The 56298-nt window shown below is 73.2% G+C and carries 53 protein-coding genes, 1 pseudogene and 1 riboswitch (2 of these 55 cut by a window edge); of the genes and pseudogenes, 28 read left to right on the top strand and 26 right to left on the bottom strand.

Features of this window, described 5'->3' with window-relative positions:
* The 3 genes from MM438_RS05855 to MM438_RS05845 all read right to left on the bottom strand — a co-directional run.
* Positions 1–734, bottom strand: the 5' portion of a protein-coding gene (locus MM438_RS05855; RefSeq protein WP_241451581.1) for a COX15/CtaA family protein. 208 nt of this gene lie to the left of the window's left edge; 734 of the gene's 942 nt are visible here — the first part of the coding sequence; the start codon lies at positions 732–734; its stop codon lies beyond the left edge, outside the window.
* Positions 735–864: 130 nt separating this feature from the next.
* A complete protein-coding gene (locus MM438_RS05850) occupies positions 865–1611 on the bottom strand; it encodes an ABC transporter permease (RefSeq protein ID WP_241451580.1) in 747 nt (248 codons plus the stop codon).
* Positions 1608–2318, bottom strand: a complete 711-nt coding sequence (locus MM438_RS05845; RefSeq protein WP_241451579.1) for an ABC transporter ATP-binding protein — start codon at positions 2316–2318, stop codon at positions 1608–1610. Before MM438_RS05845 ends, MM438_RS05850 begins: the two co-directional genes overlap by 4 nt.
* A 168-nt stretch (positions 2319–2486) precedes the next feature.
* Between MM438_RS05845 and MM438_RS05840 the strand changes: the two genes are divergently transcribed.
* The 10 genes from MM438_RS05840 (at position 2487) to MM438_RS05795 (ending at position 11669) form a co-directional block, all read left to right on the top strand.
* Positions 2487–3296: a helix-turn-helix transcriptional regulator gene (locus MM438_RS05840; RefSeq protein ID WP_241451578.1), complete on the top strand. Its 810-nt coding sequence runs from the start codon at positions 2487–2489 to the stop codon at positions 3294–3296.
* On the top strand, positions 3293–4714 hold the full coding sequence (gene sufB / locus MM438_RS05835; RefSeq protein WP_241451577.1) for a Fe-S cluster assembly protein SufB: 1422 nt from the start codon (positions 3293–3295) through the stop codon (positions 4712–4714). The genes MM438_RS05840 and sufB overlap by 4 nt, the downstream gene beginning before the upstream one ends.
* Complete coding sequence (gene sufD / locus MM438_RS05830; RefSeq protein ID WP_241451576.1) at positions 4714–5943, top strand: Fe-S cluster assembly protein SufD; 1230 nt, start codon at positions 4714–4716, stop codon at positions 5941–5943. Before sufB ends, sufD begins: the two co-directional genes overlap by 1 nt.
* On the top strand, positions 5940–6272 hold the full coding sequence (locus MM438_RS05825; protein ID WP_241451575.1) for a Rieske (2Fe-2S) protein: 333 nt from the start codon (positions 5940–5942) through the stop codon (positions 6270–6272). The genes sufD and MM438_RS05825 overlap by 4 nt, the downstream gene beginning before the upstream one ends.
* 6 nt (positions 6273–6278) lie before the next feature.
* Positions 6279–7106 carry a Fe-S cluster assembly ATPase SufC gene (gene sufC / locus MM438_RS05820; RefSeq protein WP_241451574.1) on the top strand — a complete coding sequence of 276 codons (828 nt, stop codon included), beginning with the start codon at positions 6279–6281 and terminating at the stop codon, positions 7104–7106.
* A complete protein-coding gene (locus MM438_RS05815) occupies positions 7103–8428 on the top strand; it encodes a cysteine desulfurase (RefSeq protein WP_241453324.1) in 1326 nt (441 codons plus the stop codon). Before sufC ends, MM438_RS05815 begins: the two co-directional genes overlap by 4 nt.
* Positions 8428–8925 (top strand): Fe-S cluster assembly sulfur transfer protein SufU, encoded by a 498-nt coding sequence (sufU, locus tag MM438_RS05810; protein WP_241451573.1) that lies wholly within the window; start codon positions 8428–8430, stop codon positions 8923–8925. The genes MM438_RS05815 and sufU overlap by 1 nt, the downstream gene beginning before the upstream one ends.
* Positions 8925–9263, top strand: a complete 339-nt coding sequence (locus MM438_RS05805; protein WP_241451572.1) for a metal-sulfur cluster assembly factor — start codon at positions 8925–8927, stop codon at positions 9261–9263. The genes sufU and MM438_RS05805 overlap by 1 nt, the downstream gene beginning before the upstream one ends.
* Positions 9264–9603: 340 nt before the next feature.
* Positions 9604–10896 (top strand): acVLRF1 family peptidyl-tRNA hydrolase, encoded by a 1293-nt coding sequence (locus MM438_RS05800; protein ID WP_241451571.1) that lies wholly within the window; start codon positions 9604–9606, stop codon positions 10894–10896.
* On the top strand, positions 10893–11669 hold the full coding sequence (locus MM438_RS05795; protein WP_241451570.1) for a VOC family protein: 777 nt from the start codon (positions 10893–10895) through the stop codon (positions 11667–11669). The genes MM438_RS05800 and MM438_RS05795 overlap by 4 nt, the downstream gene beginning before the upstream one ends.
* Before the next feature lie 216 nt (positions 11670–11885).
* On the opposite strand, the gene ribH is transcribed toward MM438_RS05795, so the two are convergent.
* The 5 genes from ribH to ypfJ form a co-directional block, all read right to left on the bottom strand.
* Complete coding sequence (ribH, locus tag MM438_RS05790) at positions 11886–12362, bottom strand: 6,7-dimethyl-8-ribityllumazine synthase (RefSeq protein ID WP_241451569.1); 477 nt, start codon at positions 12360–12362, stop codon at positions 11886–11888.
* Between the two features lies 1 nt (position 12363).
* Positions 12364–13623 carry a 3,4-dihydroxy-2-butanone-4-phosphate synthase gene (gene ribB / locus MM438_RS05785; RefSeq protein WP_241451568.1) on the bottom strand — a complete coding sequence of 420 codons (1260 nt, stop codon included), beginning with the start codon at positions 13621–13623 and terminating at the stop codon, positions 12364–12366.
* Positions 13623–14675, bottom strand: coding sequence for a bifunctional diaminohydroxyphosphoribosylaminopyrimidine deaminase/5-amino-6-(5-phosphoribosylamino)uracil reductase RibD (ribD, locus tag MM438_RS05780; RefSeq protein ID WP_241451567.1), 1053 nt, complete (start codon positions 14673–14675; stop codon positions 13623–13625). Before ribD ends, ribB begins: the two co-directional genes overlap by 1 nt.
* Before the next feature lie 130 nt (positions 14676–14805).
* A riboswitch (FMN riboswitch) is annotated at positions 14806–14937 on the bottom strand.
* Positions 14938–15078: 141 nt separating this feature from the next.
* Positions 15079–15693 (bottom strand): HAD family hydrolase, encoded by a 615-nt coding sequence (locus MM438_RS05775; protein ID WP_241451566.1) that lies wholly within the window; start codon positions 15691–15693, stop codon positions 15079–15081.
* A 107-nt stretch (positions 15694–15800) separates the two neighbouring features.
* The gene (gene ypfJ / locus MM438_RS05770) at positions 15801–16721 is read right to left on the bottom strand and encodes a KPN_02809 family neutral zinc metallopeptidase (protein WP_241451565.1); all 921 of its coding nucleotides are present in this window, start codon (positions 16719–16721) and stop codon (positions 15801–15803) included.
* 160 nt (positions 16722–16881) lie between these two features.
* Here ypfJ and MM438_RS05765 point away from each other — a divergent pair, with 160 nt between their 5' ends.
* From MM438_RS05765 to MM438_RS05755, 3 genes are all read left to right on the top strand, one after another.
* Positions 16882–18480 carry an ABC-F family ATP-binding cassette domain-containing protein gene (locus MM438_RS05765; RefSeq protein WP_241451564.1) on the top strand — a complete coding sequence of 533 codons (1599 nt, stop codon included), beginning with the start codon at positions 16882–16884 and terminating at the stop codon, positions 18478–18480.
* A 79-nt stretch (positions 18481–18559) separates the two neighbouring features.
* On the top strand, positions 18560–19438 hold the full coding sequence (locus MM438_RS05760) for an enoyl-CoA hydratase/isomerase family protein (RefSeq protein ID WP_241451563.1): 879 nt from the start codon (positions 18560–18562) through the stop codon (positions 19436–19438).
* A gap of 52 nt (positions 19439–19490) precedes the next feature.
* On the top strand, positions 19491–21353 hold the full coding sequence (locus tag MM438_RS05755; RefSeq protein ID WP_241451562.1) for an ABC transporter ATP-binding protein: 1863 nt from the start codon (positions 19491–19493) through the stop codon (positions 21351–21353).
* A gap of 116 nt (positions 21354–21469) precedes the next feature.
* Here the strand turns inward: MM438_RS05755 and MM438_RS05750 are convergent, their stop codons facing one another.
* Positions 21470–23647 carry a SulP family inorganic anion transporter gene (locus MM438_RS05750; protein ID WP_241451561.1) on the bottom strand — a complete coding sequence of 726 codons (2178 nt, stop codon included), beginning with the start codon at positions 23645–23647 and terminating at the stop codon, positions 21470–21472.
* A 482-nt stretch (positions 23648–24129) separates the two neighbouring features.
* Here MM438_RS05750 and MM438_RS05745 point away from each other — a divergent pair, with 482 nt between their 5' ends.
* Both MM438_RS05745 and MM438_RS05740 read left to right on the top strand, forming a co-directional pair.
* Positions 24130–24804, top strand: a complete 675-nt coding sequence (locus MM438_RS05745; RefSeq protein WP_241451560.1) for a class I SAM-dependent methyltransferase — start codon at positions 24130–24132, stop codon at positions 24802–24804.
* Between the two features lie 128 nt (positions 24805–24932).
* Positions 24933–25124: a type II toxin-antitoxin system Phd/YefM family antitoxin gene (locus MM438_RS05740; RefSeq protein ID WP_241451559.1), complete on the top strand. Its 192-nt coding sequence runs from the start codon at positions 24933–24935 to the stop codon at positions 25122–25124.
* A 33-nt stretch (positions 25125–25157) separates the two neighbouring features.
* Here MM438_RS05740 and MM438_RS05735 read toward each other — a convergent pair whose 3' ends face one another.
* The gene (locus MM438_RS05735) at positions 25158–25661 is read right to left on the bottom strand and encodes a GNAT family N-acetyltransferase (RefSeq protein ID WP_241451558.1); all 504 of its coding nucleotides are present in this window, start codon (positions 25659–25661) and stop codon (positions 25158–25160) included.
* 127 nt (positions 25662–25788) lie between these two features.
* A complete protein-coding gene (locus tag MM438_RS05730; RefSeq protein ID WP_338155509.1) occupies positions 25789–26127 on the bottom strand; it encodes a CoA transferase in 339 nt (112 codons plus the stop codon).
* Between the two features lie 60 nt (positions 26128–26187).
* Between MM438_RS05730 and MM438_RS05725 the strand changes: the two genes are divergently transcribed.
* The gene (locus MM438_RS05725; RefSeq protein ID WP_338155508.1) at positions 26188–27165 is read left to right on the top strand and encodes an alpha/beta fold hydrolase; all 978 of its coding nucleotides are present in this window, start codon (positions 26188–26190) and stop codon (positions 27163–27165) included.
* Between the two features lie 4 nt (positions 27166–27169).
* On the opposite strand, the gene MM438_RS05720 is transcribed toward MM438_RS05725, so the two are convergent.
* The 3 genes from MM438_RS05720 to MM438_RS05710 are packed head-to-tail and all read right to left on the bottom strand — an operon-like array spanning position 27170 to position 29576.
* Positions 27170–27988, bottom strand: coding sequence for a hypothetical protein (locus MM438_RS05720; RefSeq protein WP_241451557.1), 819 nt, complete (start codon positions 27986–27988; stop codon positions 27170–27172).
* On the bottom strand, positions 27985–28767 hold the full coding sequence (locus MM438_RS05715; RefSeq protein WP_241451556.1) for a class I SAM-dependent methyltransferase: 783 nt from the start codon (positions 28765–28767) through the stop codon (positions 27985–27987). The genes MM438_RS05720 and MM438_RS05715 overlap by 4 nt, the downstream gene beginning before the upstream one ends.
* Entirely contained in the window at positions 28764–29576 is an 813-nt protein-coding gene (locus MM438_RS05710; protein WP_241451555.1) for an SURF1 family cytochrome oxidase biogenesis protein, read from the bottom strand. Before MM438_RS05710 ends, MM438_RS05715 begins: the two co-directional genes overlap by 4 nt.
* A 65-nt stretch (positions 29577–29641) precedes the next feature.
* Between MM438_RS05710 and moaA the strand changes: the two genes are divergently transcribed.
* Positions 29642–30679: a GTP 3',8-cyclase MoaA gene (gene moaA, locus MM438_RS05705; RefSeq protein WP_241451554.1), complete on the top strand. Its 1038-nt coding sequence runs from the start codon at positions 29642–29644 to the stop codon at positions 30677–30679.
* A 42-nt stretch (positions 30680–30721) separates the two neighbouring features.
* On the opposite strand, the gene MM438_RS05700 is transcribed toward moaA, so the two are convergent.
* Both MM438_RS05700 and MM438_RS05695 read right to left on the bottom strand, forming a co-directional pair.
* Positions 30722–30943, bottom strand: coding sequence for a hypothetical protein (locus MM438_RS05700; protein ID WP_241451553.1), 222 nt, complete (start codon positions 30941–30943; stop codon positions 30722–30724).
* Positions 30940–31305 carry a DUF3099 domain-containing protein gene (locus MM438_RS05695; protein ID WP_241451552.1) on the bottom strand — a complete coding sequence of 122 codons (366 nt, stop codon included), beginning with the start codon at positions 31303–31305 and terminating at the stop codon, positions 30940–30942. Before MM438_RS05695 ends, MM438_RS05700 begins: the two co-directional genes overlap by 4 nt.
* 91 nt (positions 31306–31396) lie before the next feature.
* Between MM438_RS05695 and fabG the strand changes: the two genes are divergently transcribed.
* Both fabG and fabI read left to right on the top strand, forming a co-directional pair.
* Entirely contained in the window at positions 31397–32122 is a 726-nt protein-coding gene (gene fabG, locus MM438_RS05690) for a 3-oxoacyl-ACP reductase FabG (RefSeq protein WP_241451551.1), read from the top strand.
* Positions 32123–32154: 32 nt separating this feature from the next.
* Positions 32155–32916: an enoyl-ACP reductase FabI gene (fabI, locus tag MM438_RS05685; RefSeq protein WP_241451550.1), complete on the top strand. Its 762-nt coding sequence runs from the start codon at positions 32155–32157 to the stop codon at positions 32914–32916.
* A 183-nt stretch (positions 32917–33099) separates the two neighbouring features.
* Here the strand turns inward: fabI and MM438_RS05680 are convergent, their stop codons facing one another.
* Positions 33100–34830 carry an ABC-F family ATP-binding cassette domain-containing protein gene (locus MM438_RS05680; protein ID WP_241451549.1) on the bottom strand — a complete coding sequence of 577 codons (1731 nt, stop codon included), beginning with the start codon at positions 34828–34830 and terminating at the stop codon, positions 33100–33102.
* Positions 34831–35034: 204 nt separating this feature from the next.
* Between MM438_RS05680 and MM438_RS05675 the strand changes: the two genes are divergently transcribed.
* Entirely contained in the window at positions 35035–37263 is a 2229-nt protein-coding gene (locus MM438_RS05675) for a tetratricopeptide repeat protein (RefSeq protein WP_241451548.1), read from the top strand.
* 154 nt (positions 37264–37417) lie between these two features.
* Here the strand turns inward: MM438_RS05675 and cphA are convergent, their stop codons facing one another.
* The 4 genes from cphA to glgC all read right to left on the bottom strand — a co-directional run bounded on the left by cphA (position 37418) and on the right by glgC (position 43531).
* The gene (gene cphA / locus MM438_RS05670; RefSeq protein WP_241451547.1) at positions 37418–40249 is read right to left on the bottom strand and encodes a cyanophycin synthetase; all 2832 of its coding nucleotides are present in this window, start codon (positions 40247–40249) and stop codon (positions 37418–37420) included.
* A 181-nt stretch (positions 40250–40430) separates the two neighbouring features.
* Positions 40431–41327 (bottom strand): cyanophycinase, encoded by an 897-nt coding sequence (locus tag MM438_RS05665; protein ID WP_241451546.1) that lies wholly within the window; start codon positions 41325–41327, stop codon positions 40431–40433.
* Between the two features lie 113 nt (positions 41328–41440).
* Positions 41441–42160, bottom strand: a complete 720-nt coding sequence (serB, locus tag MM438_RS05660; RefSeq protein ID WP_241451545.1) for a phosphoserine phosphatase SerB — start codon at positions 42158–42160, stop codon at positions 41441–41443.
* 117 nt (positions 42161–42277) lie between these two features.
* Positions 42278–43531, bottom strand: coding sequence for a glucose-1-phosphate adenylyltransferase (gene glgC, locus MM438_RS05655; RefSeq protein ID WP_241451544.1), 1254 nt, complete (start codon positions 43529–43531; stop codon positions 42278–42280).
* A gap of 87 nt (positions 43532–43618) precedes the next feature.
* Here glgC and glgA point away from each other — a divergent pair.
* A pseudogene (gene glgA / locus MM438_RS05650) lies at positions 43619–44814 on the top strand (glycogen synthase).
* A gap of 42 nt (positions 44815–44856) precedes the next feature.
* Here the strand turns inward: glgA and MM438_RS05645 are convergent.
* Positions 44857–45729, bottom strand: a complete 873-nt coding sequence (locus MM438_RS05645) for a hypothetical protein (RefSeq protein ID WP_241451543.1) — start codon at positions 45727–45729, stop codon at positions 44857–44859.
* Positions 45730–45843: 114 nt separating this feature from the next.
* Positions 45844–46605 (bottom strand): hypothetical protein, encoded by a 762-nt coding sequence (locus tag MM438_RS05640; protein ID WP_241451542.1) that lies wholly within the window; start codon positions 46603–46605, stop codon positions 45844–45846.
* Between the two features lie 42 nt (positions 46606–46647).
* Here MM438_RS05640 and MM438_RS05635 point away from each other — a divergent pair, with 42 nt between their 5' ends.
* The 6 genes from MM438_RS05635 (at position 46648) to MM438_RS05610 (ending at position 52973) form a co-directional block, all read left to right on the top strand.
* Positions 46648–47433 carry an ABC transporter ATP-binding protein gene (locus MM438_RS05635; RefSeq protein WP_241451541.1) on the top strand — a complete coding sequence of 262 codons (786 nt, stop codon included), beginning with the start codon at positions 46648–46650 and terminating at the stop codon, positions 47431–47433.
* An 81-nt stretch (positions 47434–47514) separates the two neighbouring features.
* Entirely contained in the window at positions 47515–47976 is a 462-nt protein-coding gene (locus tag MM438_RS05630; protein WP_241451540.1) for an NfeD family protein, read from the top strand.
* A gap of 3 nt (positions 47977–47979) precedes the next feature.
* Positions 47980–49188: an SPFH domain-containing protein gene (locus tag MM438_RS05625; protein ID WP_241451539.1), complete on the top strand. Its 1209-nt coding sequence runs from the start codon at positions 47980–47982 to the stop codon at positions 49186–49188.
* Between the two features lie 130 nt (positions 49189–49318).
* Complete coding sequence (locus MM438_RS05620; RefSeq protein ID WP_241451538.1) at positions 49319–50125, top strand: TrmH family RNA methyltransferase; 807 nt, start codon at positions 49319–49321, stop codon at positions 50123–50125.
* 85 nt (positions 50126–50210) lie between these two features.
* Positions 50211–51656: a sugar porter family MFS transporter gene (locus MM438_RS05615; RefSeq protein WP_338155507.1), complete on the top strand. Its 1446-nt coding sequence runs from the start codon at positions 50211–50213 to the stop codon at positions 51654–51656.
* Positions 51657–51950: 294 nt separating this feature from the next.
* The gene (locus MM438_RS05610) at positions 51951–52973 is read left to right on the top strand and encodes a PT domain-containing protein (RefSeq protein ID WP_241451536.1); all 1023 of its coding nucleotides are present in this window, start codon (positions 51951–51953) and stop codon (positions 52971–52973) included.
* A 134-nt stretch (positions 52974–53107) separates the two neighbouring features.
* Here the strand turns inward: MM438_RS05610 and MM438_RS05605 are convergent, their stop codons facing one another.
* From MM438_RS05605 to MM438_RS05595, 3 genes are all read right to left on the bottom strand, one after another.
* Positions 53108–53629 carry a P-loop NTPase family protein gene (locus MM438_RS05605; protein ID WP_241451535.1) on the bottom strand — a complete coding sequence of 174 codons (522 nt, stop codon included), beginning with the start codon at positions 53627–53629 and terminating at the stop codon, positions 53108–53110.
* A 47-nt stretch (positions 53630–53676) separates the two neighbouring features.
* On the bottom strand, positions 53677–55113 hold the full coding sequence (locus MM438_RS05600) for a GuaB1 family IMP dehydrogenase-related protein (protein WP_241451534.1): 1437 nt from the start codon (positions 55111–55113) through the stop codon (positions 53677–53679).
* A gap of 187 nt (positions 55114–55300) precedes the next feature.
* A complete protein-coding gene (locus MM438_RS05595; protein WP_241451533.1) occupies positions 55301–55864 on the bottom strand; it encodes a YbhB/YbcL family Raf kinase inhibitor-like protein in 564 nt (187 codons plus the stop codon).
* A gap of 97 nt (positions 55865–55961) precedes the next feature.
* On the opposite strand from MM438_RS05595, the gene MM438_RS05590 reads away from it, so the two are divergent.
* On the top strand, positions 55962–56298 hold the 5' portion of the coding sequence (locus MM438_RS05590; protein ID WP_241451532.1) for an ATP-binding cassette domain-containing protein. 3272 nt of this gene lie beyond the right edge of the window; the window shows 337 of its 3609 coding nt (coding positions 1–337); it begins with the start codon at positions 55962–55964; the stop codon falls past the right edge of the window.

Raw genomic sequence — 56298 nt, 5'->3', positions numbered from 1 at the left:
AGGGCGACCGCGAGCCCGAGGAAGAGCATCACCGAGTCGGCGTGCAGCCAGCTGGTGGCGTGGGGGTCGAAGCCGAAGCGCACGTTCTCCCGGCTGTCGCCCGAGTGCGGCCCGGAGCCCGTCACCGCGGTGCCGAGGACGCTCACGACCGCGCCGACCACGACCGCGGCCCAGGCCAGCCGATGCACCACGCGGGGCACGAGGGGCGCGGCGGGGGAGTCGCCCTCGCGGTAGCGGTAGAGCAGGTAGGTCGCGTTGGCGACCAGGAACAGCGAGATCAGGAAGTGGGGCGACACCGTCTTGGGGTCGAGCTTGGCGAGCACGATGATCCCGCCGACCACGGCCTGCACGAGCACGAAGACCAGCGGCACCAGGCAGTCCCAGACGAACCGCCGCCGGGTGCGCCAGCAGCGCAGGACCGCCAGCACGAAGACCGCCAGCGCCACGATCACCAGCACCGGGGTGAGCATCCGGTTGCCGAACTCGATGAACTTGTGGAAGCCCTCGGCCTGCTGACCGGTCGGCACGAGCGAGTCCGGGGTGCACCGGGGCCAGGTGGGGCAGCCGAGCCCGGACCCGGTGAGCCGCACGAGGCCGCCGGTGAGGATGATGAGCACGTTGCCGACCAGGTTGGCGATGAGCGCGATCCACAGCCAGTCGCGGGCCCCGCGCGGCGGGCGCACCACATCGGTCGGGGAGTCGGTCGGGCGGGCTGGGGGGGTCGGCGTGCTCACCGCCCCACCCTAGTCTTCGGCCCCCTGCCGGAGGCGGTCGCCCCACCACCCGATCGCCGTCGTGCAGGGCCGTCGTGCAGGCCCGTCACGGAGCCCGGACGTCGGGGTGGCCAGGGCCGGGACGGCGAGGTCAGTCGGACCAGCGGAAGAGTCGCGCCGCCATACCGCAGAAGACCGCGGCCCAGACCAGCAGCACGAGGAGCGGCTGCAGGGGCAGCCCGTGACTCTCGAAGGCTGCGCGGAAGCCGTCGCCCAGGGCCGCCGAGGGCAGGTAGGACACGAGCGTCGACCACGGGCGGGGCAGGTGGGAGCCGGGGATGAGCACGCCGCCGACGCCGAGCATCAGCACCCACACCAGGTTGGCGAGCGCGAGGGTGGCCTCGGCGCGCAGGGTGCCGGCGAAGAGCAGGGCGAAGCCCACGAAGGCCGTGGTCCCGAGCAGCCAGAAGACGAGGAAGGGCAGGACGCCGACCACGTCGGGGCCCCAGCCGAGAGCCAGCCCGACGGCACCGAGCACCACGAACTGGATGACCTGGATCGCCATCACCGCGAGCACCCGGGAGATCAGCAGGCCGGTCTTGCCGAGGGGAGAGGCGCCGAGCAGCCGGAGCACGCCGTACCGGCGGTCGAAACCCGTCTGGATCGCCTGCCCGGTGAACCCGGAGGACAGCACCGCGAGGGCGAAGACCCCCGGGGTGACGATGTCGACGCGCCGCCCGGCCCCGAGGTCGGGCCAGGGCGCGAGCACGCCCCCGACGAGCGCCATCGCGGGCAGCACGATCGAGACGAGGGTCTGCTCGCCGTTGCGCAGGAAGGTCCCGATGTCGAAGGCCGTCTGCGCCTTGATCCGGGCGGCGACGGGGGCGGCGGCGCTCATCGGCGGACCTTCCTGGTGAGCTCGAAGTAGACGTCCTCCAGGGGACGGCCGGCGCACAGCTGGGCGGGGGTGCCGGCGCCGACGACGCGGCCGTCGCTGATCACGACCAGGTGGTCGGCGAGGCGGTCGGCCTCTTCGAAGGAGTGGGTGGTCACCACCACGCCGACACCGCGGTCGCGGGTCTCGCGGACCAGGTCGTAGACGTCGAGCCGGGCGTGCGGGTCCAGGCCGGCGGTCGGCTCGTCGAGGAAGACGACCTCGGGGTCGCCGATCAGCGCGGCGGCGAGGGCGACCCGCTGCCTCTGGCCACCGGACAGGCGTCGCACGGTGGTGCCGGCGAAGCGGTCGATGCCGAGCCGGGCGGCGAGGTCGTCGACGGGGAGGGGAGCGGCATACAGCGCGGACAGGTGATGCAGCAGCCGGACCGGCTTGGCGCCGTTGGGCAGCCCGCCGTCCTGGAGCATGACGCCGACGCGGGCGCGGTGCTCGGCGGAGGCCTCCCAGGGGTCGGTGCCGAGGACCCGGGCCGCACCCTCGTCGGGGCGCTGGAGGCCCTCGAGGATCTCCATGGCCGTGGTCTTGCCGGCGCCGTTGGGCCCGAGCACGCAGGTGATGGCGCCCTGCTCGGCGCTCCAGGTCAGGTCGTCGACGGCGCGCACGGAGCCGAAGCTCTTGCGCAGCCCCCGGGCGGTCACGGCAGTCGTCACGGAACGGCACTCTACGCGCGGGCCGCCCAGCAGGGGCTGAGCGACCGCGACGGGGCGCGGGATCCGGCACACCCCAGGAATTAGGCAACACGGATCTTTCGTTTATCATCGGTGCAGGTCCTGCGCAGCCGCTCGGAGCAGCGCAGATCACGGAGAGGAGCAGGGTGTATGGCGAAGCCGTCGGCCCTCACCTCTCCCGCGGATTCCAGCACCCGGGCCCGCGTGCAGCAGGGCGTCTCCGAGCACGGTCCGGTGACCGCCGCGTCGCTGGCCGAGATGCTCGACATCACCCCGACCGCGGTGCGTCGCCACCTGGACGCGCTGGAGGGCGCCGGGCTGATCACCGCCCGCACCGCCGCCGGGACCTCCCGGGGGCGGGGCCGACCCGCTCGCGCCTACGTCCTCACCGACGCCGGGCACCGCGCCCTGGACGCGAGCTACGACGACGTCGCCACGTCGGCGCTGCGGTTCCTGCACGAGCAGGTGGGGGAGCACGCCGTCGAGGCCTTCGCCACCCAGCACGTCGCCCGGCTCGAGGAGCGCTACCGCGACCGGGTGCGGGCCGCGGGCGACGACCCGGAGGCACGCGCCCGCGTCCTCGCCGAGGTGCTGACGCAGGACGGCTACGCCGCGAGCAGCCGCCCGGTGGCGCTGGCCGACGGCACCACCACGCTGGGCGTCCAGCTGTGCCAGGGCCACTGCCCGGTGCAGCAGGTCGCGAGCGAGTTCCCGCAGTTCTGCGACGCCGAGCGGAAGGCCTTCGGCAGGCTGCTCGGCGTCCACGTCCAACGCCTGGCGACCCTGGCCCACGGCGAGCACGTGTGCACGACCTTCGTGCCGGTGGGGGCGGGGTCCTCCCGGCATGCACCCGGCGCAGCCGCCCCACCGGACCCACCACCCGACGCGCCCGCGCCGGACCGACCCGACCACGCACCGCCTCCGCAGACCCCCGACCACGACGAAAGGTCCACCCGATGACCACCAACATCGAGGAGCTCAACCCAGGCCTGAAGGGCCTGGGTCGCTACGAGTACGGCTGGGCCGACAAGGACGACGCGGGCGCCACCGCCCGCCGAGGCCTGTCCACCGACGTCGTCGCGGACATCTCCGCCCGCAAGGGCGAGCCGCAGTGGATGCTCGACGTCCGCCTCAAGGCGCTGCGCCTGTTCGACAAGAAGCCGATGCCGAGCTGGGGCAGCGACCTGACCGGCATCGACTTCCAGAACATCAAGTACTTCGTGAAGTCCACCGAGAAGCAGGCCACCAGCTGGGAGGAGCTGCCCGAGGACATCAAGGCGACGTACGACAAGCTGGGCATCCCGGAGGCCGAGAAGCAGCGCCTCATCGCCGGCGTCGCCGCGCAGTACGAGTCCGAGGTCGTCTACCACCAGATCCGCGAGGACCTGGAGGAGAAGGGCGTCATCTTCGTCGACACCGACACCGGTCTGCGCGAGCACGAGGACCTGTTCAAGGAGTACTTCGCCAGCGTGATCCCGGCGGGCGACAACAAGTTCTCCGCGCTGAACACCGCGGTGTGGTCGGGCGGCTCGTTCATCTACGTCCCGCCGGGCGTGCACGTGGACATCCCGCTGCAGGCCTACTTCCGGATCAACACCGAGAACATGGGCCAGTTCGAGCGGACGCTGATCATCGCCGACGAGGGCTCCTACGTGCACTACGTCGAGGGCTGCACCGCCCCGATCTACAAGTCCGACTCGCTGCACAGCGCCGTCGTGGAGATCGTGGTCAAGAAGAACGCGCGGGTGCGCTACACGACCATCCAGAACTGGTCCAACAACGTCTACAACCTCGTCACCAAGCGAGCCACCTGCGAGGCCGGCGCCACCATGGAGTGGATCGACGGCAACATCGGCTCCAAGGTGACGATGAAGTACCCCGCGGTCTTCCTGCTCGGCGAGCACGCCCGCGGCGAGACCCTGTCGATCGCCTTCGCCGGCGAGGGCCAGCACCAGGACGCCGGGGCCAAGATGGTCCACGCGGCGCCGCGCACGTCCAGCTCGATCGTCTCCAAGTCGGTGGCGCGCGGCGGCGGTCGCACGTCGTACCGCGGGCTCGTGCAGATCGCCGAGGGCGCCCACGGCTCCAGGAGCAACGTCCGCTGCGACGCCCTGCTCGTCGACAACGTGTCGCGCTCGGACACCTATCCGTACGTCGACGTCCGCGAGGACGACGTGCAGATGGGTCACGAGGCCACCGTGTCCAAGGTGAGCGACGACCAGCTGTTCTACCTGATGTCCCGCGGCATGTCCGAGGAGGAGGCCATGGCGATGATCGTGCGCGGGTTCGTCGAGCCCATCGCGCGCGAGCTGCCCATGGAGTACGCCCTCGAGCTCAACCGCCTGATCGAGCTGCAGATGGAAGGAGCCGTCGGCTGATGCCAGTCGAGCTCAAGACCCCCACCACCGCAGGTCGCCCGGACGCCCGTCCGGAGGCCTTCCAGACTCCCTTCGTGCCGGACCAGTCCCGCGCCGAGCGCACGACCTCCTTCGAGGTCGAGGACTTCCCGGTGCCGAACGGCCGCGAGGAGGACTGGCGCTTCACCCCGGTCGACCGGCTGCAGGAGCTCTTCCACGTCGCGCCCTCGGACCTGGGCGGCGTCAAGACCGACATCCAGGTCCCGGCCGGCATCAAGGTCTCCGAGGTGCCCCGCGGCGACGCGCGGCTCGGGCAGGTGCTCCGGCCCGCCGACCGCGCCTCCGCCGTCGCCTGGGCGGGTTTCCAGGACGGCTACGTCGTGCAGATCCCGCAGGGCCGCGAGTTCGGCGAGGCCTCGCGGATCACGGTGACCGCCTCCGGCGGAGCCCGGGTCAACGGGCACCTGCTCATCGACGCGGGCGCCCAGTCCAAGGCCACGGTCCTGCTGAGCCACAAGGGATCCGCGCGCTGCGGCAGCAACGTGGAGATCCGGGTCGGCGACGGCGCCCAGCTCACCGTCGTGACGGTGCAGGAGTGGGACGACGACGCGCTGCACCTGGCCCAGCACGACCTCCTCGTCGGGCGGGACGCGACCGTGCGACACATCGCGGTCACCCTCGGCGGCGCCGTCGCCCGCGTCTGCACGACGGTGCGGTATGCCGGTCCGGGTGGCTCCGCCGAGTGTCTCGGCGTCTACTTCACCGACGCCGCCCAGCACCAGGAGCACCGCCTGTTCGTGGACCACGAGGCTCCGCACTGCTCCTCGGACGTGGAGTACCGCGGCGCCCTGCGCGGCGAGACCGCCCACTCGGTCTGGGTCGGCGACGTCCTGATCCGCGCCGCGGCCGAGGGCACCGACACCTACGAGCTCAACCGCAACCTGGTGCTGACCGAGGGTGCCCGCGCCGACTCGGTCCCCAACCTGGAGATCGAGACCGGGCAGATCGTCGGGGCGGGCCACGCCGCCGCGACCGGCCGGTTCGACGACGAGCAGCTGTTCTACCTCCAGGCCCGCGGCATCCCCGAGCGGGAGGCACGCCGCCTGGTCGTGCACGGCTTCTTCGCCGACATCATCAACCGCATCGGGGTCACCGACACCCAGGCCCGGCTGATGGAGATCATCGACCGTGAGCTCGCCGACTCGGTGGACGCGGCCTTCGAGACGGCCCCGCGCGAGGTGACCGCGTGAGCTTCGAGAAGGTCTGCGCCCTGGAGGAGATCCCCGTCGGCCGGGTGGCCGCCGCGGAGGTCGACGGCGTGACCATCGCGCTGGCCCGCACCGGCGAACGCGAGCTGCACGCCGTGAACGACACCTGCACCCACGCCAACGTCTCGCTGTCCGAGGGCGAGCTGTCCGGCTGCACGCTCGAGTGCTGGCTGCACGGCGCGACCTTCGACCTGCGCACCGGCGCCCCCCTGACCCCGCCGGCCACGGTCCCGGTCGCGGTCTACCCCGTCAAGCTCGAGGGTGACGACGTCCTGGTCGACGTCGAGGCGCCCACCAACAAGGAGAACTGAGCAGATATGGCAACGCTGGAGATTCGCGACCTGCACGTCACGGTCGAGACCGAGCAGGGCACCAAGGAGATCCTCAAGGGCGTCGACCTGACGATCCGCTCGGGGGAGACCCACGCGATCATGGGCCCCAACGGCTCGGGCAAGTCCACGCTGGCCTACGCGCTGGCCGGGCACCCGCGCTACACCGTCACCCAGGGCACCGTCACCCTCGACGGCGAGGACGTCCTCGCGATGAGCGTCGACGAGCGCGCCCGCGCCGGCATGTTCCTCGCGATGCAGTACCCCGTCGAGGTGCCCGGCGTCACCGTGTCCAACTTCCTGCGCACCGCCAAGACCGCGGTGCAGGGCGAGGCCCCCAAGCTGCGCACCTGGGTCAAGGACGTCAAGACCGCCATGGGCGAGCTGCGCATGGACCCGGCCTTCGCCGAGCGCAACGTCAACGAGGGCTTCTCCGGCGGTGAGAAGAAGCGCTTCGAGGTGCTCCAGATGGAGCTGCTCAAGCCGTCGCTGGCGATCCTCGACGAGACCGACTCCGGCCTGGACGTCGACGCGCTCAAGATCGTCTCCGAGGGTGTCAACCGGGTCATCGCGGGCGGCGACGTGGGCGTGCTCCTCATCACCCACTACACGCGGATCCTGCGCTACATCCAGCCGCAGTTCGTGCACGTCTTCGTGGCGGGCAAGATCGTGGAGGAGGGCGGCCCGGAGCTCGCCGAGCGCCTGGAGGAGGAGGGCTACGACCGTTTCGTCAACGCCCCCGCCCCGGCCGCCGCGGGCGCTCCCGCCTCGCCCTCGCTCCCGGCGGACGCCCCCGCCGAGGTCGCGCAGGCCTGACGGTGGCCCAGCCGTTCACCCCCGAGGAGTCGGCCCGGATCCGGGCCGACTTCCCGATCCTCGCTCGCACCGGCCGGGGGGGCCACCCGTTGGTCTACCTCGACTCCGGCGCCACCTCGCAGAAGCCCCGCCAGGTCGTCGACGCCGAGCGGCGGTTCTACGAGACCGTCAACGCCGGTGCCCACCGCGGCGCGCACCTGCTGTCCGAGGAGGCCACCGACGCCTACGAGCAGGCCCGGGCGACCGTGGCCCGCTTCATCGGTGCGGGTGACCCCGACGAGGTGGTGTTCACCAAGAACGCCACCGAGTCGCTCAACCTCGTCGCCTATGCCTTCAGCAACGCCGGGTTCGCGGGTGCGATGGACGGGGTGCCGCCGGAGGTCGCCGAGCGTTTCGCCCTCGCGCCGGGGGACGAGGTGTGCCTGACCGAGATGGAGCACCACGCCAACCTCGTGCCCTGGCAGGAGCTGTGCCGCCGCACCGGCGCCACGCTGCGCTGGCTCGGGGTGACCGACGACGGCCGTCTGGACCTGTCGGACCTCGACGAGGTCGTCACCGAGCGCACCAAGGTGCTGGCCTTCACCCACGTCTCCAACGTGCTCGGCACCGTCAACCCCGTCGACCGGCTCGTCGCCCGCGCCCGCGAGGTCGGTGCCCTGACCGTGCTCGACGCCTGCCAGAGCGCCCCGCACCAGCGACTCGACGTGCAGGAGCTGGGCGTCGACCTCGTCGCCCTGTCCGGGCACAAGATGCTCGGCCCCACCGGTGTGGGCGTGCTGTGGGGGCGGGCCGAGCTGCTCGCCGCCATGCCGCCGTTCATCACCGGCGGGTCGATGATCGCGCTCGTGCGCATGGAGGAGACGACGTATTCCGCTCCGCCCGCGCGCTTCGAGGCCGGGTCGATGAACGTCGCCCAGGCCGTCGGGCTGGCCGCCGCGTGCGACTACCTCGACGAGCTGGGCCTGGACCGGGTGCAGGCCCACGAGGAGGCCCTCGCGCAGCGGCTGCTCGACGGCCTCGCCCGGCGACCCTGGGTGCGGGTGATCGGTCCCACCGAGATGACCGACCGCGGCTCGTCCGTGGCCTTCGTCGTCGAGGAGGTGCACGCCCACGACGTCGGTCAGGTCCTCGACGACCAGGGCGTCGAGGTCCGCGTGGGCCACCACTGCGCCTGGCCGCTGCACCGCCGGATGCGCGTCGCCGCGACGACCCGCGCCAGCTTCGCGGCATACAACACCGTCGAGGAGGTGGACGCCCTCCTCGCCGCGCTGGACCGCGTCCCCGAGATCTTCGGCCTGGACACCCAGCAGGAGGCGAGCTGATGGACCTCTATCAGGAGCTGATCCTCGACCACTCCAAGCACCCGCACCACGCGGGTCTGCGCGAGCCCTTCGAGGCCGAGGTGCACCACGTCAACCCGACGTGCGGGGACGAGGTGACCCTGCGGGTCCACGTCGACCGCACCGCGGGCACGCCGGAGCAGATCACGCTGCAGGACGTGTCCTACGACGCGCTCGGCTGCTCGATCTCGATGGCGTCGACGTCGATGCTCGCCGAGGAGTGCATCGGCCGCCCGCTCTCGGAGGTCTTCGCGACCTTCGGTGCCATGCGAACCATGCTGACCAGCAAGGGGACCGATCCCGGCGACGAGGAGGTCATCGGCGACGGGATCGCCCTGGCCGGCGTCGCGCAGTACCCCGCCAGAGTCAAGTGCGCGCTCCTGGGCTGGACCGCCATGGTCGACGCGCTGGCCCGCGCCGGTGTCGACATCAGCAGCACCTCCCCGACCCCCGCCGCCCCGACCAGCAAGGAGCAGTGATGAGCGAGACCGCCACCACGGGCGCCACGCCGCCCAACGTCGCCGACGTCGAGGAGGCCATGCGCGACGTCGTCGACCCCGAGCTCGGCATCAACGTCGTCGACCTCGGCCTGGTCTACGGCATCACCGTCGACCCGGCCGCCGGCGCCGTGATCGACATGACCCTCACCTCGGCGGCCTGCCCGCTGACCGACGTGATCGAGGACCAGACCGCCCAGGCGCTCGAGGGGCTGGTGAGCTCCCACCGGATCAACTGGGTGTGGATGCCGCCGTGGGGCCCGGACAAGATCACGCCGGACGGGCGCGAGCAGCTGCGGGCGCTCGGCTTCAACGTCTGAGCGACGCAGCGCCTCGCGGCGGGGCCCCTCGGATCTGCGAGGGGCCCCGCCGTCGTCGGCCCGGAGTCTGCCCGGTCGGCCGGCATCGCAGGATCGGCCCCGCCGCGCAGCGCTCCTTCGGGGCCAGGCTGGCCTCGACGAGTACGCCATGACCCCTCTTTGAACGTGCCACAGGGCCAGCCTGGCCCCGTGGCACGCGCGGGGGCACCCCCGGGGCCGTCGTTCTCCGGGCGGTCGCGGATCCGCGTCGGCGGCGCCGACCGACGGTCGTGTCCGTGCAGGCCGCCGGGCGTGGCCGGGGCACTACCATCGACGCCATGACGACGCCGCCCGAGAGGCCATGAGCGAGGGGTCGGGCACCGCCCCGCGCACCGTCGAGCTGCCTCGGGAGCGGCTCACCCGCTGGGTCGGGGACCTGCTGGACCGGCACGGTGCGCCCACCTGGTCCCACGACGCGGACGCGATCGTCATCACCTGCGCCGACGGGACCGTCGCCCGGCTCACCGCCCTGGACCCTGCGGGCGCCTCGCAGGTCTCGTCGCTGCGCACCCTCGTGGGGTGGCCCGCGGCGAGCCCCCGGCTCGCGCTCGTCCTGGTCCGGCGGGGACGCTACGCGCTGGGGCTGGCCGACGGGACGACCTTCGTCGCGCACACGGCCGGGTCCCGCTACGTCCAGTCCCGGACGGCCGCGGGCGGTTGGTCCCAGCAGCGCTACGCGCGACGGCGGGCCAACCAGGCGGACGCTCTGGTCGAGCACGTGGTGACCTGCGTCCTGCGGATGCACCAGGCGCGGGCCGTGGGCGGCTCCGGTCTCGGGTGGGCGCAGGCGCTGGCCGTCGGGGGTGACCGCGGGCTGGTGGACCGGGTCCTGGCCGACCCCAGGCTCGCGGCGTGGACGGACCTGGCGCGCTACCAGGCCTTCGACATACCGGACCCGACGCACGAGGTCCTGCGCTCGGTGCTGGCCCGCGCCCGGTGCGTGCAGGTGGGGGTGACCGACCCCGTGCGGCAGCCGGTCCGGGTCGATGGCAGAGTGTCCACCATGACGTCGACGGAGATGTCCAGCGCCCGCAGGCTGCTCCCGGCCGCAGCAGCCTCGGTGACGGACTTGGTGGAGCGGCTATCGGATGAGGCATGGTCCCGGCCCAGCCCGTGCGAGGGGTGGAGCGTGCGGGACGTGCTGGGACACCTCACCGCCGAGCACCTCTGGGCGCCCAGGCTGCTCGCCGGGGAGACGCTGGGGGACGTGGGCTCGGACTACGACGGTGATGTCCTGGGGTCGGACCCGGTCGGAGCCTGGCACGCAGCCGTGGATCGCTCCCTGGCGTCCTGGGACGCGGTCGAGGACGAGTCCCGGGTGCTGCGGATGTCCTTCGGGCCCTGCCCGATCCATGAGTATGCCGAGCAGATGCTCGTCGACCTCACCGTGCACGGGTGGGACCTGGCCCGCGGCGCCGGTGCGCGCTGGACGGCGGTGCCGGAGGCCGTCGACGCATGCCTGCGCTACGAGACGCCCCGGGTGAGCGGAGGAGGGGTCGAGGGCATCTTCGCGCCGCCGATGGCGACCGGATCCCGCGACCGGTTGGATCAGCTGGTCGCCCTGCTGGGGCGCGAGCCGGGGTGGCGGGCATGATCGCGTGGGTGACGGCCTTCGTCGACGTGCCGACCGCTAAGGTGCCTGCGGCAGCGGACTTCTGGAGTGCGGTGACCGGCTCCACGATGTCGCCCGTGCGCGGCCACCAGGGCCAGTTCTCGACCTACCTGCCCCGCGACGGGGACCCGCACCTGCGGCTGCAGGACGTGGGCTCCGGTCTGCCCGGCGTGCACGTCGACCTGCATTGCATCCATCCCGAGGCGTTCGCCGCCGTCGGCGAGGCCGCGGGTGGCGCGGTCGTGCACCACGAGCCGGGGTTCGTCGCGCTGCGCTCGCCCGGCGGCTTCGGGGTGTGCTGCGTCGGCCACGACGGGGAGGCCGTGCTGCCGTCGCCGGTGGCGGACGAGCGGCTGGACCAGGTCTGCGTGGACGTCCCCGCCGACCGCTGGGACCTCGAGCTGACCTGGTGGAACGCGCTGACCAGCTGGCGGGTCCACCAGGTCTCCCGCCGCGCCGACCTGATCGTGCTGCAGCCGCCGCGCCCCAGCGCGATGCACATCCTGCTGCAGCGGCTCGACGACTCCGGCGGGCCGGTCCACGGGCACCTGGACATCGCGGTGGGGGAGCGGCAGGAGCGCCTCGAGCAGGCCACGGCGCGGCACACGAGCCTGGGCGCCGACTTCGTGGCCGAGCACCCCTGGTGGCACGTGATGCGGGCGCCGGACGGCACGACCTACTGCCTGACCAGGCGGGAGATCGAGCCGTCGGGCGTCGTGGCTGCACGTCCGGGTCCGGCGGCCCGGGTCCGCTGAGCGAGGGCGACGGGACGGCGCAGGTGCCCTCCCGTCGCCCTCGTCGGGAACCGAGTCGGCGGACGAGCAGGCCGCCTCTCGTGGACCGGGTACGCCGCTGGTCCGGGCACACCGCGTCCGGGTCCGTCTCGGCGGTGTGCCGGGAAGGACAGCCACCTCCGTGGCCACCCGCTCAGGAGCAGCAGGTCAGGCGCCGCCAGGTGGAACGCCGCCAGGTCAGGCGCGAGCCTCCAGGTCGCGCAGGGTGACCGCCATCGCGATCGCCGCGGTGGCGGCCTCGTGGCCCTTGTCCTCCCGCGACCCGGGCAGCCCCGCACGGTCGACCGCCTGGGCGTCGTCGTCGCAGGTCAGCACCCCGAAGCCGACGGGCACGCCGGTGCGCACGGACACCTCGGTCAGCCCCTGGGTGGCGGCGCTGCACACGTAGTCGAAGTGCGGGGTTCCGCCCCGGATCACCACGCCGAGGGCGACCAGCGCGTCATACCGCGGCGCCAGCCGGGCGCAGGCCACGGACAGCTCGAAGGTGCCTGGCACGCGGACGATCTCGGGTCGGTCGATGCCGGCGTCGGCGCAGCCGCGGCGCGCCCCGTCGATCAGTCCGTCCATCACCTGGTCGTGCCACGAGGACGCGACGATCGCGACGCGCAGGCCGCTGCCGTCGACGGTGAGGGTGGGGGAGCCGTGTCCGGCCATGTCATGCCTCCTGGGCGAGCGTGGGTGCGAGGTGGGCGTCGTCGGGCTGGACGACGGGGGGGTCGGCGGGCAGCAGGTGGCCCATGCGGGTGCGCTTGGTGCGCAGGTAGGCCGCGTTGGCCGGGTTGGGCGGCACGAGCGAGGGCTCCACGGCGGCGACCTCGATGCCGGCGTCGGTCAGGGACGTGACCTTGTCGGGGTTGTTGGTGATCAGCCGGACCCGGGTGAGGCCGAGGTGGTGCAGGACCGCAGCCGCACCGGCATACTCCCGCGCGTCGACCGGCAGCCCGAGCCGGGTCTGGGCGTCCACGGTGTCGGCGCCCTCGTCCTGCTGGTGATAGGCCGCGAGCTTGGCGAGCAGCCCGACGCCGCGCCCCTCGTGCCCGCGGACGTAGACGACCGCACCGCCCTCGGCCGCGACCCGCGCCAGGGCTTGGTCGAGCTGGGGCCCGCAGTCGCACCGCAGCGACCCGAAGGCATCACCGGTCAGGCACTCCGAGTGCACCCGGACGATCGGCGACTCTCCTGGCAGGCCGAGGGGACTCACCAGGGCCACGTGCTCGGCGCCGGTCAGGAGGTCCTCGTAGCCGTAGGCCGTGAACGCCCCGTGGCGGGTGGGGAGCGTGGTGCGCGCGGCCAGCCGGACCCGGTCGTGGCGCTCCCGGTGGCGGACCAGCGAGGCGATGGTGACGACGGGCAGCCCGAGCTCGGCGCCCAGCGCGAACACCTCTGGGGTGCGCATCATCTCGCCGCTGTCGTGGACCAGCTCGCCGATCGCGGCGACGGGCTCCAGGCCGGCGAGGCGGCACAGGTCGACCGAGGCCTCGGTGTGGCCGCGGCGCACGAGCACCCCGCCGTCGCGGGCGCGCAGCGGCACCACGTGGCCGGGGCGGACCAGGTCGGTGGGCTCGGAGGCCGGGTCGGCGAGCACGTGCAGGGTGCGGGTGCGGTCGGCGGCGCTGATCCCCGTGGTCACGCCCGCCGCGGCGTCGACGGTGACGGTGTAGGCCGTGCGCAGGCTGTCCTCGTTGCGGGCGACCATGAGCGGCAGAGCCAGTCGGTCGGCGCGCTCCTCGGTCATCGGCGCGCAGACGTAGCCGGAGGAGTGCCGGATCGTCCACGCGAGCCACTCGGTGGTGACGGTCTGCGCGGCGACCACGACGTCGCCCTCGTTCTCGCGGTCGACGTCGTCCAGGACGAGCACCGGCCGGCCCTCGCGCAGCGCCTGCAGGGCCTCCTCGATGGGGGACTCGGTGTGCATCAGCACCCTCCGATCGGGTTGGGGGTCATGGTGATCCGCACGTCGCCGTCGAGCACGGTCACGTCGGTGGTGGTCAGGTGCACGGCCTCGGCCATGGTGGTGACGCCGAGGTCGGCGACGGCGGGGGAGCCTGCCCCCAGCAGCACGGGCGCGACGTAGGCGATCACCCGGTCGACGAGTCCTGCTGCCAGCCAGGCGGATCCGAGAGCGGGCCCGCCCTCGAGCCAGACGTGACGTATGCCGCGGGCGTGCAGCTCGGCCAGGGTCTGGGCCGGATCCTGGTGGGGGAGCAGGAGAGTCGGAGCCGCGTCGTCGAGCACCCGTGCGGTGCGCGGCAGCTCGCGCGAGCCGACGACCACGCGCAGCGGCTGCTGCTCGGCGAGGACGCCGTCGTGGCGGACCGTCAGGTGCGGGTCGTCGGCCAGGGCGGTGCCGGTCCCGACGACCACGGCACCCGCGGTCGCGCGCAGCCGGTGCACGTCCTCGCGGGCGGCCGGGCCGGTGATCCAGCGGCTGGTGCCGTCGGCGGCGGCGCTGCGCCCGTCGAGGGTGGCGGCGAGCTTCCAGGTGACGAAGGGCCGCCCGGTGCGCGCGGCGTGGTCGAACCACGGGTTGAGGCCCGTCGCCTCGGCGACCGGGACCAGGTCGGTGGCGATGCCTGCGGCCCGGAGGGTGTCGGCGCCCCCGGCAGCGAGAGGGGAGGGGTCGGCGGCGGCATACACCACCCGAGCCACGCGCGCCTCGACCAGGGCCTCGGCGCACGGGCCGGTGCGGCCGGTGTGGTTGCACGGCTCGAGGGAGACATAGGCGGTGGCGCCGCGGGTCTCGTGGCCCGCCGCGAGCGCGTCGGCCAGGGCGGCGGTCTCGGCGTGCGGCGTGCCCGCGCCGCGGTGCCAGCCCTCGCCGATCACCTCGCCGTCGGCGGCCACGAGGACGCAGCCGACCCGGGGGTTGGGGTCGACGGCCGGTCCGCGGGTGGCGAGGCCGACGGCACGCCGCAGGAGCAGCACGTCCCGCTCGGGCGTCTCGTGGTCGGTGGTGCGGTCGTCCATCGTCTCTCTCCGTGCTCGTCGGGCGAGCAGGTGCTCGCCTCGCGAGCTCCGGGGACGACGGCGACGGGCGACCGGGCGGCACGCGGACGCGCCGCAGGTCACCCTGCGTCGAGGCACCCTGGCGGGCCCTCTCGTGCTGCCTCCCATCCGGACTTTCACCGTCGGTCCTGGAGTTCCACCAGGTCAACCGCCCACCTCGAGAGGTGGTCGGGTCGCGGACTGTCACCGCCGGCTCGGAATTGCACCGACCCCGGAGCACGTATCTCGCATGATGCCACAGGCGGGCGGGGCGACCGTCGCCGTCCCGCCGGGCGCCACCCGGGCAGCCCCCCGTCTCTGCCACGTGCCCCTGGTGGTCGCGACATGCCGCGCGAACCTCGCGACGTGCCCCTGCCGGCGAGCGTCAGGAGAGGCGGGTGAGCACCTCGGGCAGCTCGGCCAGGGTCCGTATGACGGCGGCTGCGCCGGCTTCCCGCAGCGCGTGCTCGTCGTGGCCCCCGGAGACCACGGCGATCCCGACGGCTCCGGCCAGGCTCGCCGCGTGCATGTCGGCGATGTGGTCCCCGACGTAGAACCCCGCTCCCTCCTGCCGGATCGGGATAGCCTTCTGCTCGCCGAAGAGGTCGCCGTGGAAGCCGTCGAGCAGGTGGGCCAGCCCGGCGTCGGCGAGGGAGGCCTCGACGGCCGGGGTGTTCTTGGCCGAGACGACGAAGGACCGGAAAGCGTTGGCGTGCAGCCACTCCAGCGCCTCGACGGCGCCCGGCATGGGGGCGATGGTGCCGGGCCGGTCCACGTCGTAGGCCTGCCGGTACAGCGGCGTGAACACCGCCTCGTCGGCGCCGGGGGAGACCTGCGCCAGGATCTGCCCGAGCGGGTAGCCGAACCAGGGCCGGAAGGCCTCGGCGTCGACGTCGGGCAGCTGCATGGCCCGCAGCGCCGAGCGGAAGGACCCCACGATCCGTTCCTGGGTGTCCACGAGGGTCTGGTCGAGGTCGAAGCCGATGGTGCGGGACGTCATACGGCCATGCTCTCGCACCTCAGAGCCGCCGGGACCCCTCGGGACGAGCCGCAGGCCCGACCCCGGGACGGGATCGGGCCTGCGGACGGGTGGTCGTGGGGGTGCGCTCACTCGACCCGGTCGACGGCGAAGGTGTTGCAGGTCTGCAGGCTGCCCTGCTGGTAGCCCTTGAGGAACCAGCGCTGGCGGGCCTCGGAGGAGCCGTGGGTCCAGGACTCGGGGTTGACCTGGCCGGAGCCCATCGTGGACTGGATGTGGTCGTCACCGACGGACTTGGCGGCGGACAGCGCGGAGTTGATGTCCTTCTCGGACAGCGGCTTGATGAGGGTGCGGCCCTGGGCGTCCTGGGTGGTGCTGGCGTCCTTGGCCCACATGCCGGCGAGGCAGTCGGCCATGAGCTCGATGCGGACGCCGCCGGACTGCGGGCCCTGCGGGTCCTGCTGGGCCTTCTGCAGCAGGCCGAGCTGGTTCTCGATGTGGTGGCCGTACTCGTGGGCCACGACGTACTCCTGCGCGAGCGCACCGTCGTCGGCGCCGAACTGGGTGCTCAGCAGCTTGAAGAAGGAGGCGTCGATGTAGACCTTGCGGTCGGTGGGGCAGTAGAACGGGCCGACCTGGTTGGAGGCGGTGCCGCACGCGGAGCGGGTCTGGCCCTGGTAGAGGTTGGTCTTGGCCGGGACGTACTGGCGGCCGGCCTGCTCGGGCAGGGCCTTCTTCCAGTAGGCCTGGACGGAGTTGACGGTGCCGACCACGCGGCACTCGACGTCGGTGTTGCCCTGGGCGCCGGTCTTGCAGCGGTCGAGGTCCGCGGCGCTGCCGGTGCCGGCGCCCTGCTGGCCCGCGCTGCCGGTGGACGGGAGGCTGACGTTGCCGCCGCCGCACATGTTGAGCAGCAGCACGATGATCAGACCGAGGAGGCCGAGGCCGCCACCACCACCGACGATCATGCCCCCGGGGCTCATACCACCGCCGCCACCGCCCCGCTCGACCTGACTGGTGTCGAACTGGGCATCGTCGTTGAAGCTCATCCTTGCTCCTGACTCGTGCGGACGCCTGACTGGTCCGGCAAACGTGGCCGTAGACTAACTCGGCTGCCTCGCGCGCCGAGGTCAACCGGGGGTGATTGCTCACGACCTGTTACCCATCCTCGGGACCTGCCAGACGAACCCCTCACGAAGGACCCCACACGTGATCGCCGCGACCGACATCGAGCTGCGCGCCGGCGCCCGGATCCTCATCGACCACGCCTCCTTCCGAGTGGCGGCGGGCGACCGGATCGGGCTGGTGGGCCGCAACGGCGCCGGCAAGACCACCCTCACCAAGGTGCTGGCCGGGGAGGGGCAGCCCGCCGCCGGGCAGGTCACCCGCTCCGGCACCGTCGGCTACCTGCCGCAGGACCCGCGCACCGGTGACCTGGCCGTCCTCGCCCGCGACCGGATCCTGTCGGCCCGCGGCCTGGACGTGATCGTGCGCAAGATGCGCGAGACCGAGGGGGCGATGGCATCGGCCGACGTGGAGACCCACGAGGCGGCCATGGAGCGCTATCCCAAGCTGCAGGCGCGTTTCGACGCGGCGGGCGGGTATGCCGCGGAGTCGGAGGCGGCGACCATCGCGGCGGCGCTCGGCCTGGAGCAGCGCATCCTGGGCCAGCCCCTGTCGACCCTGTCCGGCGGTCAGCGCCGCCGGGTCGAGCTCGCGCGGATCCTGTTCTCCGGCAACGAGACCCTGCTGCTGGACGAGCCCACCAACCACCTGGACGCCGACTCGATCGTCTGGCTGCGGGACTACCTCAAGACCTACAAGGGCGGGCTGATCGTCATCAGCCACGACGTCGACCTGCTGGACCAGGTGGTCAACAAGGTCTTCCACCTGGACGCCAACCGCGCCACCATCGACCAGTACAACCTGGGTTGGAAGGCCTACCTCGCCCAGCGCGAGACCGACGAGAAGCGCCGCAAGCGCGAGCGGGCCAACGCCGAGAAGAAGGCCTCCACCCTGCTCGCCCAGGCCGCCAAGATGGGCGCCAAGGCCACCAAGGCCACCGCCGCCCACAACATGGCCCGCCGCGCCGAGCGGATGCTGGACGGCCTCGAGGGTGAGCGGCAGCAGGACAAGGTGGCGCACCTGCGCTTCCCGGACCCCGCGCCGTGCGGCAAGACCCCGCTCATGGCGCGCGGCCTGTCCCGGTCCTACGGCTCGCTGGAGGTCTTCACCGACGTCGACCTGGCCATCGACCGCGGCTCCAAGGTCGTCGTGCTCGGCCTCAACGGCGCCGGCAAGACCACCCTGCTGCGGATGCTCGCGGGCGTGGACACCCCGGACACCGGCGAGGTCCTGCCCGGCCACGGCCTCAAGATCGGCTACTACGCCCAGGAGCACGAGAACCTCGACACCGACCGGTCGGTCCTGGACAACATGAAGTCCGCCGCCCCCGACCTCGGCGAGACCGAGGTGCGCAAGGTGCTCGGCTCCTTCCTGTTCAGCGGCGACGACGTGGACAAGCCCGCCGGGGTGCTCTCCGGCGGCGAGAAGACGCGGCTGTCCCTCGCGCTGCTGGTGGTCAGCTCGGCCAACGTGCTGCTGCTCGACGAGCCCACCAACAACCTGGACCCGGCCTCGCGGCAGGAGATCCTCGGCGCGCTGCGGACCTTCGCCGGGGCCGTGGTGCTGGTGTCGCACGACGAGGGCGCCGTCGAGGCCCTGGAGCCCGAGCGGGTGCTGGTGCTGCCCGACGGGGTCGAGGACCTGTGGGGCGCGGAGTATCTCGACCTCATCTCGCTGGCCTGATCCGGCGATGCTGCCTGGCTGGGTGCGGCCCCTCGCGGGCACCGGGGGGTATGTCGGCAGGTCGGACTAGGGTGACGCCATGGCCCAGCACCCGCACCTGCGCGTCGACACCGACGGCCCGGTCCTGACGGTGACGCTCGCCAACCCGGCCGAGCGCAATGCCCAGACCCCCTCGCTGTGGGCCGCCCTCGCCGAGGTGGGGGAGCAGCTGCCCGAGGCGGTGCGCGTGGTGGTGCTGCGGGCCGAGGGGGAGAGCTTCTCCGCCGGGCTGCACCGCGGCCTGCTGGCGCCAGGAGGTATGCCGGGAGAGCCGGACCTGGTGCGCCTGGCCGTGGGTGACCCGGCGGGGGCGGCCGAGGCGATCGCGGGCTTCCAGCGTGCCTTCCGGGTGTGGCAGGAGATCCCGCAGACGGTGGTCGCCGCCGTCCAGGGGCACGCGATCGGGGCTGGCTTCCAGCTCGCGCTGGCCGCCGACCTGCGGGTGTGCGCCGACGACGTGGCCTTCGCGATGCGGGAGACCGGCCTGGGGCTGGTGCCCGACCTGGGCGGCACCCGCCCCCTGGTCCGGCTCGTCGGGCTCGCCCGGGCGCTGGAGATCTGCGCGACCGGCCGCGTCGTGGGCGGCGCCGAGTCCCAGGCGATCGGCCTGGCCACCGTGGTCGTCCCGCGCCCCGAGCTGGACGCCACCACCGACGACCTGGTCACCGCCCTCCTCGAGGCACCCGCCGGGGCGCTGCGCGAGCTCAAGCCGCTGCTGGCCTCCGCGGTCGACGCCGACCTCGACACCCAGCTGCGGGTCGAGCGGGAGGCCCAGGTCCGGCGTCTCGCCGCCCTCGCCCGGGCCCACGCCGGCGGGCAGCCGCCGGCTCAGGTCGGGCCCCCTGCCGGGGCCCAGGTGGGCGGGCAGCCGCAGGTGGCGGCGCGGGCCGAGGCCAGTGGGGAGGGTGGACGCGGTTGACCGGCATACGGCGGTTGAACGACCCGGCTGCGCACGCCCCTGAGGTGACGCGATGAGCATGCCGGGCGGCTGGCAGATGATGCGGTCGCTGACCAAGGACGCCTCGGTCAAGGACCGCAAGCTGGCGCCCGGGACGGCGCGGCGGGTCCTGGGCTACGCCAAGCCCTTCCGCACGCCGATCGCGGTGTTCCTCGTCCTGATCCTGCTCGACTCCGCCCTCGTGGTCGCGACCCCGCTGCTGCTGGGCAGGATCGTCGACGAGGGCGTGCTGCCCGGCGACCGCCGGGTCGTGGTCACGCTCGCGCTGGTCGTCGCGGGCATCGCGGTGCTCAACGCCGTCCTCGCCCTGGCGCAGCGGTGGTTCTCGGCGCGGATCGGCGAGGGGCTCATCTACGACCTGCGCACCCAGGTGTTCAGCCACGTCCTGGCCCAGCCGATCGCGTTCTTCACCCGCGCGCAGACCGGGGCGCTGGTCACCCGTCTCAACTCCGACGTCATCGGCGCGCAGCAGGCCTTCACCACCATCCTGTCCTCGACCGTCAGCAACGTCGTGTCGGTCGCGTTCATCCTCGTGGCGATGGCCAGCAAGTCCTGGGTGCTCACGCTGGCGGCGGTCGCGCTGCTGCCGGTCTTCCTGGTGCCGGCGCGGCTCATGGGGCGCCGGCTCGCGGGTCTGTCGCGCGAGTCGATGGGGCTCAACGCCGAGCTCGGCACCCGGATGACCGAGCGGTTCAACGTCGCCGGTGCCCTGCTGGTCAAGCTCTTCGGGCGGCCGGGAGACGAGGCCCGGGAGTATGCCGCGCGCGCCGGCCGGGTCCGCGACATCGGCATCAAGATCGCGCTCAACCGCACCTTCTTCTTCACCGGGCTGACCTTCGTCGCGGCGCTGGCGACCGCGCTGGTCTACGGCCTCGGCGGACTCATGGCGATCGACCGGTCCCTGTCCGTGGGCGCCCTGCTCGCGCTGGCCGCGCTGCTCGGCCGGCTCTACGGCCCGCTCACCCAGCTGTCCAACGTCCGGGTCGACGTGATGACGGCTCTGGTGAGCTTCGAGCGGGTCTTCGAGGTGCTCGACCTGCAGCCGCTGGTGCGCGAGGCCGCCCACCCGGCGGCGATCCCGGACCGCGCCGTGGCCGTCGACTTCGACGACGTCGTGTTCCGCTATCCCGGGGCCGACGAGATCTCCCTGGAGTCCCTGGAGCAGGGCGGAGCCACCGGCGACCGGGCGGCGGGCGGTGAGGTGCTGCGCGGCGTGACCTTCCACGTCGAGCCGGGCCAGCTGGTCGCGCTCGTCGGGCCGAGCGGCGCCGGCAAGACCACGATCACCTCGCTGGTGGCGCGGCTCTACGACCCCACCTCGGGGGTGATCCGGGTGGGCGGCGTCGACCTGCGCGAGGCGTCCTTCGACTCGCTGCACGACGTCGTCGGCATGGTCACCCAGGAGGCGCACCTCTTCCACGACACGATCCGGGCCAACCTCGACTACGCCCGGCCCGGTGTCGCGGAGGCGGACGTGTGGGCCGCGCTGGAGGCGGCGCAGGTCGCCGAGCTGGTGCGGAGACTGCCGGAGGGCCTGGACACGGTCGTCGGCGACCGCGGCCACCGGCTGTCCGGCGGGGAGAAGCAACGCCTCGCCATCGCCCGGCTGCTGCTCAAGAGCCCCGGTCTGGTGATCCTCGACGAGGCCACCGCGCACCTGGACAGCGAGTCCGAGGCCGCGGTGCAGCGCGCGCTCGACACGGCCCTGCACGGGCGCACCGCCCTGGTGATCGCCCACCGGCTGTCCACCATCCGCGGTGCCGACGTGATCCTCGTCGTCGAGGGCGGCCGCGTCGCCGAGCAGGGCAGCCACGCCGAGCTGCTCGCCCGCGGCGGGCTCTACGCCGAGCTCTACCGCACCCAGTTCGCCGAGTAGTCGGCCGGCTGCCCGTCGAGATCGTGGAGGCTCCTGACCGCGATCCGGTCAGGAGCCTCCACGATCTCTTCGGCGCGGGCCGGGCCCCGGAGCTGCGGCTGCGCGGCCCTGCAGGGTCAGCCCACCACCACCGTCGCGCCGGAGTCGGAGACGACGTGAGCGGTCGCCTCGCCGATGTCGAAGTAGAGACCGATGACCCGCAGGTCGGGGTGGTCCTTGACCACCGGGTGCCGACGCAGGTTGTCCACCTGGATCATCACGTTGTGGCGGGCGAGGTCGTCCACCGACAAGGTGCCGCTGCGCACGGCCTCCGCCGCGCGGTCGAGATCTGCGTCCACGGACTGCAGCCAGTGCTCGAGCGCCTCCAGACCGGGCGGCAGCTCGGGGTGGGCGATGGCCTGCATCGCCCCGCAGGACGAGTGTCCGCAGACGACGACCTCCCGGACGTGCAGGACGGAGACGGCATACTCGATCGCCGCCGCCACGGAAGATCCGGTGGCCGGGATCGCCCCGCCCTCCCACCGGGGGACGATGTTGCCGATCGAGCGCACGACGAAGAGATCACCCGGGCCGCTGGCGGTGATCAGGTGGGGCAGGACCCGGGAGTCGCAGCAGGTGATGAACAGGGTCGTGGGCGACTGGGCCTGGGCGAGCTCGGCGAGCGGACCGACGGCGTGCGCTCGTTCGGCGTGGAAGGCCTCGACCCCGGCGAGGACGGGCGAGTCGCCCGCGTGGTGGCCCCGGTGCCACCAGGCGCGGACGCGCTCGCGCACCGTCCCGGTGTGGGGCTCACGGCGCACGATCGGCTCACCTGCCTGCGCCTGAGAGAGCCAGGGAGTCCCGGCCTCCTCGATCGCGACCTCGCCACCGGAGCCGCGATGCCCGGCGATCCAGTCCTCGAGCACCGTGATGGCGGCGTGGTCGAGGTACTCCACGTCGATGACGACGCGGGCTCGCCCGCCCGGGGGCACCTGCTGGAGGCCGGAGACCAGGGCCGGCACGGTGAGGAAGCCGATGGAGCCGCGGATCCGCACCACCGTCTCCTCGCCCTTGGTGTGCGTCGTGACACCGTGCCAGCTGGCCCGACGCCGCAACAACCAGAAGGCCACGAGGAGCCCCAGCACCACACCCTCGACGAGGTTGAGGAGGACCACACCACCCAGCGTCGCCAGATAGGGCCACAGGTCCCGGTGCGCCGACAGCTCCCGCACGTGGGCGAGGTTCACGAGCTTGGCGCCCACGTGGATGAGCAGACCGGCGAGCGCGGCCAGGGGAATCGCCTCGACCGCGGAGGCCAGCAGGACCGAGCAGGCAAGCACCCAGACGCCGTGCAGCACGGCCGAGGCCCGAGTGCGGCCGCCCGCGAGGGCGTTCGTGGAGCTGCGCACGATCACGCCGGTGACCGGGAGCCCGCCGACGGCTCCGCACAGTGCGTTGGCCGCTCCCTGACCGACGAGCTCGCGCCCCAGGTCGACGCGGGGGCCTTGATGGAGCCGATCCACGGCCACCGCGGACAGGAGCGACTCGATGCTGGCGAGCAGGGCGACGGTGAAGACGGCCACGACGACCTGGGCCGGGTCCACCCCGCTCAGGCGGGGGACGAAGGTCAGGTCCAGGATGTTCTCCGGGAGGGTCGGACGTGGCACGTCGAGACCGAGGAGCACAGCCACCGCGGTCGTGAGGCCGACCGCGACCAGGGGGCCGGGCAGCAGCTTGACCCGGCCGGGAAGCCGATCCCACAGCACCAGGACGGCGATGGTCACCAGGCCCAGGGCCGCGGCCTGCACATCGGTGCGCGAGAGGGCGCCCGGAAGCGCAAGGACGTTGTCCAGCGGAGTGGACCGGCTGGTCTGGCCGAGCAGCACGTGACTCTGACCGAGACAGATGGAGACCCCGATGCCGGCGAGCATGCCGTGGACCACGGCCGGCGGGATGGCCAGCGCGTAGCGCGCCATACCGGTGAGCCCCAGGAGGATCTGCACCACTCCTGCGCCCAGGGTCACTGCGGCGACGACGGGCCATCCGTGCTCGGCCACCATGCCCGCCACGACGACCACCATCCCGGCAGCCGGACCGCTGACCTGCAGCTGCGAGCCGCCCAGGAGGCCGGCGACGATGCCGCCGACAGCGGCGGACAGCAGACCCGCCGCGATCGGTGCCCCGGAGGCGACCGCGATCCCGAGCGACAGGGGAACAGCGACGAGGAAGACGACGAACGAGGCGGGCAGGTCGTACCGCAGCACGGCACGCCACGCGGGTGGAGGTGTCGAGGAGTGCGAGCGAGTGAGTTCCATGAGTCCGTTCTTCGTGAGCGCACAGGTCCAGCGGTCGCTGGCCAGCGCTCACGGTAATCTCTTGAGTACCAACAGCGTTCGCGAGACACGGGAGTTCACTTAGGTGAACCTTCGTTCATCGTCGCGAAGCCCCTCCTGGACCCGGTGCGTCGACCTCCGGAGTGGTCTGCGCCACGTGACGCGTTCTTGCCCTCGCCAGGTGCGCACCGTCCGTCTGCCGCCGGCAGCACCGCGACCTGGCGTCCCCGCACGATCAGCCGACGCCGCCGCCCGGGTCGTCGACGAAGCACGCCGGACGCTCCCGACACCGGTCGGCCCCGCACCAGGATCCCTGTCCGGGCGGGAGCCGTCGTCGGCCCGGGGCTGGTGACGGTCGCCTCCTACCGGCATACGCATGCCGGACGCACGGAGCGGCGCCTCACGATGGTCGAGGCCGTGGCCGCCGAGGTCGACGTCGCCCTGCGCCGAGGGAGACTGGGGAGGTGCCCCACCCCGCCGAGGACCTGACCCGCGCCGCCTACGACCTGGTCGCGGACGTCTACGCCGACCACGTCCCCAGCACCGAGCCGGAGCAGCCGATCGAGCTGGCCATGATCGAGCACTTCGTGAGCCTGCTCCCCGAGCCCCGGCGGGTCCTGGACGCGGGCTGCGGCGCCGGACGGATGCTGCCCCACCTCGCGGCGCTCGGGTGCATGCCGGAGGGGATCGACCTGTCGCCGCAGATGGTGCGCCGGGCGCGGCAGGACCACCCCGGCCATCCGGTGCGCGTCGGCAGCCTCACCGAGCTGCCCTGGGGTGACGAGGAGTTCGACGGGGTCTTCGCGTGGTACTCCACGATCCACAGTCCCGACGAGGTCCTGGACGTCATCGTGGGCGAGCTGCGGCGCGTCTTGCGTCGAGGAGGATGCCTGCTCGTGGCCTGGCAGGTGGGCACCGGGGTGCGGCAGGTGGGGGAGGGCTTCCGGGCGCTTGGGTATGACGTCACGATGCGCCGCTATCACCGCACGCTCGCGACGATGGTCGAGCAGGTCACCCGCCACGACCTGGACGTGGTCAGCCACCTCGAGCGCGGGCCGGTGGCAGGGGAGTCGGACCCGCAGGCCGTGCTCATCGCCCGACGCCGCACCACCCGCTGCCCGGCTCGGGCACCCCCGTAAACTTGTCGGCAACACCTTGACGAGTCGTTGAGTACGGAGGGAGATCGGCCCATGACGACGCCTGGGCGGTTCACCTCGATCGCCTCTGCCCGGTCAACCTCCCCGAAGCCTCCATGGCCTTGCGTGACGTGAAGAACCACCTGTCGGAGGTCGTCGATCAGGTGGAGCGCCAGCATGACCGGGTCGTCATCACCCGCCGTGGCAAGCCCGCGGCCGTCGTCGTCATCGCCGACGACCTCGCGTCCCTGGAGGAGACCTTGGCGATCGTCAGCCGGCCCATGCTCGGCACCGTCGTCTGGCGCCGCTGGACCAGGCGCTGACCCGCCGTCGTCGCTCCCGGCCCGCCAGATCTGTCAGACGACCGGGGGAGGGGCGAAGCCCAGGCTGCGGTAGATCGCCATCGCGGCAGGTGAGGTGCCTTCCCCGACGCGCAGGCTGAGCGCGGCGTCGCCTGCCCGTGCGCAGGCCTGGATCGCGTGAGCCATGAGGGCCCGCCCGGCACCGAGCCCGCGCGCCTCCGGGGCCACGAAGAGCTCGATCACGAAGGGTCCGGCGAGCCCCGGGTCCCAGATGGAGCGTTCGACGACCATAACCGCGCCGACGGGGTGGTCGGCGGACCAGGCGGTGGCGCCGGCGTCCGACCTCAGCACGCCGTGCTGGCCGCGGAAGGTGGCCTCGATCTCCGCCACGGCTTCATCCATGTCGGCGGCGGCGATCCCGGGCGGATAGCTGGCGAGGTAGAGCACGGCGAGCGCCGTCGTGGACGCCGCTTCCAGGGGGCGCAGGGCGACGCGGGGTGGGGGACCGTCCTCGGTCGTCGCGGTCTGCGGGTTCACGCCGAGCAGGTCTGAGGTCATGGGTGATTCCCTTCGCCGGGAGGGCGGGACAGGTGGGGGCCGGTCCCAGTGTCACGCTCGTCGCAGCATACCCGCCCACGGGTCGCTCGAGGGTGGCGCCGTCGAGGGTCAGGGTGGGGCGGGGCCGTCACGACCGGGCCGTATGGCGACGGCACGGCGACCGTGCGAGCAGCTCGCGGGCCGCCCCCAGCAGGCTGATCCGCAGGACACCCGCCCGCGCCTGGGCGAGCAGCCGCAGCACCTCGGCCGCCATCTGGTGGCCGGTCGCGTGGTCGAGGGCCTGCACCGGCAACGCCCCCGGCCGCCCGCCCGCCGCTGCGCACACCATCGCGATCCCGGAGGCCGCCTGCACGATCGAGTCGAATCCCGCTCGGGTGCCCCACGGTCCGCGCTCGCCCCACGCCGAGCAGGCCAGCCGCTCCACGTCGAGCGGCCCGCCCCACCAGCGTCCCGGCGCCGCGTCCATGACACGATGGCAGGCGACCATGCCTCCCGGGCGCGCGCCCGGCGGATGTGGTCTCATCAGGTGGTGCACCCCGAGGACCAGCCCGTCGCCCAGGGCCTGCTCGACGTCGGCGACGGCCAGCAGATCCACTGGGAGGAGTGGGGATCCGCGCACGGCGTGCCCGCGGTCTACCTGCACGGCGGACCCGGCGGGACCCTCGGCGCCGGCGCCTACCGCCATCGCTTCGACCTGGCGCGGACCCGGGTGATCGGGCTGGAGCAGCGCGGCTGCGGGCTGTCCCGGCCGCACGCGAGCGACCCGGCCGTGTCCCTGGCGACCAACGACACCGCCCATCTGGTCGCCGACCTGGAGCTGCTGCGCCACCACCTCGGCGTCGAGGCGTGGATCGTCGACGGCGTCTCCTGGGGGTCGACCCTCGCGCTGGCCTATGCGGTGACGCACCCCGAGCGGGTCCTGGGGGCGGTGCTGTTCGCGGTCACCACCACCAGCTGCGAGGAGGTGGACTGGATCACCGAGGGCATCGGCTCGATCTTTCCCGAGGCGTGGGACCGGTTCGCCGGCCACGCCGAGGCCGCGGGGATCGGCTACCGGCGCGGGCAGGGACGGCTGGTGTCGGCCTACGCCCGGCTCATGGAGTCACCGGACCCGCAGGTGCGCGACGCGGCCTCCCACGAGTGGGCCCGGTGGGAGGACACCCACATCTCCATCGGCACCGGCGGCCTGCGACGGGACCCGCGCTGGGCGGACGACCGCTTCCGGCACGCCTTCCTGCGGCTCACCGCGCACTACTGGTCGCACGACGGCTTCTGCGATCCGCCGCTGCTCGACCAGGTCGACCGGCTGCACGGCATACCCGGTGTGCTGATCCACGGGCGGCGCGACGTCTCCAGCCCGGCCGTCACCGCGTGGCGGCTCCACCAGGCGTGGCCCGGCTCCCGGCTGGTCGTCGACGAGGGCGACGGTCACGGCGGCGTCTGCATGGTGGAGCACTGGCGCGCGGCCAACGACGAGCTCGTCACCCGGCATACGCCTGGCTGATCGCTCAGAGCCGGGTGCAGACCACGGTGAGGTCGTCGTGCACCTTGATCCCGCGCCGGCGCAGGTCGTCGGCGGCGGCGTCCTCGGCGGCCCGGACCTGCGCCACCAGGTCGGGCACCGCGTCGTCCAGGCAGGCCCGGGTCCAGCTCTCCAGGGTGTGCGTCCCCAGCAGGTCGAAGGCCCGCGTCGCCCCGTCCGAGGCCGCGACCACCCCGAGGACCTGCGAGCGCTTGTGCCGGACCGTGCGGGCCTCGTGCGCGGCCAGCGGGTCGTGGTGGGCGCACCAGAAGCCACCGGGCACGTTGCGGGTGGCCTCCAGCGCCCAGTGGTGCAGCTCCCGGTCGGTGAGGCCCTCGGGTGCGGGGACGCCGCCCACCGCGCGCTCGGTCACCGCCCGGGCCATGACCTCGGCGAGACGGTCGTCGGTGAGCTGCCGGGGCCCCGCGGGGGTGAGCACCACGAGGGAGGCGTCGCACAGCACCAGGCCCTCGATCTCGGTGCGGTCCGCGGTGGTGCGCCAGGCCGCAACCGTCGCCGACGGGGAGCCCGCCGCCAGGTCGCAGCTGTCCGCGTGCCGGTCCCGGACCTGTGTGATGGCGCGAGCGAGCGCCTCCCGCAAGGGAGCTCGCCGGTCCTGCATCGCAGTCCCGAGCGCGGCGGCCAGGTGGGTCGAGTACCACGCCACGGGGTGCGAGCATCCCGCCAGCAGGTGCGGCGGCAGCCCGGCACCGTCCACGACGACCACGACCTCGTCGCGGTGCCACGCGGCGTCCTCGTTGGCGCGCCCGGGGACGCCGGGACAGGTGTGGGCGGTCGTCCTCACGTCGTTGCGCCGGTCAGCAGCGGGAAGCGGTGCACCTTGGTCACGTGCGGCAGCCGCACCTCGCGGTCGTCGACGCCGCCGCACCAGCTGGCGACGTACGTCCGCACGCGCTCGGCCAGCTCCGCGCGCCGGTCGGGCTCCAGCGCGAGGTAGTAGGACCGGGTGGTGACCAGCTCGGCCAGCGTCCGGGCCGTCGTCGCCTGCTCCCAGCCGAAGGTCTCGCACTCGCCGGGCGCGAACCACGCCGCCGAGACGTCGCTCGCGGACTCGCCGCGCGGCTCGTAGCCGCCCTGTATCGAGTGCATCGTCTGGTCGAGCCCGGCCACCCACGGCACCCGCAGGTCCATGACGTTCCAGATCAGCACCAGCCGTCCGCCCGGCCGCAGCACCCGTGCCGCCTCCGCCGAGCCGGGCCCGGGATCGACCCAGTGCCAGGCCTGACCGTAGGTCACGGCGTCGCAGCTCGCGTCCGCCAGCCCCGTCGCCTCTCCCGGGCTCTGGCGGGCGACGACCTGGGGGTATGCCGTGCGCAGCTGCGCGAGCATGTCGGCGCTGGGCTCGACGGCGGTCACCCGATGGCCGAGGTCGAGGAGCACGCCGGTGAGCTTGCCGGTGCCGGCGCCCAGGTCAGCGACGTCGCCGGGGCAGTCACCGACACCCCAGGCGACCGCCTCGGGCGGATAGGTGGGGCGCAGCTCGGCATACCGCTGCCCGCCCTCGGCGAGGGCCGCCCCCAGCCGGGCGCGCTCCTCGGACAGACCTCGCGGCTGCTCGCTCACTCGTCCTCCTCGTCCCAGATGCGGACCTTCTTGGGCGTGACCGGCCGGGCGGGCAGCCCGCCCGCGGCCCGCTGCTCCTCCAGGTGCTCGCGGCGCGCGGCATAGAGCACCATCGCGATCGCGACGAGCCCGAAGAGCCACCACTGCCCGAAGTAGGACATGTTGTTCCAGCCCTGGTCGCGGTCCGGGCCGGGCGGCGCGGCGAGCCCGGTCGCGGGGTCGCCGGCCTTGGTGGCGTTCTCGGCCGCGAGGACGAGGTAGGCGTGGTTGACCGGCCCGCTGATCTGCTCCTGGGCGATGGTGTAGTTGATCGAGGCGAGCTGGCCGCGCGCCGGCGCCTTGTCCAGGTCGGTCTCGCCCCAGCGCAGCCAGCCGGTCACCGTCACCGGGCCCGTCGGCGCGGGGGGCACGGCGGGCAGCTGGGAGGCGGCGCCCTCGCCCGCCGCGAGCCAGCCGCGGTCGACGAGCAGCACCGACCCGTCGGTCAGCCGCAGCGGCCACACCACCTCGTAGCCGCGCTCGCCGTCGCGCGGACGGTTGCGCACGAGCAGGGGATTCGGGTCGTACCGCCCCTCGGCCCGCACCTGCCGCCACAGGGTCTGGTCGTCGACGCCGGTCGTGGTCGTCGGCAGCAGCTCGCGCAGCGGCACCGCGGGGGCGGCGTAGTTGCGGTCGATGGCACGGACCTTGGCCTGCTTGTGCTCGTAGCGACCCAGCTGCCACTGACCGAGCCACACGCAGGCGAGCATGAAGACGAAGGCCCCCGCGAGGGCACGCAGCCAGCGCGGCTTGCGCAGGGTCTGGATCATCGGACCTGGTGACCCAGGACGGACGAGGTCCGCAGGGTGGGCTCGCGACGCATACTGTGGAGCCTATGTCTGTTCTCCCGGATCCCCGACCCCGCGGCGCCCTCGTCGACGGTTTCGGCCGGGTCGCCCGGGACCTGCGCGTGTCCGTGACCGACCGCTGCAACCTGCGCTGCACCTACTGCATGCCGGCCGAGGGGCTGCCCTGGATGGCTCGCCCGGAGATGCTGACCGACGACGAGCTGGTGCGCCTGGTGCGGCTGTTCGTCGAGCTGGGGGTCACCAGGGTGCGGCTCACCGGAGGCGAGCCGCTGCTGCGCCGCACCCTGCTCGACGTGGTCCGCCGCATCGCCGCGCTCGAGCCGCGCCCCCAGATCGCCCTCACCTCCAACGGCGTCGGCCTGGCCCGGGTGGCCGCCGACCTCGCCGAGGCCGGGCTGGACCGGGTCAACATCAGCCTGGACACGGTGGACCCCGCGACCTTCCGCGAGCTCACCCGGCGCGACCGGCTGGCCGACGTGGAGGCCGGTATGGCGGCCGCTGCCGCGGCGGGGCTGACGCCCCTCAAGGTCAACGCCGTGGCCATGCGCGGGATCAACGACGAGGGGGTCGCCGACGTCCTCGCCTGGTGCCTGGAGCGCGGCTACTCGCTGCGCTTCATCGAGCAGATGCCGCTGGACGCGCAGCACGGGTGGGAGCGGGCCCGCATGGTCACCGCCGACGAGATCCTCGCCCGGCTCACCGAGCGCTTCGACCTGGCGCCCGTCCCCGCGTCGGAGCGGGGGAGCAGCCCGGCCGAGCTCTTCGAGGTCGTCGGACACTCCGACCTCGCCGGGCGCCCCGCGACGGTGGGCGTGATCGCCAGCGTCACCCGCCCCTTCTGCGGCGACTGCGACCGCACCCGCCTCACCGCCGACGGCCAGGTGCGCAACTGCCTGTTCTCGATGACCGAGACCGACCTGCGCGGCCCGCTGCGCGACGACGCCGGCGACGACGAGCTGAAGGCGCTGATCACGGGGGAGATGCGGGTCAAGCGGCGCGGCCACGGCATCGGCGAGCCCGACTTCCACCAGCCCGACCGCCCCATGTCCGCGATCGGCGGCTGACGCGCCACAGCGCCCGCCCGCCCACGGTGGAGGGTGCCGCGGTCAGGCGCGGTGCGGCTCGGTCTCGCGCAGGAAGCCCCGCATCGACAGGAACTGCGACAGCGGCTCCTTGTGGTCCTCGCACGCCAGCCACACCTTGCGCCGGTCGGGGGCGTGCAGCGTGGGATTGCGCCAGCGCAGCTCCCAGGTCCCGTCCGCGCGGCAGCCCCGGGCCGAGCAGCGGTGCGGCTCGCCGGGCGGGGGACCACCCAGGCCTTCCGTCATACCCACTCGTCCTGCCGGGTCGCACCGCCCGGAGCCGGGTCGTCCACGACCCGCCCCTCCAGGACCCCCTCGGATCGCACGCCGATCGCCGTGCGCGAGTGGTCGACCGGCTGCAGCTCGCCCTCGCTGCGGTGGTCGACGGCGTTCGCGAGCACGACCGCGAGGTACGGCAGCACCGCCGCCCCGAGCAGGAAGATCCAGCGGATCGGGTGGTCGATGACGTACATCAGGACGAAGCACACGGTGCGGATGCCCATGGAGAGCAGGTAGCGCCTGATCCGCATGTCCTGGTCCTCGGCCAACGACCGGCGCGCGGTCGTGACGGTGTGGACCGTCGGGGGCGAGACATCGGGAGCGGACACCCGACCAGGGTACGACTCCGCGGTGGGGACTACCGCTCGGTAGTCCTATAGCGTCCCCGGGCAAGGCGATTCGACCCTGACGAGGAGCACCATGAGCACCGACCGACCCGAGCCCCGCACCGTGCTCGTGACCGGAGGCAACCGGGGCATCGGGCTGGCGATCGCCCGGGCCTTCGTGGCGCAGGGTGACCAGGTGGTGGTGACCAGCCGCAGCGGCGAGGCCCCCGAGGGCCTGCGGGCGGTGGCCTGCGACGTGACGAGCACCGAGTCGGTCGACGCGGCCTTCACCGCCGCCGAGGAGATCCTGGGCGGCCCGGTCGAGGTGCTCGTCGCCAACGCCGGCATCACCCAGGACACCCTGCTCATGCGGATGAGCGACGAGGACTTCGACGCCGTGCTCGACACCAACCTCACCGGCGCCTTCCGGTGCGCCCGCCGCGCCTCCAAGGGCATGATCCGGCTGCGGCGCGGGCGGATCGTGCTCATCTCCAGCGTCGTCGGCCTCTTCGGCGGGCCCGGCCAGGTCAACTACGCGGCGTCCAAGTCCGGTCTGGTCGGTATGGCGCGCAGCATCACCCGCGAGCTCGGCGGCCGTGGCATCACCGCCAACGTGGTCGCCCCCGGGTTCGTCGAGACCGACATGACCGCGGTCCTGCCGGAGGAGACCGTCGCGGGCTACCGCAAGGCCATCCCCGCCGGCCGGCTCGGCCAGGCCGACGAGGTCGCCGCCGCCGTCACCTTCCTCGCCTCGCCCGCGGCGGCCTACGTCAGCGGGGCCGTCATCCCCGTCGACGGCGGCCTCGGCATGGGGCACTGACCTTCCCGCCATACCTCGAAAGGACGTGTCCCATGGGCATGCTCGACGGCAAGACCCTCCTGATCACCGGCGTCCTGATGGACTCCTCCATCGCCTTCCACGTGGCCCGCCTCGCGCAGGAGCAGGGCGCGACGGTCATCCTGACGTCCTTCGGACGGACGATGAAGATCACCCAGACCATCGCCAAGCGGCTCCCGCAGACCCCACCGGTCGTCGAGCTCGACGTCGCCGACCAGTCCCACCTGGACTCCCTCGCCGAGCGGCTGCGCGAGCACACCGACCGCCTCGACGGCGTCCTGCACTCCATCGGGTTCGCGCCGCAGGGGGCCTTCTCCTTCCTGGACGCCACGTGGGAGGACGTGTCGACGGCCGTGCACGTCTCGGCCTACTCGCTGAAGGCGCTGGCCGTGGCGACCACGCCGATGATGAGCCAGGGCGGGTCGGTCGTCGGCCTGACCTTCGACGCGAAGTTCGCCTGGCCGGTCTACGACTGGATGGGCGTCGCCAAGGCGGCCTTCGAGTCGGTCAACCGCTACTGCGCGCGCGACCTCGGCCCGCAGGGGATCCGCTGCAACCTGGTCGCCGCCGGCCCGATCCGCACCACCGCCGCCAAGTCGATCCCCGGTTTCGAGCAGTTCGAGCGGGTCTGGGACGACCGGGCGCCGCTGGGCTGGGACGTCAGCGACCCCGAGCCCGCCGCCCGCGCGTGCGTGGCCCTGCTGTCCGACTGGTTCCCGGCGACGACCGGCGAGATCGTGCACGTCGACGGCGGCGTGCACGCGATGGGTCAGTAGTCGGCGGACCCGCGGCAGGCGAGAGTGCGCGCCCGCGCCCCTCGGGGCCAGGCTGGCCCCGAGGAGTACGTTCAGACCCCTCTTTGAACGTGCCACAGGGCCAGCCTGGCCCGTCCTCGCCGGGTCGGGCACACCGGCAGCGGGCTCGCGGGTGGTGGACGGCTCGCGGCAGGGCGGGCCGGGTCAGCAGAGGTCGAGCTGCTCGCCCGACCACCCCGCCCGCAGCCACCGGTCGTGGCTGGCGACCACCACCGCGCCCGGGTAGTCCGGCAGCGCCCGCTCGAGCGCGGTGACGAGCAGCAGCGACAGGTGATTGGTGGGCTCGTCGAGCAGCAGCACGTCCGGCGGGTCGGCCACCAGGACGGCGAGGTCCAGGCGCCGGCGCTGCCCGACGCTGAGGGCGGCCACGGGCCGGTCCAGGTCGCGACCCGCGACGAGGCCGAGCGCCGAGAGGGGGACCTCCTGCGCGAGCTCGGGGCCCACCGCGGCGGCATACGCCTCCCGCACCGTCACCCCGGACCTGCCGCCGATGGTCGGATCCGCCTGCTCGATCAGGCCCGGCGGATCCGACCGCCCCGGCGAGGTCGGATCCTGGCGGAGCAGGCCCACCCGCACGCGCGCCTCGCAGGTCACCGACCCCGACGTGGGCACCAGCGCCCCCGCCAGGACGGCGAGCAGCGTGGACTTGCCCGACCCGTTGCCCCCGGTGACCAGCACCCGGCTGCGGGCGCCGACGGCCAGCGAGATGGGGGCCAGCCGCCCGGCCACCGCCACCTGGCTCGCGACCAGCACCGGGCCGTCCAGCCGCACCGACCCGGCCTCGCGAAACCCGCGGAACGACAAGGCCGCCGGCGGTCGCCGCACCTGCTCGCGCTCCAGCCGCTCCAGCGCCGTGGCCGCGTCGTCGACCCGTCGGGCGACGACCTTGGCGTTGCGGTCGGCATAGAACTTCTTGGCGCCCCGGCCCTCGGTGCGTGGCCCGCGCTCCGGGTTGCCCACCCTCTGGTCCAGGCGCACCCGCTCCCGCAGCCGCCGCAGCTCGGCCTGCTCGTCGCGGTGCCGCAGCACCCAGCGCGCCCGCTCCTCGCGCCGCCGCTGCAGATAGTCCGTGTAGCTTCCGCCGAAGCGCGTGACGCCATGACCGGATCCGGGCGAGTCCGCGTCGCCCGCCACCACCGCGTGGGCCACCGGAGCCGGGTCCAGATCGACCAGCACCGTGGCCACCTCGTCGATGAACGCCCGGTCGTGGCTCGCCATCACCACCGGCCCCGACCAGCCGCGCAGCAGCTCGGCGAGGAGCTCGGTGGCCGCCGCGTCGAGGTGGTTGGTGGGCTCGTCCAGCAGCAGCGTGTCCGGCGCACGCAGCAGCAGCCACGCCAGGCTGAGCCGCGAGACCTGGCCGCCCGACAGCTCGTTCGCGCGCCGGTCCCGGGGGATCGCCCGCAGCCCGAGCCCCTCCACGACCCGGTCGACGCGGTGGTCCAGGTCCCACGCGTGGTGCCGCTCGGCCGCCACCAGGGCCGCGTCGAGGCGGCCCGCCGCCTGCGCGTCGCCGTCCGCCAGGGCCTGCCCCTCCCGCTCGACCAGCGCGGCCAGGGCCCGCACCGGGGCGGTGCCGTCCTCGAGCACCTCCGCCACCGACAGGTGACGGGGATAGGGCGGCTCCTGGTGATACAGGCCCACGCCGCCGGGAGCCGTCACGACCCCGGCGTCGGGCACCAGCAGGCCCGCCCCGATCCGCAGCAGCGTGGACTTGCCGGAGCCGTTCTCCCCGATGAGACAGGCGATCTCGCCGGAGCTGACGACGAGGAAGACGTCCGTCAGCACCCGGCGGTGGGGATAGGAGTGCGAGACCCCGTCCAGGCGCAGGTGGTCGGCGCCGGACGCGGCGGAGGTGTGCAGGGGAGCAGGCATGCGAGGTCTCCGAGACGGTGCGGAGCCACGCGGGGCACAGGGCCACGGCGCGTGGCGGGGCTCGACGTCAGGAGAGGATCACGAGGCCGATCCTAGCCCCCGGCGGACCGCCCGCCGAGGGGATTTCGCGGGCCACCAGTCCGTATGCCGGGAGGCGGCGACGGACCGGCGCCGTCCTCCGGGGCAAGCCTTATGGTGGAGCGCATGACTCACGACGCGTCGCCGCCGATCACGGTGACCGAGGTCCGCGTGCTCGAAGGCCCCAACCTCTACTTCCCGCGACCGGCCGTCAAGGTCGTCCTGGAGGTGCCCGGCATCCTCGAGCTGCACCGGCCCCGGGCGCGCGCGCTGGCCGCCCGCCTCGGCCTGCGCCAGGCCGACCCCGGACGCGCCCACACCCTCGAGCGTCAGCAGGTGGCGCAGCGACTCGTCCGGCGGCTGGTGCGGCGCCTCGCGGCAGGCGCCGGCATACGGGGACTGGCCACCAAGACCCGCCCCGGCAACAGTCCCGAGGAGGTCGTCGTCGCCTTCCCGTGGCAGCGACGTGGGCGGGGGGTCGCCCTGGCCGAGGAGCTCGGCCCGGTCCTGCGGTCCCTGCTCGTCGACGACGAGGACACGGCCGCCGAGCTCCTGGAGGAGGCCGTGGACCGGATCGCGGCCGCGGCGCCGGGGGAGCGACACACCACGCTGACGCCCAAGGTGCCGGTCGCCTCCATCACCGGCACCAACGGCAAGACCTCGACCACGCGCCTGGTCGCGCACATGGCGATGACGGCAGGCATCCGCACCGGATGGTCCAGCACCTCAGGGGTGTTCGTGCAGGGCGAGCTCGTCGAGGCCGGCGACTTCTCCGGCCCGGCCGGCGCCGCCACCGTCCTCGGCAGTCGGGGGCTCGAGCTCGCCGTCCTGGAGACGGCCCGCGGCGGCATGCTCCTCAAGGGCATGGGCGTCACCCACAACGACGTCTCCGTCGTCACCAACGTCACCGCCGACCACCTCGGGATGCAGGGCATCGACACCGTCGACCAGCTCGCCGAGGTCAAGGCCATCGTCACCAAGGTCACCCGCCCCGACGGCTGGGCCGTCCTCAACGGCGACGACCCGCGCGTGTGGGCCATGCGCACCGGCACCGAGGCCAAGCCCTGGGCGTTCAGCCTCGACCCCTCGTCCCCGGCGCTGCGCGAGGCCGTCGACGACGGCGGCCGAGGCATCACCGTGCTCGACGACGGCATCGCCGTCCTGGACCGCGACGGCCAGGTCGACCGGCTGGTCGCCCTCGCCGACGTGCCCATGACCCTCGCGGGGCTGTCCCGGCACAACACCGCCAACGCCCTGGCCGCCACCGCCACCGCCCTCGGTCTCGGGGTGCCGCGCGAGGCCGTCGTCGAGGGGCTGCGCAGCTTCGCGCCCGACGGGGAGCACAACCCCGGTCGGCTCAACTGCTACACCGTCAAGGTCCCCTCGGGCGGCACCGTCACCGTCATCCTCGACATGGCCCACAACGAGGACGGGCTGCAGGCTCTCGTCGAGGTCGCCCGCGGCCTCACCCGCCCCGGCGCGCGCTTCCACCTCGGGCTCGGCACCGGCGGCGACCGCACCGACGAGATCCTGCAGAGCATGGGCGCCATGGCCGGCTCCAGCGCCGACGTCGTCCACGTGGTGCACAAGGAGCACTACCTGCGCGGCCGCACCCGCGAGGACCTCGAGGAGCACCTGCGCATCGGCCTGGCCCGCGTCGGCGTCGCCGAGGTCGACTCCTATCCCGAGGAGCTCGACGGGCTCCAGGGAATCCTCCCGCAGGCCGGGCCCGGCGACGTGGTCGCCATCATGACCCACGCCGACTGGACCACCCTCGACGCCTGGCTGCGCGACCACGGCGCCCGCCCCGACACCCCTGCCGCCACCCGCGCCAAGGTCCGCCGGGCCCGCGGGGAGCACGAGCACGAGGACGCGTTGCGGGCCCTGCGCGCCGACGCCGACCTCACCGCCGCGGACAAGGCCCACCGCATCGCGCAGCTGCTCGCCGTCACACCCGACGACGGGCGCCTCCTGTTCGAGCTCGGGACCTACCGCGACAGCGCCGGCGACCAGGAGGAGGCCATCGACCTCTACCACCGCGCCCGCGCCGTCGGCCTCGACGAGCCCCAGGCCACCCGTGCCATCATCAACGAGGCCTCCTCGCTGCAACGGCTCGGCCGGCCCCAGGACGCGATCGAGCTCCTCGCGACCGTCGACCCCCGACGGCAGGACACGGGCGCCTACGTCGCGCTGCTCGCCCTCGCCCAGCTCCAGGCCGGCATGCCGGGGACGGCCGTCGGCAACCTCGTCGAGGCGCTGCTGCGGCGGTCGGTGACCGAGGAGGACGAGTTCTACCGCGACGCGCTGCACCACGCCGTCGAGCAGCTCCGCGCGGCCGCCCTCGCCGCCGTCTGACCGCCCGACGGCTCCCCTCGCACCACCTTCGGCACCACTGCGCGTTCTCTTTCCGCTCGCCGCTCACGACGTGCGCCCCGGGCCGGTCCCCCCACGCCGGGAGCGGGCCACCTCCGTCGAGATGACCCGCTCCTCTCAGGCGGTATGCCGCTGCTCAGGCGCGTGCGGCACCCTCCGGGGCTGCCGCCGCGGCCTCGTCGTCCTTGCGCACGAAGTCCGGGTCGTAGGCCGGTCCGTCCTGCTCGTTGTCGCCGCGGGAGATCGCCTGCTTGGTGTGCTGCTCGAGCCGCTCCATGACGCCGGCGTGCTTGTCCACGCACAGGACGACGAGGTCCCCGGGACGGGCGAGCTGCATGGCCCGGTCGGTGGCATCCCTCTCGTCCAGGATGATCTCCACGCTCGTGCAGCGCGCGTCGCCCGCCTCCTGGGACTGACGGATCCCCTGGGCCACCAGATCGGCCTGCTCGCCGGGCTCCCGCCGTCGCAGGTTGTCGTCGTCGCGGACCAGGATGGTGTCGAAGTACTTCGCGGCGACGGAGCCGAGCTCCATGATGTCCTCGTCGCGGCGGTCGCCGGCGGTGGCGATCATGCCGATGCGCCGGACCGGGCCGCGGTGCGCGCGCTCCTGCAGCTGGTCGGCATACCGCTGGGCGAAGTCACCCAGCATCCGCATGCCGGCCGCGTTGTGGCAGTAGTCCACGATCACCTGGGCGCCGCGCACGGTCATCAGGTTCATCCGGCCGGGGGAGAGGTAGTAGGAGGTGGTGAACGTGCGCAGCCCCTGGCGGATCTCCTGCAGCGGCGCCCCGAGCGCGAAGGCCGCGCCCGCGGCGGCGAGGGCGTTGGCGACGTTCATCCGCGCGGTGCCCTCGAAGGTCGAGGGCAGCAGGTGGGTGAACGCGAGCTGCATGGATCGGCGGCCCTGGCGGATGACGATCATCTCGCCGCGCTCGGTCTCCTCGAGCACGACGGCGCGACCACCCCGTCGGCAGTGCTCGTCGATCATGGTGCGCTCCTCCGACCCGGGGGCGGCCAGCGAGAACCACACGATCGAGCCGGAGCAGCGCCGGCGCATGGCGCGCACGTGCGGGTCGTCGGCGTTGAGCACCGCGAAGCCGTCCCGGGGGACCGCCTCGACGACGACGCGCTTCACGGCGGCGAGCTGCTCGAGGGTGTCGATGCCCTTCATGCCGAGGTGGTCGTTGGCGACGTTGGTGACGACGGCGACGTCGTTGCGGTCGTAGCCGAGCCCCTCGCGCAGGATGCCCCCGCGCGCGACCTCCATCACGGCCAGGTCGACACGCGGGTTCTGCAGCACCATCCGCGCCGAGCGCGGCCCGGAGGCGTCGGCCTTGATGACCAGGCGCTCGTCGATGACGACGCCGTCGGTCGAGGTCATGCCGACCTTGCGCCCCAGACCCTTGAAGATGTGGGCGATCATCCGGCTCGTGGTGGTCTTGCCGTTGGTGCCGGTGACGGCGACGATCGGCACCCGCGACGGCGAGCCGGGCGGGAAGAGCAGGTCCACGACGGGCTTGGCGATGAACTGCGGCTCGCCGATCGTCGGGTGCGTGTGCATCCGGAAGCCCGGAGCGGCGTTGACCTCGCAGATGGCGCCGCCGGTCTCGCGGACCGGCTCGGTGATGTCCGCGCAGATGAAGTCGATCCCCGCGACGTCGAGCCCGATGACCCGGGCGGCCTCCTCGGCGATGTCGACGTTGTCGGGGTGGGCGTCCCAGGTGCGGTCGATGGAGATGCCACCGGTGGACATGTTGGCGGTGAGCGCGAGCTTGATCACCTCGTCGCGGGCCGGGACCGAGTCCATCTCGTGGCCCTGGGCATGCACCAGCTCGACGGCGGCGTCGTCGACCTTGATCTTGGTGAGGACCTTCTCGTGGCCGACCCCGCGGCGGGGGTCGGCGTTGGTGCGCTCGACGAGCTCGGCCACGGTGTGCTGGCCGTCGCCGACGACGTGGGCCGGGACCCGCTCGGCGATGGCCTGCATCCGGCCGCCGATGATCAGGCAGCGATAGTCCTTGCCGGTCACGAAGGACTCGACGAGCACGTGACCGCGTCGGGACTCGCGCTCGGCGACGGGGTAGGCATCGCGCACCGCGGCCTCGTCGCGCAGGTCCAGGCAGACCCCGCGGCCGTGGTTGCCGTCGAGCGGCTTGACGACGACGGGATAGCCGATGCCGCGGGCCGCCTCGACCGCCGCCTCGACGTCGCCGACCAACTCGGCCTTGGGCACCGGCAGGCCGGCGGAGGCCAGCAGCTGCCCGGTCAGGTCCTTGTCGGAGGCGATGTCCACGGCCAGGGCGCTGGTGAGCCCGGTCATCGTGGCGCGGAAGCGCTTGGCGTGCACGCCCTGCCCGAGCTGGACCAACGAGCCACGGTTGAGCCGCTGCCAGGGGATGTCGCGGGCGACGGCCTCCTCCAGGATCGCCATCGTGGACGGGCCGAAGGCCTGACGCTGCGCCACGCGCAGGAAGGCGTCGAGCTCCTCGGCGAAGTCGAAGCCCTCCTCCGCCCGCACGAGGTGGTTGACGAGCCGCACGGCCAGGGCGCAGGCGGCGAGGGCGACCGTCTCGTCGAGGTAGCCGAGGATGATGTTGTACTGCCCCCGCTTGCCGCGCACCGACCGGGTCTTGCCGCGGCGCAGGTCGTGGCCTGCCTCCTGCTGCAGCTGCAGGGCGACGTGCTCGGTGACGTGGCCGAGCCAGGTGCCGTCCGTCATCCGCTTGACGAAGCCGCCGGGTGTCCCGACCGAGCAGGTGTGGTGGTGCAGGCCCGGGAGCAGCTCCATCAGGCGTTCGGTGAAGCCGGGGAGCAGGTCGGTGGGGTACTCCTCCAGGATGCCGAGGTCGACGACGAGGTGCACGGCCTGGTCGTAGGACCAGACGTTGGGCCCGCGGTAGACACGCTGCGAGACGACCCGGAGCTCGGGCCGGGCAGGTGCCGAAGGGGTGGGGCGGGCGCGATCCATCGAGGCCTCCGTGTCAGGTGTGGAGGACCCACCGTAGCGTCCCCCCTGGGACGCGGCAGACACGCCCGGAGACAGGACGGAACGGGGCCGGTCAGGGCCCGGCCCCGCCTCGCACGCCGTCCCGGACCGGCCCTGCGTCCCAGGCTCGTCCGCACCAGGCGGTATGCCGGGGAAGCCTGTCTCAGGCCACCGGACGGGTGCCGTCGGGGTGCTCCCGCGCGGAGCGGCGCACGTCGACGTCGGGGTGCATCTCGGAGAAGGACACGAGCGTCGCCGTCTGCAGGTCGAACGTCGCCCCCGCGGGCAGCGTGTGGACCACGGCGCCGCTGACCAGCAGGGGCGCGTCCTCGGCCGCCTCGTAGGCGTCGGTGACGGCCCGGCGGGCGTCGGCGAGGAAGACGCCGCCGGCCCCGATCACGGTGAGCGTGCGGCCGTCGGTGATCTCGGCGGCGGTGTCCTCGTCGATGCCCATGCCGAGCAGCGCGGGGGAGCCCGCGACGAGGGACAGCAGCCGGCCGTAGCGCGTCCGCTGCGCGAAGTGCTGGTCGACGATCACGTCCGGCAGCAGGTCGAAGCCCGCCGTCAGCTGGCTGGACCGCTGCCGCGGGGTGATGCCCTCGTCGCCCATCGAGATCATGAACCGGCTCATGATCGAGGCGCCCGCCGAGGTGCCGGCGATCACGGCGCCCCGCTCGTAGGCTCGGGTGATCGCCCGGTGCATCTCGGTCCCGCCGACGAGCTGGGCGAGCTTGAGCTGGTTGCCGCCGGTCATGAACACGCCGGTGGCCTGGTCGATGATCTCAGCAGGTGATCCCTCGCCGGTGCGGTCGGCCTCGGCTCGGCTCTGCACGTCGACCGCGGTGGTGCCGCTCGCCCCGAGCCGCTCAAACACGTCGGCATACACCTCGCTCGCCTCGTCGGCGAAGGACGAGGCCGAGGGGATCACCACGATCCGGGCCGCCTCGGCGCCGGCGAGCCGGACGAACCGCCGGAGCACGGTGGCCCGGCCCATCTTGTCCTCGGCCCCGCCGATGACGAGCAGCGAGCGATGGGGGACGGCATCCGGCTGGGCGGACATGCGCAGATCAGCTCCCGGTGTCGGAGGGAATGGGCAGCGCCCACAGTAGGACCCGCGCGTGAGGCCTCCGGCCCGCCGCGCCGCTGGGTGAGACGACCCTCACCCTCCTGGTCTCACGCGGCGGGCAGCCCGAGGACCGTCAGCAGGTCGTCCAGCCGCGGCCCCGGCAGGCACACGTCGGCACGCTCGGCGAGGGCCGGCTTGGCGGCGTAGGCCACCCCGAGACCGGCGGCGGCGACCAGGTCGAGGTCGTTGGCGCCGTCGCCCACCCCGATCGTCCGCTCCGGCGGTATGCCGTGAGCCTGCGCCCAGGTCAGCAGCATGCGCGCCTTGGTCGCCCGGTCCACCACGTCGCCGAGGACGCGGCCGGTGAGTCGCCCGCCCGCCACCTCGAGCCGGTTGGCGTGGGCGTGGTCCAGGCCGAGCGTGTCCGCCAGCGGCTGCACCACCTCCAGGAAGCCCCCGGACACCACCCCGACGACCCCGCCCGCCGCGTGGACCGCGGCCACGAGCTCCCGGGCCCCGAGCGTCACCCGCACCGCGGCCCGCACCGCGTCGAGCACCGCCACGTCCAGCCCCGCCAGCGTCGCCACCCGGGCGTGCAGGCTGGCGGCGAAGTCCAGCTCGCCGCGCATCGCCGCCGAGGTGACCGCGGCCACCTCGGCCTCGGTGCCCGCGTGCCGAGCGAGGAGCTCGATGACCTCGTCCTGGACGAGCGTCGAGTCCACGTCGCTGACCAGCAGCAGCGGCCCTTCGCGCAGCGCGGCGCGGGTCCGGTCGACGGCGGCGCGGTCGCGCAGCACCACGCGGGCGGGCAGGTCGGGGGCGGTCACCCGCGTCACGATACGGACAGCCCGCCGCGCGGGCGACGGGCTGTCCGCGATGCGTGCGGCGCCTCCGGCGCACCTGCCCGTCCGGCCGGGGCGACCGGCCGGTGGGTGGACGCCAGGTCACTGGGGGACGTGGACCCCCTTGCCGACCACGGTGATCCCCGAGTCGGTGACGTAGAAGCCGCGGTGCCGGTCGTGGTCCTTGTCGACGCCGACCATGACGCCCTGCGGGACGACGACCCCCTTGTCCAGGATGGCGCGGTGGACGGTGGCGTTGCGGTTGACGTGCACCCCGTCGAGGAGCACCGAGCCCTCCACGGTGGCGTAGGAGTTCACCCGGACACCGGGGGACAGGACCGACGTGGAGACCTCCGCGCCGGACACGATGCTCCCCGCGCAGACCATGGAGTTGGTGACCTGGGCGGCGCGCGACGCCATACCGGTCACGAACTTCGCCGGGGGCATCGACGGCATGTGCGTGAACAGCGGCCACTCGTTGTTGTAGAGGTTGAACACCGGGTCGAGCGAGCACAGCTCCATGTGCGCGTCGTAGTAGGAGTCCATGGTGCCGACGTCGCGCCAGTAGCCGTGGTCGCGCTCGGTGGTGCCGGGGACGTCGTTGTCCTTGAAGTCGTAGACGCAGGCCGAGCCCTGGTCGACGAAGGCCGGCACGATGTCGCCGCCCATGTCGTGCTTGGTGTCCTCGCGCTCCACGTCCGTGTGCAGCGCCTCGACGAGGGCCTCGGTGCTGAAGACGTAGTTGCCCATGGAGGCCAGCACCTCGTGCGGGGCGTCGGGCAGGCCCACGGGGTTCTGCGGCTTCTCGAGGAACTCGCGGATGAACCGCGGGTCCTGCGGGTCGACGTCGATGACCCCGAACTGGTCGGCCAGCTGGATCGGCTGCCGGATCGCCGCGACCGTGCAGGCCGCGTCGGTGTCGACGTGCTGGGCCACCATCTGCGAGAAGTCCATGCGATAGACGTGGTCCGCGCCGACGACGACCACGATGTCCGGGTCCTCGTCGCGGATCAGGTTGAGGGACTGGTAGATCGCGTCGGCGCTGCCGCGGTACCACTCCTTGCCGATCCGCTGCTGGGCGGGGACGTTGGTGACGTAGTTGCCGAGCATCGTCGACATCGTCCAGGTCTGGGCGACGTGACGGTCCAGGCTGTGCGACTTGTACTGCGTCAGCACGACGACCTTGAGGTAGCCGCTGTTGACGACGTTGGACAGGGCGAAGTCGATGAGGCGGTAGGACCCGCCGAAGGGGACGGCCGGCTTGGCCCGGTCGGCGGTGAGGGGCATCAGGCGCTTGCCCTCGCCCCCCGCGAGGACGATGGCAAGGACCTTCTTGTGACCGCGACGGTTGTACATGACCTCAGCCTATTGCGCGGTCCTGGGCGTGGTGACGGCTGACCCCCTGGGCGCGCGATCGGGCCCGGCTGCGGCTAGGTTCGTCCCGTGCGAGTCGACATCGTGAGCAAGGAATATCCCCCGCAGGTCTACGGCGGGGCAGGCGTGCACGTCACCGAGCTGGCTCGCGCCCTGCGGGCCCGCGGCGACGTCGACGTGCAGGTCAGGTGCTTCGGCGGGGCCCGCGAGGAGCAGGGCACCACGGGGTATGACGACCCGGCCGAGCTGGCGGGCGCGAACGCGGCCCTGGTGACCATGGGCACCGACCTGCGGATCGCCGCCGACGTGGCGGGCGCCGACCTGGTGCACTCGCACACCTGGTACGCCAACTTCGCCGGGCACACCGCGGGCCTGCTGCACGGCATACCGCACGTCATCTCCGCGCACTCGCTCGAGCCGCTGCGGCCGTGGAAGGCCGAGCAGCTCGGCGGCGGCTACGCGCTGTCGTCGTTCGTGGAGCGGTCGGCCTACGAGGGCGCGGCCGCGATCATCGCCGTGTCCGCCGGGATGCGCGCCGACATCCTGCGCTGCTACCCCTCCCTGGACCCCGAGCGGGTCCACGTGGTGCACAACGGCATCGACGCCGAGGACTGGAGGCCCGCCGCGGACCCCGCCGTCCTCGCGAAGTACGGCATCGACCCGGAGAAGCCCTTCGTGTGCTTCGTCGGGCGGATCACCCGGCAGAAGGGTCTGCCCTATCTCGTCAAGGCCGCCGCGCGACTGCCCGAGGGCGTGCAGCTGGTGCTGGCCGCCGGCGCCCCGGACACCCCGGAGATCAAGGCGGAGGTCACGGCCCTCATCGACGACCTCAAGACCCGTCGCGACGGCGTCGTCTGGATCGCCGAGCACCTGCCGCGGCACGAGATCGTGGCGCTGGAGACGGCGTGCACGGTGTTCGCGTGCCCGTCGATCTACGAGCCGCTGGGGATCGTCAACCTCGAGGCGATGGCCTGCGAGGCCGCGGTCGTCGCCACCGCGACCGGCGGGATCCCGGAGGTCGTCGTGGACGGCGAGACCGGCTGGCTGGTGCCCGTCGAGCAGGTGCAGGACGGCTCGGGGACGCCGCTCGACGAGGAGACCTTCGTGGCCGACCTGGCTGCCGCGCTGACCGAGGCCGTCTCGGACGTGGAGCGCGCCCGCGAGAGGGGGCGCGCCGGCCGCCGCCGGGCCGTCGAGCACTTCTCCTGGCACGCCATCGGCGACAAGACATGGCGGTCTACGAGCAGGTCCTCGCCCGCCGCTGACCCACCCCCGCAGACCTGCCGCCGGTCGTCGGATCCGCCCGCTCACGTCTCCCCGGCGGGTCCGACCGCCCCCGGCAGGCCTGCGGGCAGGGGCTCGTCGACCGCCTCGATCTCCAGGTCGAAGCCGTCACCCTCCTGCCGTCCGTCCAGGGCCCGCAGCCGCACCACCACCCCCGTGGCGCGGTCGAGCCACACCTCGAAGCGCGTCGCCCCCTGCGGGTCCGGCTCGTCCGACTCGCCGGTGCGCACCATCAGCTCGGCCGCGGCGCGCCCCGTCAGGAGGGGGCAGCAGGAGCAGTGCGGGTCGTAGCTGTCGAGCGGGGTCACCGTCGCCGCCCAGGTCTCCCGCCCCCGGTGCTCGAGCACCCGGACGTCCTCGACCCGCGTCCCGTCCCGGTCGACCACGTCCTCGGGGTCGCACCCGTCCGTCAGCTCGTGCGGGTCCATGACGGCGACCCAGAGGTATGACGAGATCAGGCAGACGTCGAGCTCGCGGTGGGTGCCCACCCGGTCCGCGACCAGCCCGTCGGGCCGGCGCACCACGGCGGCGAGCCGCGCCTCCCGCTCGGCCGCCAGCTCGACCTGCTCCCGCTCGTACAACGCCTGCTGCGCCGCGCTGCGCGGCTGCTCGACGTAGACCCCCGGCATGTATCCCCGTGGCGGCGGTCCGTCGAGCACGGGCGCCGTGCTGAATCGGGTGGGCAGGGGGTGCCCGGTCTTCCGATCCACCTGGTGCACCCGCCCCTGCAGGGACTCGACCCGCAGCCCGGCCTCGCGTCCGGTCCACACCCGGATCGGCTCGGCGTATCCCTCGAACTCGTCGCCCGGGGCCGGCGTCACCACGCAGCGCAGGGTCTGCCACAGCCAGGGAGCGCTGCGGGCGAGAGCACGCCAGTCGTCCACGGTGATGCTCATGGCCGTCACCGTATCCGGCGAGATCGTGCTCTGCCAGCGACTTCTCACCGACGCCGGCGGCCCGGGCGCCCGCGCCGACACCCCGGGGAGAGGACCGGCGGGCGACCTCGGCCGTCAGGGCAGGCGGTCGGCCGGGAGGTAGCCCGCCACGGCGAGGGCGCACACGGTGGTGGCGGTCTCCAGGGCCTCGTCGGCCGCCCGCTGGAGCCGCTGCAGGGCCGAGTGCCGCCGGACCGCGTGGACGCTCACCAGCGAGGGGTCGCCCGCCCCCAGGCCGAGGTCGGCGATCCGGCCCACCGTCGCGGCCAGCGTCATCAGCTGCACCCCGCGCGCGGGCAGCCCGTCGGGCAGGCCCCAGCGGGGTGCGCCCAGCGCGGCGTCCGCGGCGTCGCGGGCGGCCTCGCCCCACACCGGCCCCAGGTCGGCGAGGACCGCTGCCACCTGGGCGATCTCGTCCTGCAGGGTGCGCTCGGCCTCCCGGACCGAGAGCATCTCCAGGCGGTGGATGGGGATCGGGTCGCAGTCGTATGCCGTGAACGACGCCGCCCAGCCCTGGTCGCCGGGCGGCCCGTAGGGCGCGAGCGTCGGCACCAGGGCCGCCCCGAGGGCGGGGGAGCAGACCAGCTCGCCCGCCTCGGCCGCCGCACCGACGAGCGTGGGGTTGCCGCGGGGCACCGAGGCGACGGCGCCCGCCCGTGGCAGGGAGACCACGACGACCCGCTCGCCCAGCTCGCCCCAGTCCCGCACGGCCTCGGCGCCGGTCATCCGGTCGAGGTCGGCCGCCGCGGCGACGAGCGCTCGCTCCAGGGAGACCTTTCCGGCATACGCGCTCGTCGCCCACAGGGCGAGGCGACACGACAGGGGCAGCTCGGACATCTCGGTCATCCTAGGCACCGGGGCGGGGGATAGGGTCGAGCCATGAGCGATGTCCTCGAGTTCGACGATGTCACGGTCCGACGGGGCGACACCACGCTGGTCGAGGGGATCGACTGGGAGGTCGAGGAGGGGCAGCGCTGGGTGGTGCTGGGGCCCAACGGTGCCGGCAAGTCCACGCTGCTGCAGCTGGCCGCCGCGCGCATGCACCCGAGCAGCGGCCGGGCCACGGTGCTCGGCGAGACCCTCGGGCGGGTCGACGTGTTCGAGCTGCGGCCCCGCATCGGGCTGGCGAGCGCGCTGACGGCGGAGCAGATCCCGGGTGACGAGCGGGTCCGTGACGTGGTGCTGACCGCGTCCTACGCCGTGATCGGTCGCTGGCGCGAGAGCTACGACCGCCTGGACGCGGAGCGCGCCGACGAGCTGCTGGCCGCCCTCGGGGTGGGGCACCTGGCCGCGCGCACCTTCGGCACCCTGTCCGAGGGGGAGCGCAAGCGCGTGCAGATCGCCCGCGCCCTGATGACCGACCCCGAGCTGATGCTCCTGGACGAGCCCGCGGCCGGGCTCGACCTGGGCGGGCGCGAGGACCTGGTGCGCCGCCTGGGCCAGATCGCGCAGGACCTGACGTCCCCCGCGCTGGTCCTGGTCACCCACCACGTGGAGGAGATCCCTCCCGGGTTCACCGACGTGCTGCTGCTGCGCGACGGGATGGTCGTGGCCGCCGGTCCGATCGAGATCACCCTCACCGAGGCCGCCCTGTCCGACACCTTCGGGCTGGACCTGGTGCTCGAGCAGCACGGCGACCGCTGGGCGGCGCGCGCGAGGCAGTGACGCAGGAAACCTGAGGCGGCCCGGCGACGTCCCAGGTGCGAGGCGGGATCCGTTCCCGTCCGCAGAGCAGGAGGGGCAGGCATGGAGTGGTTCGCCGACAACGGATGGTTGGCCTGGGTGGGGCTGGCGCTGATCTGCGGCGCCGTCGAGGCCGCCACCGTCGACTTCTTCTTCCTGATGCTCGCCGGGGGGTCGCTCGCAGGGGCGATCGCCGCCGCGGCGGGCCTGGGCTTCCCGCCCCAGGTGGTGGTCGCGGTGGTCGTGGCCATCGTGCTGCTGGGGGCGGTGCGTCCGCTGGTCAAGCGGCACCTGGCCGTCGCCCCTGACCGGAGCATCGGCACCGCCGCCCACATCGGGCGTGCGGCGCTGGTCACCGAGACCGTCACCGCCACCAGCGGGCTGGTCAAGCTCGCCGGCGAGGTGTGGACCGCACGCACGCGGCCCGGGCACCCCGCCATACCGCCCGGGCACGAGGTCCGGGTGGTCTCCATCGAGGGGGCAACCGTCGTCGTCACCGACCCGTCCGCCCCGGAAGGCTTCTGAGCCATGGAAACTCTGATCGTCCTGGGGCTCCTGGTGGCGTTCGCGGTGATCCTCATCGCGCGCACCGTCAAGATCGTTCCCCAGCAGACGGCGCTCATCATCGAGCGCCTCGGGTCCTACTCGCGCACCCTCAACGACGGCTTCCACATGCTGGTGCCGTTCATCGACAAGGTGCGCGCCAACATCGACCTGCGCGAGCAGGTGGTGTCCTTCCCTCCGCAGCCGGTGATCACCAGCGACAACCTCGTGGTGTCCATCGACACGGTCATCTACTACTCGGTGATCGACGCCAAGTCCGCGGTCTACGAGATCGCCAACTTCATCCAGGGCATCGAGCAGCTCACCGTCACCACCCTGCGCAACGTCATCGGCTCGCTGGACCTGGAGCAGACGCTGACCAGCCGCGACCAGATCAACGCCCAGCTGCGCGGGGTGCTCGACGAGGCCACCGGCCGGTGGGGCATCCGCGTCAACCGCGTGGAGCTCAAGGCCATCGACCCGCCGCACTCGGTGCAGGACTCGATGGAGAAGCAGATGCGTGCCGAGCGCGACCGGCGCGCCGCGATCCTCACCGCCGAGGGAGTCAAGCAGTCCCAGATCCTCACCGCCGAGGGTGAGAAGCAGTCCCAGATCCTGCGCGCCGAGGGCTCGGCCCAGGCCCGCATCCTGGAGGCGCAGGGTCAGGCGCGCGCCATCTCCCAGGTCTTCGAGGCCATCCACCGCGGCAAGCCGGACCAGAAGCTCCTGGCCTACCAGTACCTCCAGGTGCTGCCCCAGCTCGCCCGCGGCGACGCCAACAAGCTGTGGGTCATCCCGTCCGAGCTGACCGAGGCCCTCAAGGGCATCGGGTCGGCGCTGGGTGGCAACGACAAGGGCGACGGCAGCGACTGGACGCCCGACCCCAACCCGTGGACCCCGACGCCCGGCAGCCCCGACGACGCCTTCCGCGACACCCAGCTGCAGGACCCCGCGGAGGCCCTGCGCGAGGCGCGCAGCCAGGCCGAGGCCACCGAGCGCGAGGTGGAGGGCCACGACCGCACGCGCGGTCTCGGCCGTCGGGCCGCGGCCGGGAGCAGCGCCGGGGGCTTCACCTCCGAGGCCATCTCGGACACCGTCGAGGCCCCCACGCCGGAGCAGGACGTCCACGGCGGCCAGCCCCTCGACCCCGCCCAGGCGGCGCCGCAGCGCGAGGGCGAGCCCGACGGCCGCTGACCCGGCATACGGCATCGAGCGACACCCTGTCACCTGCTGGTGGCCGGGTGTCGTCGTGCTCGGGCATGCCGATGGCGGCCGATCTTGCGCGCTCCGACCCCAGGTCCGGCGGCGACCCTAGAATCGGCGGATGCCGACCTGGATCACCGACCCCGACGACCCCGCCCTCGTCGACTACGTGGGGCTCACCGACGTGGCGCTGCGACGCCGCTCGGAGCCGGAGCGCGGGCTCTACATGGCCGAGTCGGAGAAGGTCATCCGCCGGGCCCTCGCCGCCGGGCACCGGCCGCGCTCCTTCCTCATGGCCGAGCGCTGGCTCACCGACCTCGCCGACCTGGTCCAGGACGCGCAGGAGCAGGGCGTCCCGGTCTACGTCGGCGCTCACCCGATCATCCGCGAGCTGACCGGATTCACGCTCCACCGCGGTGCCCTCGCCGCGATGCAGCGCCCCGCGCTGCCCGCGGTGGCGGACGTCCTCGCCGGCGCACGACGGGTCGCGGTGCTCGAGGACATCGTCGACCACACCAACGTCGGGGCGATCTTCCGGTCGGCGGCAGCGCTGGGCGTGGACGCCGTGCTGGTCACCCCGCGGTGCGCCGACCCGCTCTACCGCCGCTCGATCCGGGTGTCGATGGGCACGGTCTTCCAGGTGCCGTGGACCCGGATCGACCCCTGGCCCGGGGGTGTGGGCCTGCTGCGGGAGCACGGCTTCCAGGTCGCGGCGATGGCCCTGTCCGAGGACTCGGTGAGCCTGGACGAGCTGGCCGCCGACCCGCCCCCGCGGCTCGCGGTCGTGCTCGGCACCGAGGGCGACGGCCTGTCGGACCGGACGGTGGCCACGGTCGACACGGTGGTGCGGATCCCGATGGCCGGGGGCGTGGACTCGCTCAACGTCGCAGCGGCCTCCGCCGTGGCGATGTGGGCCCTGCGCCCCTGAGCCCGGCGCCGGCCGCGGTCCCGGCCACGGCGCGAGCCGCGTCTCGGCATACTGCCCGGCAGGTCACGAGAGCGCCAACACCGTTGTGCCACAAGGGTCTCGAGGTGCGGACAGGCAGACGACGGTGCAGCCTGGGCAGATGAGACCCCTCGTGATCCGCAGTGCCCTGGTCGCCTCTCTCGGCGGCCTCGTCTTCGGCTTCGACACGGCCGTCATCTCCGGCGCCACCGACGCGCTCCAGACCCAGTTCGCGCTGTCGGACACCGCGCTCGGGGTCGCGGTGGGCATGGCCCTGCTGGGCACCATCCTGGGCGCTCTCACCGCGGGCACCCCGGCCGACCGCTTCGGTCGCAAGAAGGTGCTCTTCGCCATCGGTCTCCTGTATGTCGTCGGCGCGCTGGGCTCGGCCTTCGCGTCCGGCGTGGTGAGCTTCTCGGTCTTCCGCTTCCTCGGCGGCATCGGCGTGGGCGCCGCGTCGGTCTGCGCGCCGATCTACACCGCCGAGATCGCCCCGGCCCGGGTGCGCGGTCGCCTGGTCGGGCTGGTGCAGTTCAACATCGTCCTCGGGATCCTGCTGGCCTACCTGTCCAACTACCTCGTCCGCCTCCTCGTCCACGACGAGGCCACCGACTGGCGCTGGATGTTCGGGGTCATGGCGGTGCCCGCCGCGGTGTTCCTGCTGATGCTGGCCACCGTCCCGGAGACTCCCCGGTGGCTGATGGCCAACGGGCGCGAGGAGCAGGGGCGGGAGGTCGTCGGCCGGCTGACCCAGACCCCCGAGGAGGCCCACCTGCAGGTGCAGGAGATCCGGACCTCCCTCGCCCAGGCGACCAACGACACGGACGTGCCGTTCTTCCAGCGCGAGCACCGCAAGGTCATCCTGCTTGCGTTCACCATCGCGATGTTCAACCAGATGTCCGGGATCAACGCGATCCTCTACTACGCCCCCGAGGTGATGAAGAAGGCCGGGGCGAGCACGGACGCGGCCTTCCTGATGTCGGTCGCCGTGGGCTTCATGAACCTCGTCGCCACGATGGCGGCCCTCACCGTCATCGACCGTTTCGGGCGACGCCGCCTGATGCTCGTGGGGTCGATCGGCTACCTGGTCTCCCTGGGCTTCCTGTCCGCGCTGATGTTCTACTACGAGAACGTCCAGGGAGGTCACTTCACGTCGACCTCGTCGGTCCTCGTGCTCGCCGGGCTGCTGGTCTTCATCGCCGCCCATGCCTTCGGCCAGGGGGCGGTGATCTGGGTGTTCATCTCCGAGATCTTCCCCAACCGCATCCGCGGGCGGGGTCAGTCGCTGGGCTCGCTGACCCACTGGGTCTTCGCCTGGCTGACCTCCACCTTCTTCCCGCCGGTCATCGGGGCACTCGGCGGGGGAACGGCCTTCGCGATCTTCTTCCTGTGCATGGTCGGACAGCTCGTCTGGGTGCTCCGGGTCATGCCCGAGTCCAAGGGGGTCCCGCTGGAGGAGATGGAGGCCAGGCTCGGGCTGACCGGCCCGGCCCCGGTCGCCGCACCCTCCTGAGGATCCCGGCACCTCTCAGCATCCCCTTATGTGACGAAGATCACATTTAGGAAGTCGCCTACCCTTGAACGTTCATTACTCACGCGGTGCGGTGGCCCCTGCACCCACCGTGCCGACCGGCGGGCTGGCCGATGCAGCCTGCACCCATCCGAGACCAGAGCGTGACTTTGCAGGTCAGCGGTCAGAAAGGTCCCCTACCCAGGGGTAGCGCAGGTGGTGGGGCTTCTGGTGGGGTTCACCCATGCGGGCGTCGTCGTCCGCTGTCGTCGTCCCCAGCCTCTAGGAGTCCGACCCATGCGCACCCCCCTGATCGCGGCCGGTGTGGCCACCGCGCTCACCGTCTCACTCGCCCCCATGTCCGTCGCCTCGGCCGCGCCCGCCGCGGGCGAGCCCACGGCCCCCAAGACGTCCGGCCTGACCGCCGTCCGCACCTCGGCCTTCGGGTCCGGCCAGCGCGTCACCGGCACCTTCGACGTCGCCAACCTGGACGAGTCCGTGGTCAAGGACTACAACCAGTTCATCACGCTGCAGGCGGACGGCCACTTCAAGGCCAGCATCCCCGCGGCCCGCTACTTCGACGACGCCAAGCGCGCCTGGGCGGCCACCAACGCCGTCACCAAGGCCAACATGCTCATCGACAAGCAGCGCCGCGAGCTGCAGCTGCACGGCTACAACCGCCAGCAGGTCATGGGCTCCCAGGCCGTCGCCGACGGCATGACGAGCAAGGTGCTCCCCATGGGTGAGCACGCGACCTTCCAGGCGTCCTGGTGGGGCATGACCTTCACGCTCGACAAGGTCGCCGCCGACCAGCTGATCATGGGCCTGGAGAAGACCCAGAACGTCAGCAAGCTGCTGTCCCTCCTCGCCGCCATCGGCGTGGTCATCGCCCCCGAGGCCTCTGCCATCATCGGTGCCGTCCTGGGCGCCATCGCCGTCGCCACCAAGGTCGTCAAGTCCTGCCGCACCGACGACGGTCTGGTCATCAAGGCCCTGTGGGTCCCGATCCCGTGGTGCGAGAAGCCCAAGGGCCCCTTCCAGCCGGCGCCCAAGCCCACCCCCACGGGCACCGCCACCCCGACCCCCCAGCCCACCGACGTGCCGACCAGCGTCCCGACCGACACCCCCACCGGCACCCCGACCGACGCCCCCACGCAGGTTCCCACCGACCTGCCCACCGGCACCCCGACCGACGTCCCCACCGGTGTGCCCACCCCGGCCCCCACGGACATGCCCACCAGCCTGCCCACCAAGCCGCTCGCTCCCGCGGCCCCCTCGGTCATGTCCGGCATCACCGACTCGGTGGTCCGCGTCGGCTGACACCCCTCGACCGTCACCGGACGGTCGTCACCCCAGATCGGCGCGCCCCTCGTCCTGCCCCCCTGCGGACGAGGGGCGCGCCCCTGTGCCACGCGAGGCGCGACCTCCGTGTCGTGAGGGACGTGGCCTCTGTCTCAGCGGCCGGCCATGGCTCGGGCGAGCGGGCCGCGAAGCCACCGAGCCCGCGCACGTCGGGAGCGCAGCCGCACGACCACCAGGTCCGGCCGGTCCCGCTGCGCCTGCGCCACCTGGCGCGTCGCCTTGCGGCGAGTGCGCCAGGCCCAGCGCACGACGTGGTCGGGGTCGGTGAGCACGGTGCCCAGCGGTGGCTCGACGTTGCCGTTCCACAGCACCTGGCGGGTGACGCGGCGCCGCAGCGTGCGCCAGACGACCTGGACCATCGCCACGGCGACAGGCGGGTCCACCCACACCATCAGGTCCGCGCGGGCCAGGATCAGCGGCCGGGCGGTGGCGTACTGCCACTCGCAGACCCAGTCCTCGCCCGCCACGAGATCGCGCACGTCGTCGAGGAACTCGGGGCGCGGCACCCAGCCCGGGCCGTGGTGCAGGGCGTCGGTCTCCACGTGCCGTATGCCGAGAACCGCCCCCACCCCGACGGCCGTGGTGGTCTTGCCGGCACCGCTCGTGCCAGCCACCGTGATGCGCCGCGGACGCCGCGGGAGCGGGTCGTCCGGGCCGAGCATCACCACGACTGGTGCAGCGGGCGTCCCTCGGCATAGCCCGACGAGCTCTGCAACCCGACGATCGCGCGGTCGTGGAACTCCGCCAACGATCGGGCCCCGGCATAGGTGCACGCCGAGCGCACGCCGGAGATGATCTCGTCGACCAGGTCCTCGACGGAGGGGCGCTGGGGGTTGACGTACATGCGCGCGGCGGAGATGCCCTCCTCGAAGAGCGCCTTGCGGGCCCGGTCGTAGCTCGACTCGGCGGCGGTGCGGTGAGCGACGGCGCGCTTGGACGCCATCCCGAAGGACTCCTTGTAACCCCGCCCGTCCGCGTCCCGCTGCAGGTCGCCCGGCGACTCCAGGGTCCCGGCGAACCAGCTGCCGATCATCACGTTGGACGCGCCCGCGGCGAGCGCCAGGGCGACGTCGCGGGGGTGACGGACGCCGCCGTCGGCCCACACGTGCCGGCCGAGCTCGCGGGCGGCGGCGGCGCACTCGAGCACGGCGCTGAACTGGGGGCGGCCGACACCGGTCTGCATCCGGGTGGTGCACATGGCGCCCGGCCCGACGCCGACCTTGACGATGTCGGCACCCGCCTCGACCAGGTCGCGGACCCCTTCGGCGGAGACGACGTTGCCGGCCACGACGGGGATCTGCAGGCCGGTCGAGCGCACGGCTCGCAGCGCCTCGACCATCTTGTCCTGGTGACCGTGGGCGGTGTCCACCATCAGCAGGTCCGTTCCCGCGTCGACGAGGGCGGCGGCCTTGCCCGCGACGTCGCCGTTGATGCCGACGGCCGTGGCGATCCGCAGGTGGCCGCCCGAGTCGGTCGCGGGAGAGTAGAGGCTCGCGCGCAGCGCGCCCTGGCGGGTGAGGATGCCCACGAGACGACCGTCGGCCCCGACGACGGGCGCGAGCTTGCGGTGCGCCTCGTGCAGCCGGGCGAAGGCATCCTGCGGGCTGATCCCCTCGGGCAGGGTGAGCAGCTCGGTGCTCATCACCTCCGACAGCTGGGTGAACCGGTCGACGCCGATCAGGTCCGCCTCGGTGACCAGCCCCACGGGGCGGTCCTCGACGGCCACCACGGCGGCCCCGTGGGCGCGCTTGGGCAGCAGGCCGAGCGCATAGCCACAGGTGTGGTGCGGCTTGACCGAGATGGGGGTGTCGTAGACGAGGTGACGGGACTTCACGTCGCGGACCACCTCGGCCACGATGTCCACCGGGATGTCCTGGGGGATGACCACCAGACCGCCGCGGCGGGCCACCGTCTCGGCCATCCGCCGCCCGGCGACCGCCGTCATGTTGGCGACGACCAGGGGGATCGTGGTGCCGCTGCCGTCGTCGGTGGACAGGTCCACGTCCAGGCGGGAGGTCACCGACGACCTGGCCGGGACCATGAACACGTCGTCGTAGGTCAGGTCGAGGGTCGGCTGCTGATCGTCGAGGAAGCGCACCCGCGGCAGTCTAGGGCGACACGCCGAGGCGCACCCGGCGAGCGCGATGCTCCTGCCACGGCGAGCCCACCCAGGACGACGACCGAGCCGCACCCCTCGGGCGCACCCCTCGGGCGTGCGGCTCGGTCGTGCGGCGTCCAGGCGTAGGGCGTCCAGGCGTAGGGCGTCCAGGTGGGCGGCGAAGGGCTCAGTCCCGCCCGGCAGGGACGGCATACATCCCGGTGATCACCGCGCGGGCCAGGGTGTGCGCGCCGATGGTGAAGCCCGTGGCCGCACCGCTCGCCGTGTCGTCGAGGCCGAGGTCGTCGGTGTCCAGCGCGTGCACCGCGAACAGGTAACGGTGCGGACGGTCGCCCGCCGGCGGGGCCGCCCCGCCGAAGGCCTTGAGGCCGTAGTCGTTCGCCATCATGAAAGCGCCCTCGGGCAGCGTGCGTCCGTGCTCGGCGCCGGCGTCCTCGGCCAGCTCGGTGCAGTCGGCGGGCAGGCCGACGAGCAGCCAGTGCCAGAACCCGCTGGGCGTGGGGGCGTCCGGGTCGAAGCAGGTCACGGCATACCCCCGCGTCCCGGCAGGGGCGCCGCTCCACGACAGCTGAGGGGAGACGTTGTCGCCGTCCATGCCCCAGGAGTCGAAGGCCTGCGCGTCGGTCATCGTGGCGCCGTCCTGGAAGGACGCGCTGGTGACGGTGAACGAGCCGACCTGGGGGAGCAGCTCGTAGGGGTCCGGGGCGACGGGTCGGTCGAGTGAGCTCATGGCCCGACCCTATGCCGCACGACGCCCGGTCGCACGACCCCGGCGACGGCGAAAACCGCTGTCGGCGGGGCGGGTCGCTCGCCTAGCATCACTGCTCGTGACCGTGCCCTCCCAGACCGCAGCCTCCGCCCGACGCACCATCACCTGGCACCGGCTGCGCGGGCGCACGGCGCTCGCGGCCCTCGTCGCGCTGGCCCTCGGGGCGGTCGGCACGACCCTGGGGACCGTGGTCGCGGGACGACTGGCCGACGGGCCCTCCTGGCACCTGGTGGCCCTGCTGGCGTCCTGCGTGATCGGCGGCGCGGCCCTGGACACGGTGGGGCGCTGGTGGTGGGCCGGGGCCGTGGACCGCGCCGAGGGCCGGCTGCGGGAGGACCTGCTGGACGCCGCGCTCGGCCAGCCGCTGCCCGTGCTGTCCGAGCAGGCCGTCGGGG

It is taken from the genome of Arsenicicoccus dermatophilus, assembly GCF_022568795.1.
In the GTDB taxonomy this organism is placed as follows: domain Bacteria; phylum Actinomycetota; class Actinomycetes; order Actinomycetales; family Dermatophilaceae; genus Arsenicicoccus; species Arsenicicoccus dermatophilus.
Note: the sequence above shows the minus strand (reverse complement) of the source record. Positions and strands in the feature narration are given on the sequence as shown.

What these genes read in the sequence shown, in the direction of transcription:
- MM438_RS05850 (WP_241451580.1), bottom strand. Translation starts at nt 1,611, where the DNA reads ATGAGCGCCGCCGCCCCCGTCGCCGCCCGGATCAAGGCGCAGACGGCC.
- MM438_RS05840 (WP_241451578.1), top strand. Translation starts at nt 2,487, where the DNA reads ATGGCGAAGCCGTCGGCCCTCACCTCTCCCGCGGATTCCAGCACCCGG.
- sufB (WP_241451577.1), top strand. Translation starts at nt 3,293, where the DNA reads ATGACCACCAACATCGAGGAGCTCAACCCAGGCCTGAAGGGCCTGGGT.
- sufD (WP_241451576.1), top strand. Translation starts at nt 4,714, where the DNA reads ATGCCAGTCGAGCTCAAGACCCCCACCACCGCAGGTCGCCCGGACGCC.
- sufC (WP_241451574.1), top strand. Translation starts at nt 6,279, where the DNA reads ATGGCAACGCTGGAGATTCGCGACCTGCACGTCACGGTCGAGACCGAG.
- sufU (WP_241451573.1), top strand. Translation starts at nt 8,428, where the DNA reads ATGGACCTCTATCAGGAGCTGATCCTCGACCACTCCAAGCACCCGCAC.
- MM438_RS05805 (WP_241451572.1), top strand. Translation starts at nt 8,925, where the DNA reads ATGAGCGAGACCGCCACCACGGGCGCCACGCCGCCCAACGTCGCCGAC.
- MM438_RS05800 (WP_241451571.1), top strand. Translation starts at nt 9,604, where the DNA reads ATGAGCGAGGGGTCGGGCACCGCCCCGCGCACCGTCGAGCTGCCTCGG.
- MM438_RS05795 (WP_241451570.1), top strand. Translation starts at nt 10,893, where the DNA reads ATGATCGCGTGGGTGACGGCCTTCGTCGACGTGCCGACCGCTAAGGTG.
- ribH (WP_241451569.1), bottom strand. Translation starts at nt 12,362, where the DNA reads ATGGCCGGACACGGCTCCCCCACCCTCACCGTCGACGGCAGCGGCCTG.
- ribB (WP_241451568.1), bottom strand. Translation starts at nt 13,623, where the DNA reads ATGCACACCGAGTCCCCCATCGAGGAGGCCCTGCAGGCGCTGCGCGAG.
- ribD (WP_241451567.1), bottom strand. Translation starts at nt 14,675, where the DNA reads ATGGACGACCGCACCACCGACCACGAGACGCCCGAGCGGGACGTGCTG.
- MM438_RS05775 (WP_241451566.1), bottom strand. Translation starts at nt 15,693, where the DNA reads ATGACGTCCCGCACCATCGGCTTCGACCTCGACCAGACCCTCGTGGAC.
- ypfJ (WP_241451565.1), bottom strand. Translation starts at nt 16,721, where the DNA reads ATGAGCTTCAACGACGATGCCCAGTTCGACACCAGTCAGGTCGAGCGG.
- MM438_RS05760 (WP_241451563.1), top strand. Translation starts at nt 18,560, where the DNA reads ATGGCCCAGCACCCGCACCTGCGCGTCGACACCGACGGCCCGGTCCTG.
- MM438_RS05755 (WP_241451562.1), top strand. Translation starts at nt 19,491, where the DNA reads ATGAGCATGCCGGGCGGCTGGCAGATGATGCGGTCGCTGACCAAGGAC.
- MM438_RS05750 (WP_241451561.1), bottom strand. Translation starts at nt 23,647, where the DNA reads ATGGAACTCACTCGCTCGCACTCCTCGACACCTCCACCCGCGTGGCGT.
- MM438_RS05735 (WP_241451558.1), bottom strand. Translation starts at nt 25,661, where the DNA reads ATGACCTCAGACCTGCTCGGCGTGAACCCGCAGACCGCGACGACCGAG.
- MM438_RS05730 (WP_338155509.1), bottom strand. Translation starts at nt 26,127, where the DNA reads ATGGACGCGGCGCCGGGACGCTGGTGGGGCGGGCCGCTCGACGTGGAG.
- MM438_RS05710 (WP_241451555.1), bottom strand. Translation starts at nt 29,576, where the DNA reads ATGATCCAGACCCTGCGCAAGCCGCGCTGGCTGCGTGCCCTCGCGGGG.
- moaA (WP_241451554.1), top strand. Translation starts at nt 29,642, where the DNA reads ATGTCTGTTCTCCCGGATCCCCGACCCCGCGGCGCCCTCGTCGACGGT.
- MM438_RS05700 (WP_241451553.1), bottom strand. Translation starts at nt 30,943, where the DNA reads ATGACGGAAGGCCTGGGTGGTCCCCCGCCCGGCGAGCCGCACCGCTGC.
- fabG (WP_241451551.1), top strand. Translation starts at nt 31,397, where the DNA reads ATGAGCACCGACCGACCCGAGCCCCGCACCGTGCTCGTGACCGGAGGC.
- fabI (WP_241451550.1), top strand. Translation starts at nt 32,155, where the DNA reads ATGGGCATGCTCGACGGCAAGACCCTCCTGATCACCGGCGTCCTGATG.
- MM438_RS05680 (WP_241451549.1), bottom strand. Translation starts at nt 34,830, where the DNA reads ATGCCTGCTCCCCTGCACACCTCCGCCGCGTCCGGCGCCGACCACCTG.
- MM438_RS05675 (WP_241451548.1), top strand. Translation starts at nt 35,035, where the DNA reads ATGACTCACGACGCGTCGCCGCCGATCACGGTGACCGAGGTCCGCGTG.
- cphA (WP_241451547.1), bottom strand. Translation starts at nt 40,249, where the DNA reads ATGGATCGCGCCCGCCCCACCCCTTCGGCACCTGCCCGGCCCGAGCTC.
- MM438_RS05665 (WP_241451546.1), bottom strand. Translation starts at nt 41,327, where the DNA reads ATGTCCGCCCAGCCGGATGCCGTCCCCCATCGCTCGCTGCTCGTCATC.
- glgC (WP_241451544.1), bottom strand. Translation starts at nt 43,531, where the DNA reads ATGTACAACCGTCGCGGTCACAAGAAGGTCCTTGCCATCGTCCTCGCG.
- MM438_RS05645 (WP_241451543.1), bottom strand. Translation starts at nt 45,729, where the DNA reads ATGAGCATCACCGTGGACGACTGGCGTGCTCTCGCCCGCAGCGCTCCC.
- MM438_RS05640 (WP_241451542.1), bottom strand. Translation starts at nt 46,605, where the DNA reads ATGTCCGAGCTGCCCCTGTCGTGTCGCCTCGCCCTGTGGGCGACGAGC.
- MM438_RS05635 (WP_241451541.1), top strand. Translation starts at nt 46,648, where the DNA reads ATGAGCGATGTCCTCGAGTTCGACGATGTCACGGTCCGACGGGGCGAC.
- MM438_RS05630 (WP_241451540.1), top strand. Translation starts at nt 47,515, where the DNA reads ATGGAGTGGTTCGCCGACAACGGATGGTTGGCCTGGGTGGGGCTGGCG.
- MM438_RS05625 (WP_241451539.1), top strand. Translation starts at nt 47,980, where the DNA reads ATGGAAACTCTGATCGTCCTGGGGCTCCTGGTGGCGTTCGCGGTGATC.
- MM438_RS05620 (WP_241451538.1), top strand. Translation starts at nt 49,319, where the DNA reads ATGCCGACCTGGATCACCGACCCCGACGACCCCGCCCTCGTCGACTAC.
- MM438_RS05610 (WP_241451536.1), top strand. Translation starts at nt 51,951, where the DNA reads ATGCGCACCCCCCTGATCGCGGCCGGTGTGGCCACCGCGCTCACCGTC.
- MM438_RS05595 (WP_241451533.1), bottom strand. Translation starts at nt 55,864, where the DNA reads ATGAGCTCACTCGACCGACCCGTCGCCCCGGACCCCTACGAGCTGCTC.